The 55,881-nt window shown below is 62.6% G+C and carries 54 protein-coding genes (1 of these 54 cut by a window edge); 23 read left to right on the top strand and 31 right to left on the bottom strand.

Features of this window, described 5'->3' with window-relative positions:
* The first annotated feature begins 143 nt into the window (after positions 1–143).
* Both HY852_RS27270 and HY852_RS27265 read left to right on the top strand, forming a co-directional pair.
* Complete coding sequence (locus tag HY852_RS27270; RefSeq protein WP_291608068.1) at positions 144–404, top strand: hypothetical protein; 261 nt, start codon at positions 144–146, stop codon at positions 402–404.
* A gap of 269 nt (positions 405–673) precedes the next feature.
* On the top strand, positions 674–925 hold the full coding sequence (locus tag HY852_RS27265) for a hypothetical protein (protein WP_291608067.1): 252 nt from the start codon (positions 674–676) through the stop codon (positions 923–925).
* A 157-nt stretch (positions 926–1,082) separates the two neighbouring features.
* Here HY852_RS27265 and HY852_RS27260 read toward each other — a convergent pair whose 3' ends face one another.
* Both HY852_RS27260 and HY852_RS27255 read right to left on the bottom strand, forming a co-directional pair.
* Positions 1,083–1,619: a transposase gene (locus tag HY852_RS27260; RefSeq protein ID WP_291608066.1), complete on the bottom strand. Its 537-nt coding sequence runs from the start codon at positions 1,617–1,619 to the stop codon at positions 1,083–1,085.
* Positions 1,620–1,687: 68 nt separating this feature from the next.
* Positions 1,688–2,176: a J domain-containing protein gene (locus HY852_RS27255; RefSeq protein ID WP_291608065.1), complete on the bottom strand. Its 489-nt coding sequence runs from the start codon at positions 2,174–2,176 to the stop codon at positions 1,688–1,690.
* Between the two features lie 110 nt (positions 2,177–2,286).
* Here HY852_RS27255 and HY852_RS27250 point away from each other — a divergent pair, with 110 nt between their 5' ends.
* The 4 genes from HY852_RS27250 (at position 2,287) to HY852_RS27235 (ending at position 5,367) form a co-directional block, all read left to right on the top strand.
* Positions 2,287–3,054, top strand: coding sequence for an SDR family oxidoreductase (locus tag HY852_RS27250; protein WP_291608064.1), 768 nt, complete (start codon positions 2,287–2,289; stop codon positions 3,052–3,054).
* A gap of 130 nt (positions 3,055–3,184) precedes the next feature.
* Positions 3,185–3,613 carry a hypothetical protein gene (locus HY852_RS27245; protein WP_291608063.1) on the top strand — a complete coding sequence of 143 codons (429 nt, stop codon included), beginning with the start codon at positions 3,185–3,187 and terminating at the stop codon, positions 3,611–3,613.
* Between the two features lie 296 nt (positions 3,614–3,909).
* Positions 3,910–4,149, top strand: coding sequence for a helix-turn-helix domain-containing protein (locus HY852_RS27240; RefSeq protein ID WP_291608122.1), 240 nt, complete (start codon positions 3,910–3,912; stop codon positions 4,147–4,149).
* Between the two features lie 45 nt (positions 4,150–4,194).
* Positions 4,195–5,367: a cytochrome P450 gene (locus tag HY852_RS27235; RefSeq protein WP_291608061.1), complete on the top strand. Its 1,173-nt coding sequence runs from the start codon at positions 4,195–4,197 to the stop codon at positions 5,365–5,367.
* A gap of 61 nt (positions 5,368–5,428) precedes the next feature.
* Here the strand turns inward: HY852_RS27235 and HY852_RS27230 are convergent, their stop codons facing one another.
* Together HY852_RS27230 and HY852_RS27225 are read right to left on the bottom strand one after the other, a co-directional pair.
* The gene (locus HY852_RS27230) at positions 5,429–5,647 is read right to left on the bottom strand and encodes a hypothetical protein (RefSeq protein ID WP_291608059.1); all 219 of its coding nucleotides are present in this window, start codon (positions 5,645–5,647) and stop codon (positions 5,429–5,431) included.
* A gap of 89 nt (positions 5,648–5,736) precedes the next feature.
* Entirely contained in the window at positions 5,737–6,003 is a 267-nt protein-coding gene (locus tag HY852_RS27225) for a DUF2277 domain-containing protein (RefSeq protein WP_291608058.1), read from the bottom strand.
* A 143-nt stretch (positions 6,004–6,146) separates the two neighbouring features.
* On the opposite strand from HY852_RS27225, the gene HY852_RS27220 reads away from it, so the two are divergent.
* Positions 6,147–6,392, top strand: coding sequence for a DUF2188 domain-containing protein (locus HY852_RS27220; protein WP_291608056.1), 246 nt, complete (start codon positions 6,147–6,149; stop codon positions 6,390–6,392).
* 131 nt (positions 6,393–6,523) lie between these two features.
* Positions 6,524–7,021, top strand: coding sequence for a hypothetical protein (locus tag HY852_RS27215; protein WP_291608055.1), 498 nt, complete (start codon positions 6,524–6,526; stop codon positions 7,019–7,021).
* 231 nt (positions 7,022–7,252) lie between these two features.
* On the opposite strand, the gene bfr is transcribed toward HY852_RS27215, so the two are convergent.
* From bfr to HY852_RS27200, 3 genes are all read right to left on the bottom strand, one after another.
* Positions 7,253–7,741, bottom strand: a complete 489-nt coding sequence (bfr, locus tag HY852_RS27210) for a bacterioferritin (RefSeq protein WP_291608054.1) — start codon at positions 7,739–7,741, stop codon at positions 7,253–7,255.
* Between the two features lie 131 nt (positions 7,742–7,872).
* Positions 7,873–8,145 carry a (2Fe-2S)-binding protein gene (locus tag HY852_RS27205; protein ID WP_291608121.1) on the bottom strand — a complete coding sequence of 91 codons (273 nt, stop codon included), beginning with the start codon at positions 8,143–8,145 and terminating at the stop codon, positions 7,873–7,875.
* A gap of 170 nt (positions 8,146–8,315) precedes the next feature.
* Positions 8,316–8,666 carry a hypothetical protein gene (locus HY852_RS27200; RefSeq protein ID WP_291608053.1) on the bottom strand — a complete coding sequence of 117 codons (351 nt, stop codon included), beginning with the start codon at positions 8,664–8,666 and terminating at the stop codon, positions 8,316–8,318.
* 179 nt (positions 8,667–8,845) lie between these two features.
* Between HY852_RS27200 and HY852_RS27195 the strand changes: the two genes are divergently transcribed.
* Together HY852_RS27195 and HY852_RS27190 are read left to right on the top strand one after the other, a co-directional pair.
* On the top strand, positions 8,846–9,169 hold the full coding sequence (locus HY852_RS27195) for a hypothetical protein (RefSeq protein ID WP_291608052.1): 324 nt from the start codon (positions 8,846–8,848) through the stop codon (positions 9,167–9,169).
* 212 nt (positions 9,170–9,381) lie between these two features.
* Complete coding sequence (locus HY852_RS27190) at positions 9,382–9,660, top strand: hypothetical protein (protein WP_291608051.1); 279 nt, start codon at positions 9,382–9,384, stop codon at positions 9,658–9,660.
* Positions 9,661–9,738: 78 nt separating this feature from the next.
* Here the strand turns inward: HY852_RS27190 and HY852_RS27185 are convergent, their stop codons facing one another.
* The 3 genes from HY852_RS27185 to ettA all read right to left on the bottom strand — a co-directional run bounded on the left by HY852_RS27185 (position 9,739) and on the right by ettA (position 13,515).
* Entirely contained in the window at positions 9,739–10,956 is a 1,218-nt protein-coding gene (locus HY852_RS27185) for a lytic murein transglycosylase (protein WP_291608120.1), read from the bottom strand.
* A 105-nt stretch (positions 10,957–11,061) separates the two neighbouring features.
* On the bottom strand, positions 11,062–11,646 hold the full coding sequence (locus HY852_RS27180) for a TIGR00645 family protein (RefSeq protein WP_291608050.1): 585 nt from the start codon (positions 11,644–11,646) through the stop codon (positions 11,062–11,064).
* Positions 11,647–11,862: 216 nt separating this feature from the next.
* Positions 11,863–13,515 (bottom strand): energy-dependent translational throttle protein EttA, encoded by a 1,653-nt coding sequence (ettA, locus tag HY852_RS27175; protein ID WP_291608049.1) that lies wholly within the window; start codon positions 13,513–13,515, stop codon positions 11,863–11,865.
* A 240-nt stretch (positions 13,516–13,755) separates the two neighbouring features.
* Between ettA and HY852_RS27170 the strand changes: the two genes are divergently transcribed.
* Complete coding sequence (locus tag HY852_RS27170) at positions 13,756–13,977, top strand: hypothetical protein (RefSeq protein WP_291608048.1); 222 nt, start codon at positions 13,756–13,758, stop codon at positions 13,975–13,977.
* A gap of 131 nt (positions 13,978–14,108) precedes the next feature.
* The gene (locus tag HY852_RS27165) at positions 14,109–15,068 is read left to right on the top strand and encodes a D-2-hydroxyacid dehydrogenase family protein (protein ID WP_291608047.1); all 960 of its coding nucleotides are present in this window, start codon (positions 14,109–14,111) and stop codon (positions 15,066–15,068) included.
* Positions 15,069–15,076: 8 nt separating this feature from the next.
* Here HY852_RS27165 and HY852_RS27160 read toward each other — a convergent pair whose 3' ends face one another.
* Complete coding sequence (locus tag HY852_RS27160) at positions 15,077–16,045, bottom strand: NAD(P)-dependent oxidoreductase (protein WP_291608046.1); 969 nt, start codon at positions 16,043–16,045, stop codon at positions 15,077–15,079.
* Between the two features lie 197 nt (positions 16,046–16,242).
* On the bottom strand, positions 16,243–17,418 hold the full coding sequence (locus HY852_RS27155) for a L,D-transpeptidase family protein (protein ID WP_291608045.1): 1,176 nt from the start codon (positions 17,416–17,418) through the stop codon (positions 16,243–16,245).
* A 354-nt stretch (positions 17,419–17,772) separates the two neighbouring features.
* Here HY852_RS27155 and HY852_RS27150 point away from each other — a divergent pair, with 354 nt between their 5' ends.
* On the top strand, positions 17,773–18,594 hold the full coding sequence (locus tag HY852_RS27150) for a hypothetical protein (RefSeq protein ID WP_291608044.1): 822 nt from the start codon (positions 17,773–17,775) through the stop codon (positions 18,592–18,594).
* A 6-nt stretch (positions 18,595–18,600) separates the two neighbouring features.
* Here the strand turns inward: HY852_RS27150 and sseA are convergent, their stop codons facing one another.
* The 3 genes from sseA to HY852_RS27135 all read right to left on the bottom strand — a co-directional run bounded on the left by sseA (position 18,601) and on the right by HY852_RS27135 (position 21,281).
* The gene (gene sseA / locus HY852_RS27145; protein WP_291608043.1) at positions 18,601–19,458 is read right to left on the bottom strand and encodes a 3-mercaptopyruvate sulfurtransferase; all 858 of its coding nucleotides are present in this window, start codon (positions 19,456–19,458) and stop codon (positions 18,601–18,603) included.
* Positions 19,459–19,561: 103 nt separating this feature from the next.
* On the bottom strand, positions 19,562–19,972 hold the full coding sequence (locus HY852_RS27140) for a rhodanese-like domain-containing protein (RefSeq protein ID WP_291608042.1): 411 nt from the start codon (positions 19,970–19,972) through the stop codon (positions 19,562–19,564).
* A 133-nt stretch (positions 19,973–20,105) separates the two neighbouring features.
* The gene (locus tag HY852_RS27135) at positions 20,106–21,281 is read right to left on the bottom strand and encodes a VWA domain-containing protein (RefSeq protein WP_291608041.1); all 1,176 of its coding nucleotides are present in this window, start codon (positions 21,279–21,281) and stop codon (positions 20,106–20,108) included.
* A gap of 162 nt (positions 21,282–21,443) precedes the next feature.
* Here HY852_RS27135 and HY852_RS27130 point away from each other — a divergent pair, with 162 nt between their 5' ends.
* Together HY852_RS27130 and HY852_RS27125 are read left to right on the top strand one after the other, a co-directional pair.
* Positions 21,444–21,689 carry a GlsB/YeaQ/YmgE family stress response membrane protein gene (locus HY852_RS27130; RefSeq protein WP_291608119.1) on the top strand — a complete coding sequence of 82 codons (246 nt, stop codon included), beginning with the start codon at positions 21,444–21,446 and terminating at the stop codon, positions 21,687–21,689.
* A gap of 97 nt (positions 21,690–21,786) precedes the next feature.
* Positions 21,787–22,629 carry a MoxR family ATPase gene (locus HY852_RS27125; protein ID WP_291608040.1) on the top strand — a complete coding sequence of 281 codons (843 nt, stop codon included), beginning with the start codon at positions 21,787–21,789 and terminating at the stop codon, positions 22,627–22,629.
* Between the two features lie 1,019 nt (positions 22,630–23,648).
* Here HY852_RS27125 and HY852_RS27120 read toward each other — a convergent pair.
* The 4 genes from HY852_RS27120 to HY852_RS27105 all read right to left on the bottom strand — a co-directional run bounded on the left by HY852_RS27120 (position 23,649) and on the right by HY852_RS27105 (position 28,153).
* Positions 23,649–25,301 carry a GMC family oxidoreductase gene (locus HY852_RS27120; RefSeq protein ID WP_291608039.1) on the bottom strand — a complete coding sequence of 551 codons (1,653 nt, stop codon included), beginning with the start codon at positions 25,299–25,301 and terminating at the stop codon, positions 23,649–23,651.
* A gap of 231 nt (positions 25,302–25,532) precedes the next feature.
* Positions 25,533–26,126, bottom strand: coding sequence for a GNAT family protein (locus tag HY852_RS27115; protein ID WP_291608118.1), 594 nt, complete (start codon positions 26,124–26,126; stop codon positions 25,533–25,535).
* A 110-nt stretch (positions 26,127–26,236) separates the two neighbouring features.
* Complete coding sequence (locus HY852_RS27110) at positions 26,237–27,163, bottom strand: SMP-30/gluconolactonase/LRE family protein (RefSeq protein ID WP_291608038.1); 927 nt, start codon at positions 27,161–27,163, stop codon at positions 26,237–26,239.
* 150 nt (positions 27,164–27,313) lie between these two features.
* On the bottom strand, positions 27,314–28,153 hold the full coding sequence (locus HY852_RS27105; protein WP_291608037.1) for an AraC family transcriptional regulator: 840 nt from the start codon (positions 28,151–28,153) through the stop codon (positions 27,314–27,316).
* A 184-nt stretch (positions 28,154–28,337) separates the two neighbouring features.
* Here HY852_RS27105 and HY852_RS27100 point away from each other — a divergent pair, with 184 nt between their 5' ends.
* The gene (locus HY852_RS27100) at positions 28,338–29,441 is read left to right on the top strand and encodes a mandelate racemase/muconate lactonizing enzyme family protein (RefSeq protein ID WP_291608036.1); all 1,104 of its coding nucleotides are present in this window, start codon (positions 28,338–28,340) and stop codon (positions 29,439–29,441) included.
* A gap of 87 nt (positions 29,442–29,528) precedes the next feature.
* On the opposite strand, the gene HY852_RS27095 is transcribed toward HY852_RS27100, so the two are convergent.
* Positions 29,529–29,867, bottom strand: a complete 339-nt coding sequence (locus HY852_RS27095; RefSeq protein WP_291608035.1) for a hypothetical protein — start codon at positions 29,865–29,867, stop codon at positions 29,529–29,531.
* Between the two features lie 242 nt (positions 29,868–30,109).
* On the opposite strand from HY852_RS27095, the gene HY852_RS27090 reads away from it, so the two are divergent.
* From HY852_RS27090 to HY852_RS27080, 3 genes are all read left to right on the top strand, one after another.
* Positions 30,110–30,334: a hypothetical protein gene (locus HY852_RS27090; protein WP_291608034.1), complete on the top strand. Its 225-nt coding sequence runs from the start codon at positions 30,110–30,112 to the stop codon at positions 30,332–30,334.
* 493 nt (positions 30,335–30,827) lie between these two features.
* Entirely contained in the window at positions 30,828–32,018 is a 1,191-nt protein-coding gene (locus HY852_RS27085; protein ID WP_291608033.1) for an efflux RND transporter periplasmic adaptor subunit, read from the top strand.
* 8 nt (positions 32,019–32,026) lie between these two features.
* Positions 32,027–35,182, top strand: coding sequence for an efflux RND transporter permease subunit (locus HY852_RS27080; protein WP_291608031.1), 3,156 nt, complete (start codon positions 32,027–32,029; stop codon positions 35,180–35,182).
* 120 nt (positions 35,183–35,302) lie between these two features.
* On the opposite strand, the gene HY852_RS27075 is transcribed toward HY852_RS27080, so the two are convergent.
* The gene (locus HY852_RS27075; RefSeq protein ID WP_367116429.1) at positions 35,303–38,671 is read right to left on the bottom strand and encodes an AAA family ATPase; all 3,369 of its coding nucleotides are present in this window, start codon (positions 38,669–38,671) and stop codon (positions 35,303–35,305) included.
* 846 nt (positions 38,672–39,517) lie between these two features.
* Here HY852_RS27075 and HY852_RS27070 point away from each other — a divergent pair.
* Positions 39,518–40,039, top strand: coding sequence for a Cache 3/Cache 2 fusion domain-containing protein (locus HY852_RS27070; protein WP_291608030.1), 522 nt, complete (start codon positions 39,518–39,520; stop codon positions 40,037–40,039).
* 248 nt (positions 40,040–40,287) lie between these two features.
* Here the strand turns inward: HY852_RS27070 and HY852_RS27065 are convergent, their stop codons facing one another.
* The 7 genes from HY852_RS27065 to HY852_RS27035 all read right to left on the bottom strand — a co-directional run bounded on the left by HY852_RS27065 (position 40,288) and on the right by HY852_RS27035 (position 48,291).
* Complete coding sequence (locus HY852_RS27065) at positions 40,288–40,692, bottom strand: hypothetical protein (RefSeq protein WP_291608029.1); 405 nt, start codon at positions 40,690–40,692, stop codon at positions 40,288–40,290.
* A gap of 393 nt (positions 40,693–41,085) precedes the next feature.
* Positions 41,086–41,925, bottom strand: coding sequence for an ABC transporter ATP-binding protein (locus HY852_RS27060; protein ID WP_291608028.1), 840 nt, complete (start codon positions 41,923–41,925; stop codon positions 41,086–41,088).
* A 78-nt stretch (positions 41,926–42,003) separates the two neighbouring features.
* Positions 42,004–43,323: an ABC transporter substrate-binding protein gene (locus HY852_RS27055; RefSeq protein WP_291608026.1), complete on the bottom strand. Its 1,320-nt coding sequence runs from the start codon at positions 43,321–43,323 to the stop codon at positions 42,004–42,006.
* 132 nt (positions 43,324–43,455) lie between these two features.
* A complete protein-coding gene (locus tag HY852_RS27050) occupies positions 43,456–44,583 on the bottom strand; it encodes a branched-chain amino acid ABC transporter permease (RefSeq protein WP_291608025.1) in 1,128 nt (375 codons plus the stop codon).
* A gap of 15 nt (positions 44,584–44,598) precedes the next feature.
* Positions 44,599–45,528: a branched-chain amino acid ABC transporter permease gene (locus HY852_RS27045; RefSeq protein ID WP_291608024.1), complete on the bottom strand. Its 930-nt coding sequence runs from the start codon at positions 45,526–45,528 to the stop codon at positions 44,599–44,601.
* A 10-nt stretch (positions 45,529–45,538) separates the two neighbouring features.
* On the bottom strand, positions 45,539–46,324 hold the full coding sequence (locus HY852_RS27040) for an ABC transporter ATP-binding protein (RefSeq protein WP_291608023.1): 786 nt from the start codon (positions 46,322–46,324) through the stop codon (positions 45,539–45,541).
* Positions 46,321–48,291, bottom strand: coding sequence for an AMP-binding protein (locus HY852_RS27035; protein WP_291608022.1), 1,971 nt, complete (start codon positions 48,289–48,291; stop codon positions 46,321–46,323). Before HY852_RS27035 ends, HY852_RS27040 begins: the two co-directional genes overlap by 4 nt.
* Positions 48,292–48,490: 199 nt before the next feature.
* Between HY852_RS27035 and HY852_RS27030 the strand changes: the two genes are divergently transcribed.
* Positions 48,491–49,744, top strand: coding sequence for a serine hydrolase (locus tag HY852_RS27030; protein WP_291608021.1), 1,254 nt, complete (start codon positions 48,491–48,493; stop codon positions 49,742–49,744).
* A 273-nt stretch (positions 49,745–50,017) separates the two neighbouring features.
* Here HY852_RS27030 and HY852_RS27025 read toward each other — a convergent pair whose 3' ends face one another.
* A complete protein-coding gene (locus HY852_RS27025; RefSeq protein WP_291608020.1) occupies positions 50,018–51,190 on the bottom strand; it encodes an MFS transporter in 1,173 nt (390 codons plus the stop codon).
* Between the two features lie 323 nt (positions 51,191–51,513).
* Between HY852_RS27025 and HY852_RS27020 the strand changes: the two genes are divergently transcribed.
* Together HY852_RS27020 and HY852_RS27015 are read left to right on the top strand one after the other, a co-directional pair.
* Positions 51,514–52,866, top strand: coding sequence for a malonyl-CoA decarboxylase (locus tag HY852_RS27020; protein WP_291608018.1), 1,353 nt, complete (start codon positions 51,514–51,516; stop codon positions 52,864–52,866).
* A 437-nt stretch (positions 52,867–53,303) separates the two neighbouring features.
* Positions 53,304–53,786, top strand: a complete 483-nt coding sequence (locus HY852_RS27015; protein ID WP_291608016.1) for a Phasin protein — start codon at positions 53,304–53,306, stop codon at positions 53,784–53,786.
* Positions 53,787–54,464: 678 nt separating this feature from the next.
* On the opposite strand, the gene HY852_RS27010 is transcribed toward HY852_RS27015, so the two are convergent.
* Complete coding sequence (locus HY852_RS27010) at positions 54,465–55,634, bottom strand: mandelate racemase/muconate lactonizing enzyme family protein (RefSeq protein WP_291608014.1); 1,170 nt, start codon at positions 55,632–55,634, stop codon at positions 54,465–54,467.
* 148 nt (positions 55,635–55,782) lie between these two features.
* On the bottom strand, positions 55,783–55,881 hold the final stretch of the coding sequence (locus tag HY852_RS27005) for a DUF3297 family protein (protein ID WP_291608116.1). Its footprint extends 147 nt past the window's final position; the window shows 99 of its 246 coding nt (coding positions 148–246); its start codon lies off the right edge, out of view; it ends in the stop codon at positions 55,783–55,785.

Raw genomic sequence — 55,881 nt, 5'->3', positions numbered from 1 at the left:
GGCGTGAACGATCGCGTTTCACGTCTTGCAACTCTCACGCTTTTGCAGCACCAGTCTCCCGTTCGCCGTCGCAAAGGCCGGACACCGCCGCGAAGACGTCAGCCGGGGTGGCCCGAGGTCACGTATCCCAAAGGAGAATTCTCATGCGTCGCGTTGTCCTTCTCTGTGCCGCAGCGGGCATCGCTGCCTCGGCCCAAGCCGCCTCAGCTGCGCCCGCGCGGACTGGCTATTACGTGATCCGCTGGGAGAATACCGGCATTTGCCAGATCTGGAACGAGGAGCTGAAGTACAAGCCGCTGCAGTGGCCGTCGACGTACAAGATCGTCAGCAGGCCGATGCCGACATTCTCGGCCGCGATGGCCGTGCAGGAAAACATGCGGCGGCAGCGCCGCTGCACGCTGTAAACGCCGCCGCTCGCGCGGCCGACGCTTTCTGCATCTGCTTCTTTTCATCAACAAGGGTGGGTTACGCTACCCACCCTGCGGTCGTCGCAGGCTGCAACGGTTAACGCCCGTTCTGCCGTGAAATTCCGGCATTCTCCTGCTGATCCCGTTTGAACCTGATTTCGCCACGCCGCCACTCACTCCTTGTCCGGGGCCCCCGCCCCGCGCCACGCCTCCCCAAGCATTGCCGGGAGGTGCATCACCGTTTTGTTTTGAGGAGTGAGAAAATCATGCGTCGTCTTTCCATGCTGTGTGCCGCAGCTGGTATCGCTTTCACCGCGTTCGTCGCGACCAGCCCGGCGCAGGCCGGCTACCACCTGATCAAGTGGCAGGGCACCGGCTTCTGCCAGGTCTGGGACGAGAGCATTCCCACCAAGCCGTGGCCGTCCGACTACAAGCGCGTCAGCAAGAGCGTGCCAACCTTCACCCGTGCGCTCGCGGTCAAGGATTACTTCATCAAGAAGCACTGGTGCGCGTTCTAAATCAGCGTTCATGACAGATCGCAAGGCGGGCCGTGGCGCATAGCGCCGCGGCTCGCTTAGCGTTTGTCGATCGCTCTACTCGTAGCCCGGATGAGCGAAGCGACATCCGGGATTCCAAGGCGATCTGCTGCTGGTATCGCGGGGGCAGCTCAGGTTTCTATTCTGGACGTTCTCCGAAAGTGCCAGCATCTTCCCGGACGTCACCTGCCCAATCCTCGGGAAGCAGCCCCGCTCGCACGTATCGGTGGAACGACGAGTGAGGCCAGTCTCGCACGCGCGCCGCGTGGCCGTGCTTGACCGGATTGAAATGGATGTAGTCGATATGTCGTTCCAAATCGCCTTCGTCGCGGATCGTATGCTCCCAATACCGGCGTTGCCACAATGCCAGTTCGCCATTCGACCTTCGTGGCAATCGTACCCCGGCGTTGAGAAGTGCACTGCTGAAATGGCCCTTAATCCTTCTCCAACGGCCAGGAAAGTCAGCATCCCCTTGGGGAAGCGTGAGGATCGCATGCAGGTGATCAGGAAGAACGGCAATTGCGTCGATCTCAAATGGCCGCTCCCGGTGGGCTGCCGTGAACGCGGTGTGCAGCAAGCCAACGTATTCGACAAGGAGCTTCAGTCGGCGATCGGCTATGGTTACCGTGAAAAAGAACGTGCCACCCGGAAGAAAGCTTCTTCGATACTGGACCATCGGCCAACTGTCTCCCGGATGTCGCTTCGCTCATCCGGGCTACATCATAGACCAACGGCGGCCACCGCTCACGCTTCCTTGTGCGCGCCGGGATGGATCAGGATATCGCGCGCCGCGGCGAGCTCGCGGAAGGCGTCCTCGCTGCCGCCGGCATCGGGGTGCAGCGTCTTGGCGGCGTGGCGGAATGCCCGGTGGATGTCATCGCAGGTAAGCTGCGCGCCGTCCGGCAGGCCCAGCGTCTTGCGGGCGTGCTGCTCCTGGGAGAGCGGTTTCGGCAGCGCACCGCGCCGTCCGAACTTTGGCGAGACCAGATCGTGCAGCACGTCGAACAAGACGCCCAGCCGCCGCCGAGCCGCGATCGTAATCTCGCGATTGTCCGGATCGAGCGCGGCCTGGCGCAGAATGGGAACGGCCTGTGCCGCCGCGTGGCGCAGCGTCGCGTCGGAGCTGCCGCGCGCGATTTCGGCCGCCAGCCGCCCCGCCTCGTTCCAGTCGATGGCGGCCGTCGAGCGCAGGCGTTCAAGGGCCACTTTCCAGATGTCAAACCGATCCGTCATAGGATGCCAAACTCGACAATCCGCGCGAGTATGCAAGCGCGCCGTTTCGGACCTGTTAATTTTGAATTAGCCTGTCTCGAAACTTCGAAACAAATCCGGGAGAAAGTTCCATGGCCGTGCTTGCCCATCACATCGCCGTCGTCACCGGGGCCGCCTCCGGCATCGGCCGCGCCATCGCGGCGGGCTTTGCGCGGGAGGGCGCGCACGTGGTGCTGCTCGACATCAACGAAAGTGCGCTGCTCCAGGCCGCCCGCGAGATTCACGGCTTCGGCGGCAAGGCCGATCATTTTGCGCTCGATGTCACCCGCCGCGAGGATTGCCTGGCGCTGGCGAAACGGGTCGCCGACGAGGTCGGGCAGGTCTCGATCCTCGTCAACAATGCCGGCATCGTGCGACGCAACGCGTTCACCGGGGATGCGGAGGTCGCCGCCAAGGACTGGCAGGATGTCCTCGCCATCAATCTCGACGGCGTCTTCAACGTGACGCAGGCGTTCCTGGCGCCGCTGCGCGCGGCCAAGGGGCGCATCATCAACATCGGCTCGATCCAGTCGTTCGTGCACGTGCGCACGCCGAGCTCGGTCGCCTACACCACCTCCAAGCACGGCGTGCTCGGATTTACCAAGGCGCTTGCCGCCGAACTCGGCAAGGAGGGGGTGCGCGTCAACGCGATCGGACCCGGATTCATCGAGACGCCGATCAACGAAAAGGCGCGCGCCACCAATCCTGCCCTGGTGCAGACCTTCCTCGACCACACCCCGCTCGGCCGTGCCGGCAAGCCGGAGGACATCGTGGGGCCGGCGATCTTTCTCGCCTCCGATCTTTCCGCCTATGTCACCGGCTCGATCGTGATGGTCGACGGCGGTTATAGGACGATTTGATGCGCCGTCATTACGAGCGCCATAGGTAGCACTTGTGCCCATGAAGACATGCAGAACGCTTGTTGCCGCCCTTATCACCCTCGCTGCCCTCTCCACCTCCCCCGCGTGCGCAGGCCATTGGAAGCATCAGGTGATTCCGAACGACGGCGACGTGCTGACCTACAACGAGGACGGCAAGGTGATCTTCTATCTCGGCTGCGGACGCGGCTTTGCCCTGCACGCCAGATATCCGGGACAAGCCGCTCACGAAGGCAAGGCCCGCATCACGATCTCGACAGCCAGGGGCAAGATGGGTTTTGACGGCGAATTCGAGGAGCCGTTCGAAGCCAGGGATCCCGTGCCGATGAATTTGGCGACCACGTTCCGGCAAACCTATCTCGGCTATGCCAGGCACGATCCGCGCGTGTTCGGCGACAAGTGGAATGCGCAAAAGGCGCGCTTCCTTGACCTGTTGGACGCGAAGGGCGCGATCACGATCTCGGCCGGAAAGGACAGCTATCAACTGCCGCCGATCGATGCCGGCAAGTGGCACAAGGCGCTGAAGGAGTGCGGGAACTAGTCTTGCTTCTCCGATCGAGCACGGCTCCACAAAGGCGTCGGTGTGGCTCGATTTGTAACTTATGATGGCAGATTTTGGATTCTCCCCAGCGCGGGGGCGCTGCTTACCCTGCGTTAACCTTTCATTAACCAACTCCGCCCACCGTCTCGCGTGCTGGGGGTCGTTTGTTCTCCGATCCGTTTTCCGAACTGGAAGCGGGCGTTGGTCGGGAGGTAAGAATGACCCAGGAGTTTGTTTGTGAAAGCCTTTACGAATCCGTTCTCGATTCCGTCCGCGGCTGCTTTGTCGAGCCCGAAATCGGTGCGGCAGGTCCCGCACCTGCGCTGCATTCCCTTGCTCCAAACGAAATCGTCCCGCTCCTGATCGGGTCCACCGTCGAAGAGATCGAGCGCGAACTCGTGCTGCAGACGCTCGGGCGTTGCGACGGCAACCGGACCCGCGCCGCGCGGGTGCTGGGGGTGTCCGTCCGCACGCTGCGCAACAAGATCCGGCTCTATGCCGCGCAGGGGATCGACGTTCCTCCACCCGATGAATAGGGTGCCTCCAGCCGGGCGATAGTCCCAGGGTGGGGGAAAGGTCCGATGTCCAACGCGCCGCGCTACGAGATCGATGTCCCAAAGTTCTGGGCGGATCCCTATCCCGATCTCGCGCGGATGCGACAGCAGGCACCGATCGCCTTCGTGCCGCAGCTCGGCTCTACGGTTTTCACCCGCAGAGACGACATCTTCACCCAGGAAAAGCGCATCGACGTGTTCTCCTCCCACCAGCCGCAGGGACTGATGAACCGGCTGATGGGACACAACATGATGCGCAAGGACGGCGCGGCGCATATGGCCGAGCGCGCCGCGATGTTTCCTTCGGTATCGCCGCGGGCGGTGAAGGAAAGCTGGCTTAGAAAGTTTCAGGCGCATGCCGACCGTATCCTCGACGAGCTTTCACCGCGCGGAGAGGCCGACCTCGTCAAGGCTTTCGCGCTGCCGCTGTCGGCGGAATGCCTGAAGGACATCACCGGGCTGACCAACATCCGCTACCAGGACATGGACGCCTGGTCGCAGTCCATGATCGACGGCATCGCCATCTACACCGGCGATCCCCAAGTGGAAGCGCGCTGCAACAAGGCTACCGCCGGCATTGATGCTGCGATCGACGACATGATCCCGGTGCTCAGGAATCATCCGAACACGTCCATCCTGAGCGTGCTCCTGGCCGCGGGACAGCCGATGGAAAGCGTACGCGCGAACGTCAAGCTTGCGATCTCCGGCGGGCAGAACGAGCCGCGCGATGCCATCTCGGGCGCGACATGGGCGCTGCTCACCCATCCCGGGCAGCTCGAGCTCGTGCGTGCCGGGAAAGCAAGATGGATCGACGTGTTCGAGGAATATGCGCGCTGGATCTCACCGATCGGCATGTCGCCGCGGCGCGTGGCAAAGCCCTGCTCCTATGGCGGAGTCGATTTCGAATCGGAGGACCGCGTGTTCTTCATGTTCGGCTCGGCCAATCGCGACGAGAGCTGCTTCGACGAAGCCGACCGCTTCGACATCACGCGCGACACGTCGAAAAGCATCGCCTTCGGCGCGGGTCCGCATTATTGCGCAGGCGCCTTTGCCTCGCGCGCAATGGTCGCCGAGGTCGCCCTGCCCAGCGCCTTCGCGCGCCTCAACGGCCTGCGGCTCGATGCTTCCCCACCCGTGAGGATCGGCGGCTGGGCGTTTCGCGGGCTGCTCAATCTGCCGGTGAAGTGGGCGGTGAACTGAGACGCGAAAGGCTGCCGAACTTCCCGTGCGGCCGTTCATCGAGAGCTGCCAGGATCAGCGCTCAGTTGCCGGCGCGGGAATCGTCATTGCCGAGCATGCCCATGCGCTCGAACTGCCAGCGCATGGCGCGATACCAGAAATAGCCCACGGCGGCGCCGCATATTGTGAGGATGACGAGGCTGACATGGTCGTGGGAGCCGCTCCACCACATCATCCAGGCGGTCCACAGAACGGTGAAGACGATCGCGCCCGCCTTCAGCAAGATGATAGACCTGTTCATGGCACAGCTCCGGTTCCTCAACTCGGACCGCCATTATCGCCATCGCGGACGCAACGCACCGTGAGCCCGGTCACAGAGCGGCAGCCGCGTCAGCCAAAGCGCAGCCGCGAGCGTTCCCTCGCCTTTTCCGCCTCGACGGCCCGGTCGCGCGCCGGCCCATGCGTGTGGAGCGAGGCCAGCAGCCGCCGCGCGGCGTCCGAGACCTCCTCCACCGCACGCTCGAATGCGGCTTCATTGGCCTGCGAGGGCTTGTTGAAGCCGGAAAGCTTGCGCACGAACTGAAGGGCAGAGGCGCGGATCTCCTCCTCGGTCGCGGGCGGATCGAAGTTGAACAGGGTTTTGATGTTGCGGCACATGGTTTCTCCTCTGCCGGCACGAGCTGGCTGCGTATTCCTTGAAGACGACCGGGCCTTTCGAATTGCGACAGTGACCTCGTGGCCTATTCTGTCATAGAATTGGTGTTGGTCCCTTCGGCGGCAAGGCAGAAGCGAGTTTCACGATGAGCCATGTGACTTACAAGGTCGTCGAGCATGACGGTGGCTGGGCCTATACCGTCAACGGCGTGTTTTCCGAGCCGTTCGCGACCCATGCCGCGGCGCTGGCCGCGGCCCGGCGCGCCGTGGCCGAGCAGCGCGTGCCGGGCCGAACCGAGGTGATCGAATACGAAACGCCGGATGGCAAGTGGCGCACCGAGACCGCCGCCGGCAATGACCGGCCGGAGACCGATGTCGAGGACAGCGCGTAATGTCGCAACGCCCGCGCTATCCGATCGATTTGGCCTGTCGCGGCGCGGGCTGGATGCTGCTGTTCCTCATACTGTTCCAAGCGCCATCCGCTCACGCTTGTGCCTGTTGCACCAATGAGGGACAACGCAACGTGGCTACCGTTGCGCTGGATGCGGCAAAGCGACAGGAGATTGAAAGCGTGCGCTTCGGCGACAAGGCCACGCTGTTCACCGGCGAGGCCGACGTTGCTGCAATAAAGGGCATCGCCACGCCGTCAGCGAAGTATGATCTCACGGCAGGATGGTCCGGGGACAGGCTCGTGCTTTCGTTTCGCGACAGTAACGGTCACACCGGCACGTTGTCTCTGGTCCGCCCGAATGCAATCTCGGTGTTCGAAGTTGATCCACGCGACCGCCCCCCCGACGCCGGTCAGGGCCCCACGCTCTACAAGGAATGGAAGCTCTCCGCGCCTGCTTCCGGAAGCGGAATATTCCAGCCGGGCATCGCGCCGCGGCAAGTCCTCACGCTGGTCCTGCAGGGCAGCGGCAATGGCTGCACGAGCGGCATCGATTTTTCGCACTGGACGCTGGTGATGCAGGGACCGAAGGCCAACTACACCTTGCTGGGCAAATTGCTGACCGCAAGATAAGCCCGTGATAGACTTCGCCCCAGGCCGCCCAGCCACACGACAGAAGCGTGCATCGAACTTGCCGATCCGATCGCGCGGCAACGCAGGTTCCGGGTAGCCGGCCACGGCACGATCGGGTCGAAGCATTCAAATTCGGAGAAATGCGACGACCAAGGTTCGCGCTTCCGGCCTGGCCGCCACTCCAAGCCCAGCGCGCGCGATCGCCAAGGCTCGGCCCGGGGGCCGGTGCGGCTAGCTCCCCTCGCTCTCCAGTCCGCCGACGTGGCTCTGGGTATAGAGCTCAAGGCCGATACGCCCGATCAAATCGAGCTGCGTTTCGAGGAAATCGATGTGATGCTCCTCGTCCTTCATCAGCTTCTCGAACAGGTCGCGCGAGACATAGTCCTGCACGGCATGACAATGCGTCGCCGCCTCCTGATAGAGCGCCCGCGCGCTCATCTCGGCGGCCAGATCGCATTCGATGACCTCCTTCACGTTCTGCCCGATGCGCAAGGGATCGAGCACCTGCATATTGGGGAACCCATCGAGAAAAATGATGCGATCAGTGATGCGGTCGGCATGTTCCATCTCCTCGATGGATTCCTTGCGCCAGACCTTGGCCATCTCCAGAAGACCCCAGTTCTGCAGGAACCGATAGTGCAGCCAGTACTGATTGATCGCTGTGAGCTCGTGACGGAGACCCTTGTTGAGATATTCGATGACCTTCGGGTCGCCCTGCATGATGCTCTCCCGATAGCTTGAGCCGTGGCGGCTGCCAAATTTCGGTTTAGAATGCTTCCAAGAAAATCCGATGCCGATGCAAGTGTTCCCCCCAGAAAGGGAGCGGTCAAGCTTGCCCAGTGCGACGATGTTTAGCAGGCAGCCAGCGCGAACTCGGCCTCTTCATCCTCAAGCGGAGTGTCCGCCCGGTTCCGGCTGTGCCGGCATCCCGCCTGGCAGGCATCGGCACAATCACCAAGCGTCTCGTTGATGATGGCCTTGATGTTGCGGGCGCAGCGGCCGCATTCGACGTTACGGCCAAGGCAGCCGTAGACATGTTTGGCATGACGGAGGGGATCGTCGGAACCGGCGACGGCGGCTTTGATATCATGGTCGCTGATGACGTTGCAGGAACAGACGATCATGGAACGAGGCGGCCCTTCGCTGATGCACACCATTCGATATTTGAGAGCGCAGCTGGATGCAAAAGGAAATGCCGCTGTTTCAAGCAATTCCAAACTGATCCGACATTGACGATAGGATTAATCCAGGAAGCGTGGTTGCGCTGGATCAATCTCTGAACGCACGCGGGGACTCAGTCGCCGCCGCCGCCACCGTCGCCGCCTCCGCCACCACCATCGCCGCCTCCGCCTCCATCACCGCCGCTGTCGCTGCCAGTGCCACCGCCTTCACCGGCAGCGCTCGAGCCTTCATCAATCGGATTACCTGAACTGTCGAGCGCGGAATGGCTCGTGGAATGACTGCGCGAAAACCAGTTCGAGAGGACAAAGCCGTCATCGCTGCCGGAGTAGGTGCCGCCGCTGTCGCCGCCCGCGGTGTCGATACGCCTGCGCCGCCTCCGGTTCTCCGCCCGCGTCATCAGGACGTAGCAGATCGCGGCCGTGATCGCGACGGCAACGGCAAAGTTGGTCAGCGCGCTGGCCATGATCCGATCCTTGCCGGCGGCTATTTCCTACCGTCAGGACTTGCCAAAATGCCGCACCACCGCCCAAGACCTGCATTCGTCGCCAAATGTGGCGGTTCCGTTCATTGATCGTTCAAGTGAAGTGTGGAACCCTGTTGCTTAGGCAACCCCGCCACGGACAGGTCGAAAGGTAAAGGCCCATGAGGAAGTCATTCTTGGCACTCGCCGCAGTGGCGGTGATCGCGGCATCGGCGTTGGCGGCCCCGGCAGCCCATGCGCGGGGCGGACGCGTCGCAGCAGGCGTGGCGGCCGGCATCATCGGCGGCGCCATCATCGGGGGTGCCCTCGCCTCTCCCTATCATTATGGGCCGGGCTATGGGGCGGGGTACTATTACGGACCCAGCTATCCCGCCGCCGGCTACGGCTACTACGACCCCGGTTATTACGGCGGCTGCGTATGGCAGAGGCAGCGCTTCTGGGACGGTTATGGCTGGCGTGTGCGCCGGGTGCGGGTTTGCGGCTGAGGCACTGATTTCGCGTTGGAAAACAGCCTGTTTTCCGTACGTTGCCCGGAAAATGGCCCGAAAAAGACCGCTTTTTCCCGGCACTTCCGGCTGGCGTTTACCTTGGATTGACCATTTGCGCGCTTCCTTGAGGGGCGGCCAATCCAACAGCGTGTGAGTGATCTTCTAACCCGGCGCTTCTGAGAGGCGCCATCTCCAGGAGAGCCAGAGAAATGAAGAAGACAATTGCTGCCGTGCTCACGGTCGCAACGATTGCCGGTTCGTTGGTGACCGTCGCACCGCAGGCCAAGGCCGACAACGTCGGCGCCGGCATTGCCGCCGGATTGATCGGCGGCGCAATCGTCGGCGGCGCCATCGCCGCCAGCCGTCCGGCCTATGGCGGCCCGGTCTATGTCGCAGAACCCCCGCCGCCCCCGCCCTGCTACTGGCAGCGCCAGCGCTATTGGGACGGATACGGCTGGGTGGTCCGGCCCGTGCGGGTCTGCTACTGAGCTGGCCTGCCGCCTCGTCAGGCGCATTGATTGCAGCCCGGCCGAAACGCTCGGCCGGGCTTTTCATTTGCTCTCCAGTTACCGCGCCGCCTGGATCGAGCGCAGGACTTGCTCGCTTGGCCAGCAATCGACCTTCAATCCGGCAGCCTTCTGGTAGGCGCCGAGCGCCGCGCGCGTCTGCATTCCCGCCTTGCCGTCGATCTTGTCCTTGTAGAGTCCGGCGCGGGCAAGGCCCAGCTGCATGGTCTCGACGTCTGCCGTGCGCAATTGCCTGGATGCCGACCACGGCGTCGCGAATGGCGCCGGGCTCGTCATGCGGTCGCTGACATGGCCGACGAACAGCACGTAGAGATCGGAGAAGTTGTACTCCTTGATGACGAAGTAGTTCCTGGTCGTCAGGAAGGACGGCCCATAAATGCCTTCCGGCTGCAACAGCGATGCCGGCTGGGCCTGCTCCGCGGCACTCAACCTCTGCCCCCGCACCGGCGCAAAGCCCTCACGCAACCATTGACCGATTGGCTTGGTCACTTCCGGCACGCCCGTCGTGCAATCGATGTTGCCCGGCGCGCGCACCTCATAGGCCCAGCGCAGGCCGCGTTGCCAACCCTTGTTGACGAGCTGCTGCGCGGCGGACGCCAGCGCGTCCGGCGCCGAATGCCAGATGTCGACGCGACCATCACCGTCGAAGTCGACGCCGTGCTTGTAATATTCCGACGGCAGGAACTGCGTGAGCCCGGTGGCGCCGGCCCACGACGAGCGCAAGTCCTTGCGGCTCACCGCGCCATCGCCGAGGATCTTCAGCGCAAGGATGAACTCGTTGCGATACTGGTCCTTACGCCGCCCGACATAAGCCTGCGTCGCCAGCACACGCAGCGCGTCATGCGGCAAGGCGTAGCGGCCGTAATCGGTTTCGCGGCCCCAGATCGCGAGCACGACGGTCGCAGGGACGCCAGAATTCGCCTCGATCTCGGAAAGCGCGGGGCGGTATTTCTGCCACAGCCGCTGTCCCTCGGCCGCAAGACGCGCGATGCTCGCTTCCTTGAGGTAATCGGCGGGTACCTGCACGAACTCGGCCTGCGCCGGCGCGCCGGTCGCAGGTCGTCCCGGCAGGATCAGGTCGGGCAGCTTGTAATCGGGATCGAGCCCGCGCGTCTGTTCATCGAACGTCGCGCGCGAGACGCCGGCCGCCTGCGCCTCAGGCCACAGCGAGGCGATGAACTGCGTGAAGGCGGCGTCGGCTGCCCTTGTCGGCGCCTGCTGCGCGGAGACCGCAAGCAGAACAGCGGCGACGCACAGCGTGCGGACCTTGGACAGCCTGTTCACGCGATTCCGTTCCCTGCCATGACGATACGATTACCACGGCCGCAGCCGGTCATAAACAGGCCGCGGCGCGCATCCCGTTCAATGCTGGCTCTGCTGCTTCGAAGCCTCGATAGAAGCGTAGGATAGTTTGTCGACGAGCGCGATGCCGATCGCCGAAAGGATGAACACGGCATGGATGATCGTCTGCCACATCACGCCGGTCTCGGTGTACGCGGTCTTTGCGGACGTCAATGCGCCGGCCTCAATGAAGGTGCGCAGCAGATGGATCGAGGAGATGCCGATAATGGCCATCGCCAGCTTGATCTTGAGGACGCTGGCGTTGACGTGGCTGAGCCATTCCGGCTCGTCGGGATGCCCCTGCAAATTGAGCCGCGACACGAAGGTCTCGTAACCGCCGACGATGACCATCACCAGGAGGTTCGAGATCATCACGACGTCGATCAAGCCGAGGACCGCGAGCATGATCTGCTGCTCGCTGAAATCGAACGCATGCGCGAACAGGTGCCAGAGCTCCTTCAGGAAGAGTACGACGTAGACGCCCTGGGCGACGATGAGACCGACGTAAAGCGGCAGCTGAAGCCAGCGGGATCCGAAGATCAGCATCGGAACCGGGCGCAACGACACCGCCTTCGACGGAAGCGGCGTTTTCTGGTCAAGAGACATTCGCGATCTTTTGCTGGAAGGGGATTCGAGGCGGGACGGACCCTGTCTATCTATGCAATCCCGCCGCGTAGCGAAGCGACAAGTGGCCGCAGCTGCCGGCCCAGGCCCAGAAGAGGTGCCCTGCTCCGGCGTTCCACGAAGGCGGAACGCTTGCGGGCCGGCTTTCATTCAAAGGCATCCAGCGCGATGCCGCCTGGACCCGGCCCGCTCCGGCTCTTAGCGCGTCAACTTCTTGTACTTCAGCCGGTGCGGAATGATCGAATCCTGGCCCAGCCGGCGCATCTTGTCCTTCTCATAGTCCTGGAAGTTGCCTTCGAACCATTCGACATGGCTGTCGCCCTCGAAGGAGAGCATGTGGGTGGCGATGCGGTCGAGGAACCAGCGGTCGTGGCTGATGATCACGGCGCAACCGGCGAAATCCTCCAGCGCCTCTTCCAGCGCACGCAGCGTGTCGACGTCAAGATCGTTGGTCGGCTCGTCAAGCAGGAGCACGTTGGCACCCGACTTGAGCATTTTCGCCAAATGCACGCGGTTGCGCTCCCCGCCCGAGAGCGAGCCGACCTTCTTCTGCTGATCGGCGCCCTTGAAGTTGAAGGCGGAGCAATAGCCGCGCGAGTTGACCTCGCGCTTGCCCAGGAGGATCAGCTCGTTGCCGCCGGAGATCTCCTCCCACACGGTCTTGGAGCCGTCGAGCGCGTCGCGCGACTGATCGACATAACCTAGCCGCACCGATTCACCGACGGTGATAGTGCCCTGATCGGGCTGCTCCTGCCCGGTGATCATCCGGAACAGCGTGGTTTTGCCGGCGCCATTCGGGCCGATTACGCCGACGATGCCGCCCGGAGGCAGCTTGAAGGTGAGATTGTCGATCAGGAGGCGATCGCCGAATGATTTCGTCAGTCCCTCGAAATCGATGACGTTCTGGCCCAGCCGCTCGGCGACCGGAATGACGATCTGCGCAGTCTGGCTCTGCTTCTCGCTCGCCTTCTTCAACAGCTCTTCGTAGCGCTGATAGCGCGCTTTGGACTTGGCCTGGCGCGCCTTCGGCGAGGCCGCAATCCACTCCTGCTCGCGCGACAGCGTGCGCTGATGCGCGGCTTCCTCGCGGCCCTCCTGCTCGAGCCGCTTCTGCTTCTGCACCAGCCAGGAGGAATAATTGCCCTCGTAGGGAATGCCCTTGCCGCGGTCGAGCTCGAGGATCCACCCCGTGACATTGTCGAGGAAGTAGCGGTCGTGGGTGACGATCAGGATCGCGCCGGGATATTGCCGCAGGTGACCTTCAAGCCAGGAGACCGACTCGGCGTCGAGGTGATTGGTCGGTTCGTCCAGCAGCAACAGTTCGGGCTGGTTTAAGAGGAGCCGGCACAGCGCGACGCGGCGCCGCTCGCCGCCCGAAAGGGTGGTGACGTCGGCATCGTCGGGCGGGCATCGCAGCGCGTCCATGGCCTGGTCGACCTTGCTGTCGAGATCCCACAAGCCGTGCGCCTCGATCTCATCCTGCAGTCTGGTCATTTCATCGGCGGTCTCGTCCGAATAGTTGACCGCAAGCTCGTTGTAGCGGTCGAGAATCGCCTTATGCTTGGCGACGCCCTGCATCACATTCTCGCGGACGGACAGCTTCGGATCGAGCTGCGGCTCCTGCTCGAGATACCCGACCCGCGCACCCTCGGCGACCCAGGCCTCGCCCGTATAATCCTTGTCGATCCCGGCCATGATCCGGAGCAAGGTCGACTTGCCGGAGCCGTTGACACCGAGCACGCCGATCTTGGCGTCCGGATAAAAGGACAAATGGATGTTATCGAGCACCTTGCGATTGCCCGGATAGGTCTTGGACAGACCCTGCATGAAATAGACGAACTGGCGCGCCATCGGTCCCCTGAAGCCTTGGATTTGAGGAAATTTGCTGCCGCCGATGTAGCGATCCCGACCTCAAAGGGCAATGTTTTCCGTTTCTTCACCACGGATGAATACGGGATGGACACCATACCGGCGTCGAAACGTGAAAATTGAAACCAACTTTTAATTGATCCGTCCAAATCTCGCCCCGGCGCTGGAAGAAGCGCCGCCGCCGCGGCCCAGGGCCGCCGGCCAGAACAGCGAGGCAGTGTTATGGCAGCGACCAACACGACATCCCTGCCTTCGGCCGGAGCACGAAATCGCGGTAGCCGCGCCCGGCCATCGAGCGGATTCAAGGGATTCTGGTCCCGGTTCTTCACCACGGCCTTCCACCCCTACCGGCCGGAGCTCCATTACATGCGCGGACCCGGCCCCGCCTGGCGCGCCAAGTACGGCGCGGAGGAGTCTTTCCGGCTGAAATCACGCGACCTCTAGTCCAGGCACCTTTCGGCCCGGAACGCAGTATTGCAACGAAGGACCGCTTGCGCCGGCATGCTCTTGCGCGCAACGTTCCCCTGCGGCGCACCGGCTTGTGCCGCCATTTCTGGTTATGAGCGGGTCTTTCGATGACGCAGTTGCGCTGTGCAATTCTTGACGACTATTTCAACCTGGCGCTTGCGGCCGCCGACTGGTCGAAAATCTCCGACCGCGTCGATGTCACCGTGTTCAGCCATCCGTTCGCTTCCGAGGACGCGGCGGCGAGTGCACTGAAGGATTTCGAGATCGTGTGTGCGATGCGGGAACGCACGGCGTTTCCGCGCAGCCTGTTTGCGGCGCTGCCCAGGCTGAAGCTCCTCCTCACCTCGGGCATGCGCAACGCCGCCATCGACATGGAAACGGCCAAGGACCGCAACGTCATCGTGTGCGGGACCCAATATAGCCGCGACCCCACCGCGGCTCTGACCATGGGCCTGATCCTGGAACTGACGCGCGGCATTGGCCGTGAGAACGCCCGCATGCACGCCGGCGAGGCCTGGCAGACCTTTGCCGGCATCGAGATCGAGGGCTGCACGCTGGGGGTGATCGGGCTGGGCAAGCTCGGCAGCAAGGTCGCGGGGCTTGCGCAGGCCTTCGGCATGAATGTCATCGCCTGGAGCCCGAACCTGACGCCGGATAAGTGCAAGGAGGTCGGCGTTGCCTACGCGGACAAGCAAGAGCTGTTTTCGACCGCGGACATCGTCACCATCCATGTGGTGCTGAGCCAGCGCTCGCGCGGGCTGGTCGGACCCGACGACCTCGCGCGGATGAAGCCAACGTCCTATCTCGTCAATACCGCGCGCGGTCCCATTGTCGACGAAGCGGCGCTGCTGGAAACCCTGCGGCAGAAGAAGATCGCGGGCGCTGCGCTCGACGTGTTCGCGCTCGAGCCGCTGCCGATGGATCATCCCTTCCGCAAGCTCGACAACATGGTGCTGACCCCGCATCTCGGCTACGCCACGCAGGACGGCCTGCGCGCGCATTACGGCCAGATGGTCGAGGCCATCGATGCCTGGTTCAAGGGCGAACCGCCGCGACGGATCGCCTGAGAGGCGCGTCAAGCGGCGGAGCTTCGAGCCATAGTCTCCGTTGCGGCGTAGGCGAATCCTTCGCGCCAGGACGGGTGAGCGGGCCGCCAGGACAGTTCGCGCTGCGCCTTGGCGTTGGAGCCACCACGCACCTGGGTCATCATCACGACCATGTGCTCGCCGCCGAGCAGACGGCCGAGCCAGGCCGGCACATGCAGCGGCGGCTTGGCCCCGAACATCGCGGCAAGCGCCGGCAGGAAATCCCTGACCTGCGCCGGATAGTCATCGACAATGTTGTAGATGCTCCCCGGCTTGCCGTGGTCGATCGCCGCAACGGTCGCCGAAGCGGCATCCTCGGTGTGGATGAACGACCACCAGCCGCCGCCATCACCGATCACCGGCACGCGGCGGCGACGCAATTGGTCAATCATGGCGGATGAGAACATCCCCGTGTCAGGACCGTAGAAGTATCCATAGCGCAGCACGATTCCTGCGGGCGCCGATGAAGCCGTCACCGTGCGCTCCAGGTACCTGATCGCTTCCAGGGTTCGGCGAAGCTCTTCCGGAGGGTTGGGATCGAGCTCTTCCGTCTCGTCCTTGGCGGCGCTGCCGGTACGACTGAAGATCCAGCCGCAGAAACTCTGCGCGATGAAGCGCCTCGCGCCCGCTTCGTGCGCCGCCGCGAGCAGAATATCGGTTCCCCGCGTGCGCAGCTCGTTTGTGTTGGCGAATGAACGATCGAAGTGCCGAAGATCCGACACCGCCGCGAGGTCGGTCATCTCGTGCACCACAACCTCGGGCCTGGAGGCAAGGACAGCGGTTCTGATCGCATCAGAATCGAGCCCATCGGCGATTGCCGGTTGCGCGCCCATCGCCCTGATCACGCCGGCCTTGGCCGGGCTTCGCGTCGTGCCAGTGACGGAATGACCTCTCGCGACCAGCGCGGGGACGAGATGGCGGCCGACGGCGCCGGTCGCGCCTGCAACAAGAATGCGCATATCCGAGTGCTCCGCTACTTCGCTCTTCCGGAGTTTGCGTGCATCTGCCGGTTCAACGACGGAGATGCGTGATCGTTCTGGAATGTGACGCCTGGCGCCTCGATATGTCGCGGCGAACCGCGAGCCGCATCACGCGCGTGCGCAACAAAAAAGGCGCGCTGTTTGCGCGCCCTTCTGGTTTGAATTCCGTCGGTTCTTCAGCGCACCGTCACCGGAGCCGGCAGCGGCGGCACGACCGTCGGCTGCATGCCCGCGGTGCTTGGCGCGGCGGCCGTGACCGGCACGGCGGCGCCCGGTCCGGGAACCGGCTGGGCAGACGCCGTCGCTGTACCCGGCGGCGGACCGCCCGGCAGCACCACCACGCGGGTGCCGACCTTCACGCGATCGAACAGGTCGGAAACGTCGTCGTTCAGCATGCCGATACAGCCCGAGGAAACGAACTTGCCAATTGTCGACGGCTGGTTGGTGCCGTGAATGCGGTAGACGGTCGAACCAAGATACATGGCGCGCGCGCCGAGCGGGTTGCCGGGCCCGCCGGCCATGAAGCGCGGCAGGTAGGGCTGGCGCTCGATCATCTCCGTCGGCGGGTGCCAATCCGGCCATTCCGCCTTGCGCGAAATCTTCTGCACGCCGGTCCAGGTGAAGCCGTCGCGACCGACGCGCACGCCGTAGCGGATCGCGCGCCCACTGCCGAGCACGTAGTAAAGATACGTGTTTGGGGTATCGACGACGATCGTTCCGGCTGGCTCCTTGGTCTGGAACGCAACTTCCTGGCGACGCAGGTTTGGCGGAAGTTGCGCCGGCGCCGCGTCCGGCTGCTCCTCGGGCGGTAGTGCCGCGATCGTCAGCGGCCTGCCGTCAGCGCCGAGCTGAGGGGGCCCCTGCACGGTGCCGGTCACGGTGCCCGGCGCTCCGCCGATCGCCTCCGGCGGACGCGGAACCTCGCCATTCGGATACGCCGGTTGGCCCGGGGGACGGTCGGCATAGATCACCTGCGGCGGGCCGGCCGGGCGGCCATAGCGCGGATCGTCTGGCGACAGGATTGGACCGGTGGGTGCGCCGGAATAGACGGGTGCGTTGGCGGCCGGCCGGCCGTAACGCGGGTCGTTGGGCGACAGGATCGGGCCCGGCCCGGGTGGCGGCAGCGCGGCGGAGTTCTGCTGCGGCGCGGCTTCGTCATCCTCCAGGGCATCAAAGTCCGGAACCTGTTCCCCCGGACGGTATTCTGGTGGAGCGCCTTGCGGATAAGGCGCAGAATAGAAGGGTGGCTGTCCCTGCTGGATCGGGTAGCTCTGTTGGGCTTGTGCGAGCGAGGTTCCGGCCGCCGCGACCGTCGCAGCAGCACACATCGCCAGAATGTTTTTGATCATCATCGCTCTTGTATAGACCCCAGGCCCGACCGGACTATTAATGGCACATGACCGAAGATAGCGGCGCATTCAAGACAAATCGGGCCCATTTGCGTCGGACCGGCTGTTTGTAATCCCGAGCCGGACCGTTGCACGAAGGCATCAGAGAGACCGAAAACGCCTGTTCACACACTGGTGCAGCATTCGCGCCCAGATTTTTACCGAATCCGCGGGGAGCGTTGCTGTATCCTCGATTCAGCCTGATTCGCCCCGGTTTCAGCCCCATTTGGGCCGGCGAATGCGGCAAAAAAGTACCCTCACCGCGTTATTGATGGTTCAAGGGCCTTGGACAGGCTGCCAAGGCGGATTCGGCCCTCAATGCTTCCCGGCTTCCGCTTTCTGTTCGCCGCGATCCTGCTGTCGACTTCGGTCCTGGTGTTCGGGCTCGGGGCAGCCGCCCTGTTGCGGGCCACGCATGAGGAGTTCGTCAGCAATCCGTCCTGGCGGACCGGACCGCAGGAGCAAGTGTTCGCCCCGCCGACCGAGCCCAGGGAAGCTGTGCTGGCGGCGCTCCGGGTCGAGCCGCCACCGGCCGAGCTGAACTCACCGGAACCGGCGTCGCCCGCGCCTGCGCCAGAGGCTGTGACACCCCCGGCGAAGGAGCCGGAACACGCGATCGTCGTGACGCCCGAAGCCGCGGCTGAGCCCGAGAGCCAGAAACTCGAACTGGCGGCTGTCAGCCAACCCACTATCGGCCTGCCCCAACAATCCGGCGCCGCTCCCACGGCGGAACCGGCTGCTCCCGCTAGCGCGCCCGGACCGACCGAGACGCCGGCGAGTGATGCGAAACTAGCTGCCGTTCAAGAGGCGTTGGCTGCCGTTGAAGTAGCTGCGCCCGCCGCAGAGAATCCAGTCTCATCATCCTCAAACATCAAGGAGCAGGCAGCCGACGGCGCCGCCCCCGGCAATGCCGACGCTGCTGTGACCAAGACCGCGGCACTTCCCGATCCAACCGCCGCCGCCGAGCAGCAGTCGCAAGCGGAGAAGAGCGTGACCGAGCAGCGCGTGCAGCGCGCCAGGAAGCGACACCGGACCGCACGTCGATCGCCCCCGCCTCCGCAGCCGCCCGTTGCGCCGATATTCGATCCGTTCGCTCCGCTCGTGCAGCCGGCGGTCAAGCAAACCGGGCGGACCCGCTGAAAAAGATCAGGCGGGCCCGGTCGCAATCCGCGGACCGTCCGGCAATCCCCATTCGGACCACGAGCCGTCATAGAGCGCGCTGCCGCGCACGCCCAGCCGATACAGCGCAAGCGTCAAGACCAGCGCGGAAACGCCCGAGCCGCAGCTGGTCACGATGGGCTTGGCCGTATCGACGCCGGCACCGGCAAAGACCCTGCGCAGTTCCTCGAGCGGTTTCATCGTTCCGGTCGCAGCATCGAACAGAGTGTTGTACGGCACGTTGCGGCTACCGGGGATGTGACCCGAGCGGATGCCCGGCCGCGGTTCCGCTACGCGTCCCTCAAAGCGGTCTGCGGCGCGGGCATCGATCACCTGTTCGGTATTCGTACCGACGTTGGCAATCATCTGCTCCAGGTTGCGCACGCGCTGCGGATCATAGGTCGCCTTGAAGGTTACGGGCTTGGGCGTGACCTCGCCGCTCTCGAACTGCCGACCCTCGGCGCGCCACTTCTTCAGGCCGCCGTCGAGCACGCGCACATTGCTGTGGCCATAGGACAGGAACATCCACCACACCCGCGGCGCGGCAACCCAGCCGCCGGCATCATAGACGACCACGGTATCGGCATTGCCGATGCCGAGCGCACCGACATCGCGGCCGAACTGCTCGGCGCTCGGAAACATATGTGGCAGCGGATTGGAATGATCCGACACGGCGTCGACGTCGAAGAACACGGCGCCGGGTATGTGCGCGGCCAGAAAATCGTCCTTCGGCAGCGGCAGCACGCCGGGCATCTTGAAGGTGGCGTCGATGACCTTGACCTTGGGGTCGGCAAGGTGCGCGGCAAGCCAGTCAGTGGAGACGAGCGGGTCGTCGGCGGTGGTCATGATCGCAGCCTCCAGTATTCCCGGTCGTCATTGCCGGGCTTGACCCGGCAATCCATCTTCTCGAGATGATGGACACGCGGGTCAAGCCCGCGTGTGACATGCGTCACTTCTTCTTCGGCTCCCACTTCTCGACCGGCCCGCCGGCATCGCGCCAGGCGGCGAAGCCGCCGCCGATATGGGCGACCGGCTTCAGCCCCATGTCCTGCGCCGTCTTGGCCGCGAGCGCCGAGCGCAGGCCGCCGGCGCAATGGAACACGAACTTCTTGTCCTCCTGGAAGATCGGCTTTGCATAGGGGCTCTGGGGATCGATCCAGAATTCCAGCATGCCGCGGGTGCAGGAGAAGGCACCGGGGATGCGCCCTTCCCGCTCGATCTCTCGCGGATCGCGGATGTCGACGATCACGACGTCAGCGCTTTGCGCGGCCTTGATTGCCTGCTCCGCGGTCAGGGTTTCGATCTCGGCATTGGCTTCATCGACCAGCGCCTTGATGCCGCGCGTGATGTTCTGGGGCATGGTGTTCTTCCTTGTTGATCTATTCGTCATTCCGGGGCGCGCAAAGCGCGAGCCCGGAATCTCGATCCTGTGTCACAACATCGAGATTCCGGATCGGCCGCTCCGCGGCCGTCCGGAATGACGGTGGTTGTTCTTAGTGCACCAGTTCCTTCATCGCCCCTTCCAACCCCTCGATCGTGATCGGAAACATGCGATTGGTGAAGATGCGGCGGATGATGGTGGTGGATTCCGAATAGTCCCAGTGCTTCTGCTGCACCGGATTGAGCCAGACCGCATGCGGATAGGTTCGGACGATGCGATCGAGCCAGACCGAGCCCGGTTCCTCGTTGACGTGCTCGACCGAACCGCCCGGCACCATGATCTCATAAGGCGACATCGAGGCGTCGCCCACGAACACGACCTTGTAGTCGTGCGGATATTTGTGCAGCACGTCCCAGGTCGGGGTGCGGTCGGTGAAGCGCCGGCGGTTCTGCTTCCACACGCCTTCATAGAGGCAGTTGTGGAAGTAGAAATACTCCATGTGCTTGAATTCGCTCTTGGCGGCCGAGAACAATTCCTCGACCTGCTCGATATGGGCATCCATCGAGCCGCCGATGTCGAAGAACACCAGAACCTTCACCGCATTGCGCCGCTCGGGCCGCATGTGCACGTCGAGATAGCCGTGGTTGGCGGTCTCGCGGATCGTGGTGTCGAGATCGAGCTCGTCGGGCGCGCCGGTGCGGGCGAACTTGCGCAAGCGCCGCAGCGCGACCTTGATGTTGCGGATGCCGAGCTCGACATTGCCGTCGAGATCCTTGAACTCGCGGCGGTCCCACACCTTCACCGCGCGGTTGTTGCGGTTCTTCTCCTGGCCGATGCGAACGCCTTCGGGATTGTAGCCATAGGCGCCGAACGGCGAGGTTCCGGCGGTACCGATCCACTTGCTGCCGCCCTGGTGCCGCCCCTTCTGCTCCTCGAGCCGCTTGCGCAGCGTCTCCATGAGCTTGTCCCAGCCCATGGCCTCGATCTGCTTCTTCTCTTCCTCCGTGAGGTACTTCTCGGCGAGCTTCTTCAGCCACTCTGCCGGAATGTCCGCCTTCTCCATGGCATCCAGCAGGCTTTCAAGGCCCTTGAAGACCGTGCCGAACACGCGATCGAACTTGTCGAGGTTGCGCTCGTCCTTCACCAGCGCGGCACGCGACAGGTAATAGAAGTTCTCGACGGTATATTCCGCCAGGTCGGCGTCGAGCGCCTCCATCAGCGTCAGGTATTCGCGCAAGGTCACGGGGACCTGCGCGTCGCGCAATGAGGTGAAGAATTGCAGAAACATGGCAGACAGATTGCCCGGCTGACCGGCAACGTCAAGGGCCGGCGTGCGCCCGGCAAGCCCAAAGCGCGACGGGATTGGGCTGAATTCGCGGCGATTCCGATCGACAAAAGATCATCATATTCTAGAATTACCCGGCTTGGGCTTTGCGTGGGGGCTTTTTCAATGGGAATCATCGCTGCACTCGTGATCGGCGCGGTCGCCGGCTGGCTGGCCGGGCTAATTGTCCACGGCGCGGGATTTGGGCTGATCGGCAACATCGTGGTCGGGATTATCGGCGCGCTGGTGGCAAGCTTCATCCTGCCCCAGCTCGGCATCAGCCTCGGCGTCGGAATCGTCCGTGACATCGTCAATGCCACCATCGGCGCGGTGATTGTGCTCGTCATCCTTTCGCTGGTAAAACGGGCCTGACAGTTCCGAAATGGACGACGGCCGCCGTTCGCGGCCGTCGCCGTGTTGGCGCGGGGGGCGCCTTACTCAAACAACGAACAACAAGGTTGATGCTCGAATGAAGTTTACCGGCACCAAGGACTACGTTGCGACCGATGATCTCAAGGTCGCCGTCAATGCGTCGATCGTGCTCGAGCGCCCGCTCCTCATCAAGGGCGAGCCCGGCACCGGCAAGACGGTGCTGGCCGAGGAAGTCGCCAAGGCGCTCAACGCGCCGCTCCTGACCTGGCACATCAAGTCGACCACCAAGGCGCAGCAGGGTCTCTACGAATACGACGCGGTGTCGCGCCTGCGCGACAGCCAGCTCGGCGATGAGCGCGTCTCCGACATCAGGAACTACATCAAGCGCGGCAAATTGTGGGACGCCTTCACCTCCGAGCAGCGTCCCGTGCTGCTGATCGACGAGGTCGACAAGGCGGACATCGAATTTCCCAACGATCTCTTGCTCGAGCTCGATCGCATGGAATTCCATGTCTACGAGACCGGCGAGACCATCAAGGCCAAACAGCGCCCAATCATGATGATCACGTCGAATAACGAAAAGGAGCTGCCCGACGCGTTCCTGCGCCGCTGTTTCTTCCATTACATCAAATTCCCCGGCGCCGAGACCATGGCGCGGATCGTCGACGTGCACTTCCCCGGTATCAAGAAGCGCCTGGTTGAGGAAGCGCTGCGCATCTTCTTCGAGGTCCGCGAGGTGCCGGGCCTGAAGAAGAAGCCATCGACCTCCGAGCTGCTCGACTGGCTCAAGCTGCTGATGAACGAGGAGATGACCCCGGAGCAGCTCCGCGAGCGCGATCCGCGCAAGCTGATCCCGCCGCTGCACGGCGCTCTCCTGAAGAACGAGCAGGACGTGCATTTGTTCGAGCGGCTGGCGTTCCTCAGCCGGCGGGAAGTGTAGGAGAACTTCCGCACGCGTCATTGCGAGCAAGGTCATTGCGATGACGCTGTTAGTAGTCCCGTCATCCTGAGGCGCGAGCCTTGCGCTGCGATTTGCAGCGCTGGGCGAGCCTCGAGGATGAACGGCCCCGCCGGTGCCCGTCGCCCTTCGATGCCTCCGCTTCGCTCCGGCGCCTCAGGGTGGCGGTGATGGATTGCTGTTCGGGCCAACGTCGCATGCTTTCACAGTCACGCCTTCGCATTCTCGCGACGCCTTGCGCCCGAGTTTTGCTTCGCTCCTCACCCTCTTCTCAACGAAGAGGGCGCAGGGAAGGCCGGGTGCCGGCTGGCACCCGCGGTCCGTGCGCAAGACGCACACGGCTTGGACCACAGGGCAGCCGGAGCAACCCGGCCTTCCCTGCGCGATGGTTTTACGGCTTATGTCGTGATCTCCCCAGTGAGACGAGCTCTATTGCCACCGTCGCCCACGGAGTGTTGTTGCGCCTCACGCCGGTTGGCATGAGACACCTCCGGGGGCTTGACGCCAGCTTCGGGCGCCAGGACCACACGATTTGACCGTCCGCGGACATCCGCGCCCGGCTTTCGACGGCTGGCGTGTGCTCACCCTCGAAGCCAAGCGAGGACGCTCTCCAGCGCCGTTCGTCCGCGCGCCGGATCATCGCTCACGGGCCTCGCTGAAAGCGAGACCACCGCCCTGCAATTCCTTGCGCGCCGACGCCGCCGCGTCCTCCGCATCCCGCCTCCACATATCGTGACGACGCGTACGCCCCTCTTCATCGAGGCGGGATGCGCGGGATAAGACCGCAATTTCGGGAAATTGGAAGTGGTATATTTTCAGCGCGGGATCTGGACAGAGCGGATCGAATTGAAAGCGCTGGCGAAATTCGTTTCTGCGCGCACGGCGAAATCACCCCCGCAGCGTCGACAAAGGCGCGAGCGGAGGATTAAAAAGGGCAAGTGGTTTGCCTGTCGGGCAAGGGAGTGATGGGTTTCGCTTCGCTCTACCCACCCTACGGCCCCCTACACCACCGCCGCGCTTTCCGGCACATTCGCCGCCTCCAGCGGCTGACGCCCTCGGATCAGATCCGAGGCGCGGTCGGCGATCATCAGGGTCGAGGCGTTGAGGTTGGCGGAGATCATGCGCGGCATTACCGAGGCATCGACGACGCGCAAGGCTTCGAGGCCGTGGACGCGGAGCTGATCGTCGACCACCGCCCAGCTGCTCTCCGCCGGGCCCATGCGACAGGTGCAGGCGGGATGGAAAGTCGTGGTGCCGCGCTGCTGGGCGGCGCCGAGAAACTCGTCGTCGCTCTCGACGTTGGGCCCCGGGAAATCCTCGTAGGCGTAATAAGGCGCGAGGGGCGCCGACTTCAAAAGCCGCCGCGCCAGCTTCATGCCGGCGACGATGATGCGGCGGTCGAGTTCGGCGGTGAGATAGTTGGTCTGGATGATCGGCGGCGCGAAGGGATCGCTTGAGCGGATCCGGACATAGCCGCGGCTCTCCGGGCGCTGCTGCCAGGACGCCACCGTCATGCCCGGCTCATCCTCGAGCTGGCCCTGCACGCCCTCCTTGTAGCTCGCCGGCGTGAAGGTGAGCTGCAGATCGGAGCTTTCGGCGGTCTCGCCCGAATGCCAGAAGCAATAGACCATGGTCGGTGACAGCGACAGAAGCCCGCGCCTCGTGGCGGCCCATTTGAGCACCTCGACCCACAGATGCCAGCCGCGCCGGAGCTCGTTGATGGTCATGATGTTCTTGACGCGCGCGACGGTGCGCGGCGCGTAGTGATCCTGCAAACCCTCGCCGACGCTCGCCAGCGCGTGGCGCACCTCGATGCCGTGCGCGCGCAACAGCTCGGGCGAGCCCACACCGGACAGTTGCAGCAGCTGCGGTGAATTGTAGGTGCCGCCGGCAAGGATCACTTCCTTGTTGGCGCGCACCTCGATCGCCGCGCCGCCGCGTCCGCCCTTCACATAACGCACGCCGACGGCGCGCTTGCCCTCGAATATGATTTCCGTGGCATGGGCGTGCGTATGCACGTGGACATTGGGCCGCTTCATCGCCGGCCGAAGGAAGGCCGTGGAGGCGCTGACGCGGCGGCCGTTCTGGATGGTGCGCTGGGCGTAGGAAACGCCTTGCTGGATCTTGCCGTTGTAGTCGGGGTTGCGCGGAATGCCGAGGCTGACCGCGCCCTCCATGAAGGCCTCGCACAGCGGATCGCGCCAATCCATGGTGGTGACGGTGAGACTGCCGTCGCGCCCGCGATAGGTGTCCTCGCCTTCGCCGATCCTTTTCTCCAGCCGCCTGAAATAGGGCAACACGTCCGAATAGCTCCAGCCGCGATTGCCCATCTGCGCCCAGGTGTCGAAATCCTGCCGCTGGCCGCGGTTGTAGATGTGGCCGTTGATCGACGAGGAGCCGCCAAGCGTCTTGCCGCGCGGCGCATAGATGCTGCGGCCGCCGGTCCACGGCCCCGGCTCCTGCTGATACGCCCAGTTGACGCTCTTCATGTGGAACGTCTTGATGAAGCCGGCCGGCAGATGGATGTAGGGATGCCAGTCGCGGGGACCGGCCTCGAGCACGCAAACGCTCGTGCCGGGATCCTCGCTCAGCCGATTGGCGAGCACGCATCCGGCAGAACCCGCGCCGACGATCACATAATCGAATCTGTCCATCGTGCCTCGCGCCTAACGCTTAATGCGATGATCTTGATTGCCGCACTGGCGTGACCGCGCTCCCTCTCCCGCTTGCGGGGGAGGGTTGGGGTGGGGGCGCCGCCATAAACTCCGCCGCACGAGTGGATACATTTCCCCCACCCGCATCGCATCTTCGATGCGATGCGACCTTCCCCGCAAGCGGGAGAGGTAACCGAATTCACGGCCACATCGTTTCGATGGAACATGCAATTATCGCGGCTTGTCGTTCAGCTGGAAATTCAAATGCGCCTTCACCGTCGGCCACTCGCCGGCGATGATGCTGTAGACCACGGTGTCGCGCAGCGTGCCATTCGGCGCGATCTGGTGGCTGCGCAGGATGCCGTCCTGCTTGGCGCCCAGCCGCTCGATGCCGCGCCGGCTCTGGTGGTTGAAGAAGTGCGTGCGGAATTCGACCGCAATGCAATCGAGCGCTTCGAACGCATGCGTCAGCAGCAGCAACTTGCACTGCGTGTTGACGGCGGTGCGCTGGACGCGCCTGGCGTACCATGTCGAGCCGATCTCGACGCGCCGGTTGGCGGCGTCGATGTTCATGTAGGTGGTCATGCCGGCGATGCGGTTTTCGGCATCGAACGCGGTGAACGGCAGCATCGATCCCGAAGCCTGCAGCGAGAGCCTGCGATCGATCTCCTTGGCCATGTTTTCGGGACGGGGTACGAACGTGTACCAGAGCTTCCACAGTTCGCCGTCCCTAACGGCCTCGACGAGCCCGTCGAGATGCTGGTGCGAAAGCGGCTCGAGACGAGCGTGCTCGCCGCGCAGGGTGATGGGTTCAGGCCATGGAATTGACGTTTCTCCTCCGTCTTTGCGAGGAGCGAAGCGCCGAAGCACTCCAGTCCGTCCCCGTGGGTAAGTTTCTGGATTGCTTCGCTTCGCTCGCAATGACGCTCATTGGTTCACTTGTTCAAAAAATTCAACGGCAGGCCGGGGCGCGGCCAGTCCATTGCGATCAGCTGGCCCTTGCCCGACAGCGCGATGTACGCCGTCTTCAGTTCGGGTCCGCCGAAGGCGATATTGGTGGTGACGCGGTCTCCGGTTTCGATCTGTTCGACCAGCTTGCCGTCAGGCGCAATCACCGAGATGCAGCCGGAGATCAGCGTCGCGACGCAGACATTGCCGCTCGCTTCCACCGCCAGCGAATCGAACATCTGGTAGCCGCCGAGCCCGGCGATCGGCTTGCCGCGTTCGCCGCGGTAAATGACGTCGCGCGGCTTCAGCGTGCCCGGCGCCGAAAGGTCGTACGCCCACAGCCGTGCCGTCGGCGTCTCCGCGATGTAGACGGTATTTTCGTCGGGGGACAGCCCGATGCCGTTGGCCGGCAGCACGCCGAAAACAGCTTCGACGATCTCCTTCATGCCGGGCTTGAGATAGTAGAACGCGCCGACATCCATGTCGCGGGCACGGCGCTTGCCGAGATCGGAGAACCACAGCCCGCCATGCCTGTCGAAGACGAGGTCGTTGGGCCCGCGCAACCGGTTTTCGCCGCAGCTGTCGATCACGGTCTCGACCTTGCCGCTCTGCAGATCGATGCGCTGGATCGAGCCGCCGAGATAGTCCTCCGGCTGCGGTCCCGGCATGATCGTGTTGCGGGTCGGAATCCAGGAAAAGCCGCCATTGTTGCAGACGTACATCTTGCCGTCGGGACCCAGCGCCGCGCCGTTCGGTCCGCCCGGGATTTTCGCCACCACTTCCTTGCGGCCGTCGGGCCACACCCGGGTCAGCCGCTGGCCGCGGATTTCGACCAGAACGACCGAGCCGTCCGGCATCGCCACCGGCCCTTCGGGAAATTCAAGGTCGGTAGCGAGAACGCGGACGTTGGACATCGGTCATCTCCCCGGGCTGTTATCGGCGGCAGGGGATTTCCAGACCTGGCCCCGCACGCAACTTCGTTGCGTTCAGTTTATGGCAAAGTCGACCATGCTTGCCAAGCAAGCGCAATGGTGCCGATGGCGCAGGGCAGCGATGCAGCGCCGCTATTCCGTCACCGGAATCCAGATTTCGAAGCCGCCGTTACCGGTCAGCGGATCGAACTTTTCGTCATAGCGCTCGAAGTTGGGCGCGTCGGCCGCCTTCAATCCGGAGGCAGGCAGCCAGTCGTTCCAGATCGTGTTGACGGTGCGCCGGATCGAGGCAACGTGGTCGCGGTGGGTGAACACCGCGTAGCTCTGCTCGGGGATGCGAATGCGGGCAAAGCGCCGCGGCAGATCGGAAAAGTCGGATACTTCCACGCCCGCGATGTAGTCGAAATTGCCGGCGTCATCGCCGTTGCAGCAGACACCATAGGCCACGTTGCCGACGCGGGCGGGAACGTCGGCAACGATTTGATGAAACCGCTGCCACAGGCCGGGAATGCCCGCGCCATTCTCGCAGTTGAAGCGCTCGCCAACGCCGGCAACGAGCAATGCCTTGCCGGTCACGAAACGCGGCGCCTTGAGGTTGTCAGTCATCGTTGAGTCCATGAGGATCGGCTCCTGAAGCTTGAGCTGGTCGAGGCGCGCCCTGGTGCGAACCGCTTCGGGCGTGGCGCCGAAGTGGTCACGAAACGCGCGGGTGAAGGCTTCGTGGGAGCCGTAGTCTGCCTCCAGCGCCAGCGAAAGAATGTCAGGCGCTCCGCTTGCGAGTGCCCGCGCGGCCTCCGACAGGCGGCGGATGCGGACGTAGCGCATGACCGAGAATCCGGTCGCGGCGGCAAACGCCCGCACCAGATGGAAACGCGAGACACCCGCGACGCCTGCGACGTCGTCAAGCGTCAGGCGGTCCGCCAGATGGCTTTCGATGAACCAGAGCGCCTTTTGTGCAGGATTATTGACCATGGCTCGCCCTCAAAGCGCTCGGATCATGCGCGCCGTGGTCGCCGGGCGCTTGATCGTCCTTGCTGTCGGACGATCGGCGGACAACCCGAACCACCGCCTTCCATCATAGGGGTCAATCCGGTGCTGCTGGCAAGGCGATGCCGTTCATGCATACTGGTGCCGCCGCTCGGGGAGGAACAGCACCATGCAGATCACGAACGTTCGGGCGCACCATATCCGAATTCCCTATGACGCCGGGGGCGCGAGCTTCAGGCAAGGCGCTTCGGCCATCACGGCGCTCGAGACGGTGATCCTCGAGGTCTCGACGGATGCCGGCCTCACCGGCTGGGGCGATGCCTTCGCCTATGTCTGCCCGCGGACCACTTGCACGGCGATCGAGGAGATGATTGCGCCACAGGCGCGCGGCATCGAAGTTCCGGATGCCGCCGGGATTCCCGCGGTCATGGACCAGATCCAGCGGAACCTGCATCTGTTCGGCCGCTATGGCATCACCATGTTTGCGATCTCCGGCCTCGACATCGCCCTGTGGGATCTTGCCGCGAAGATCGAAGGCGCACCGCTCAACCGATTGATCGGCACGCCCAGGCGCACGAAGATTCCTGCCTATGCGAGCCTGTTGCGAATCGGGACTCCGGAACGGATTGCCGACGAATGCGAAGTGGCGCTGCGGCACGGCTACGGCGCGATCAAGCTGCACGAAACCACCACGCCCGCGGTTTTCGCCGCGCGCGCGGCAATCGGCGACCGCACGCCGCTGATGGTCGACCTGAACTGTCCGCTCGACGGTGCGAGCGCCATCGCCTTTGCAAAGGATTGCAGCGCCGCTCACCCGCTGTTCCTCGAAGAGCCCGTCTGGCCGCCGGAGGATTTTGCCACGCTCGCGGAGGTCCGAGCCAAGGGCGGGCTCGACATTGCGGCAGGCGAGAACGCCTGCACCGTGCACCAGTTCCGGCAGATGATGTCGGCCGGCGCGGTAAGCCATGCCCAGCCCTCGGTCATCAAGGTCGGCGGCATCACGGAGTTCCTGAAGATCGCGGCGCTGGCCGACGAGATGGGAATTCACATTGTCCCGCACTCGCCGTATTTTGGCCCCGGCTTCCTCGCAACGCTGCACCTCATGTCGCTCCGCGACGACGGCCTCATCGAGGTGTTCTACCTCAAGCGCGCCGCCTGCCTGTGGCGCGGCCGCATCTACGCGGATGCCAGCGGCAGCATCGAGGTGCCCGAGGGGCCCGGGCTTGGCTATGAGCCGGACCAGGATGTGATGGAGCGCTACCGCGTCGCGTGACGGCCGGCTCGTAGGGTGGGCTAGCAAAGCGTAACCCACCGCTTTCTTCATCGTAACACGGTGGGTTACGCCTTCGGCTAACCCACCCTACTTTTCCTTCGCGGCAGGCTCCTTCGCCGCCGGCGCATCGGCTTTCTTCTTCAGGTCCTCCACGGTCCTGGCCTGTGCCGCCTGCAGATCGGCCACGGATCTTTGCAGGAGGGCCACCGTTGCTTTCAGCGACTCGATCTGACGGCTGGCGGCGTCGAGCTTCTGCTGATGGTCGAGGCTGAGCCTGGTGATCGTCTTCTGCAGGAAATCGATGTTGCTCTGCAGGCAGCTGGTGCGGCGCTCCCAGGTCTTTTCAACGGTGCAGATCTCGATGCCGGGAACATCCTGCGCGCGAACCGCAACAGGCAGCGCCGTGGTGGCCGCGCAAATTGTCATCAAACCAATTGTTCCCGAAAAGCGAACCGTCCGGCCGAACATGCCAACCCCTTCCCCGCGTTGTCGATCACGGCAAATTGCAAAAATGCCCTGCCGCCAGCCGACGATACCATACTGGCACCGCATTCTCGCGTTGATCTCAAGCACATGCCCGTTCAAACGGGGACTATGGGATGGAGACTAGGCACAAAGACGCGGAACGCCGGCGCGCATCCGCGTCGTTCTCAAGGGAGAGTGGTGGGATGGCAACGCGCGAACGACGTCTGGCCGAATTCGATGGTGAGGGCGAGCCGCCGCCCGGCTTGTCGGTCGAGGTGCTTTGCGAGGACCATAGTGGAACCTACAAGCTCCCGTTCGCCTGCCGCTACGTTGAAGGTCGCTGGGAGAATGACGAAGCCGGAATCACGCTGCAGGCCAACGTGATCGGCTGGCGCCTGCCGCGCGTCAAGCAGACCGACGCACGCTGACCGCGTTGGAATAACAGCGCGGCTACGGTCGGGAAGCCGCTCCTTCCGGCCGTTTGCCGCGCGCTTGTTTCAAACTGCGACAGAAAAGGAGGGCGCGTTAAGGTTTGGAACGCGGGCAGAACGAATCGCGTCCGAATCAGCGGTTGAGCGATGTACTCACTTGTTCACGGCTAGATATCGGCGCATTCCGGATCGCGCGCACCATATCCAGCAGCGCAGCAATTGGCCGCCGCCAATGACCGAAGAATAAAGGTTAATTCCTCGCAGGCCGCCACATCGGCCGGATGCTCGCCGCCGGGAGCCGCTGCATCTCTGGTCAATCCGGATCGGCGTGATCGTTCAGGCCCTGTTTGTCACAGGCCGTGCGCAAGCTGGGCGTTCGCGGCGGCCGCGCGGGAATAACCATGCTTGCGGTGTTTAACGGTTCTGCAATATTGGTGTTTAGACCCGAGGCTGGGCTTGCCCGCAGGCGTTCGACGACGGGGGAATCGCGATGGGGCGCGTGCAACTGTTTTGGCCCACGGCGCCACGCGGATGCCGCAGACCCGACGGGCGAGCCATTGCGGCAATCGTTGCGCTCGTCACCCTCGCCGGCTGCGAGCAGAACACCTTCGTGCCGCCTCCGCCGCCCAAGGTGGATGTCGCGGTCCCCGTTCAGCGCCCGATCACCCGATATCTCGAAGCGACCGGCAACACCGCGCCGATCAAGAGCGTGGACCTCGTAGCGAGGGTGCAGGGCTTCCTCCAATCGATCGAATACAGCGACGGCAACTTCGTCAAGCAGGGCACGACCCTGTTCACGATCGAGCCTGAAACCTACAAGCTCAAGCTCGACCAGGCGCAAGCGGCCGAGGCCGGCGCGCAGGCCTCGCTCAAACAGGCGGAAGCCGATTTCAAGCGACAATCGGATCTGGTGGCGCGGCAGGCGGTGTCGCAGGCGACGCTCGACCAGTCCACCGCAACGCGCGACAACGCCCAGGCCAACCTGCTGCAGGCCCAGGCCAACACCAGGCTCGCGGAGGTCAACTACGGCTACACGAAGGTGACGGCGCCATTCGACGGCATCGTCAGCGCGCACCTGGCCTCGGTCGGCGAACTTGTCGGCGTCGCCTCGCCGACGCAGCTTGCAACGATCGTCGCGTTCGATCCGATCTATGTGAACTTCACCGTCAACGAGCAGGACGTGTTGCGCATCCGCGCCGAAGCCGTCCGCCGCGGCCTGACGCCGACCGACCTCAAGCAGATTCCGATCGAAATAGGCCTGCAGACCGAAACCGGCTATCCGCATCAGGGCAAGCTCGACTACGCTTCGCCTACGATCAACCAGTCGACCGGAACGCTCGCGGTGCGCGGCGTGGCACCCAATCCGGATCGGCTTCTCTTGCCCGGGTATTTCGTGCGCGTGCGCGTTCCGGTCGAGCGGCAGGATAACGCGTTTTTGGTGCCGGATACCGCGCTCGGCAGCGACCAGGGCGGCCGCTACGTCCTGGTGGTCACGAACGAGAACGTTATCGAGCAGCGCAGGGTGCAGACCGGACCGCTGGAGGAAGGCCTGCGCGTGATCGAGAGCGGGCTGAAGGCGGACGACCGTGTCGTCACAACAGGCCTGTTGCGGGCAATCCCGGGCCAAAAGGTTGATCCGCAGCTCAAGAGGATCGAAGCGGCGCAGCAGTCCATCAAGTAGGAGCGGCCATGATCTCCAAGTTCTTCATCGAACGGCCGGTCCTTTCCAACGTCATCGCCCTCTTGATGATCCTGATCGGCGGCGTCGCGCTGTTCAATCTCGCCGTCGCGCAATATCCGGACGTGGTGCCGCCGACCGTGCAGGTCACCACGCGCTATCCCGGCGCAAGCGCCAAGACCGTGGTCGACACCGTCGCACTGCCCATCGAGCAACAGGTCAACGGCGTCGAGGACATGCTCTATATGCAGTCCTATAGCGGCGCCGACGGCACCTACACGCTCACCGTGACGTTCAAGATCGGGACAGACCTCAACTTCGCGCAGGTGCTGGTGCAGAACCGCGTCTCCAGCGCGCTGTCGCAACTGCCGCAGCCGGTGCAGAACCAGGGCGTCACCGTGCAGAAGCGCTCGACCGCGATCCTGATGTTCGTGACGCTGACATCGCCGGATGCGCGGTATGACAGCCTCTACTTGAGCAACTACGCCACCATCAACATCCGTGACGAGCTTTCGCGGCTGCCCGGGGTCGGCAACGTCACCGTGTTCGGCGCCGGCCAGTATTCAATGCGCGTCTGGCTCGACCCGAGCAAGCTGCAGGTCCGCGGGCTGATGCCGCAGGACGTCATCCAGGCGATCCAGCAGCAGAGCCAGCAGGTCGCGGCCGGCCAGGTCGGCGCCCCGCCGACGCCGCAGGGCCAGTCCTTCCAGTACACGCTCAACGTCAGCGGCCGCCTCGACGACACTGCCCAGTTCGAGGACATCATCGTCAAGACCGGCAGCAGCGGCGACGTCACGCGCGTCCGCGATGTCGGCCGGGTCGAGCTCGGGGCCCAGACCTACAGCCAGATATTCTCGCTCAACAACCAGCCGTCCACCGGCATCGGCGTGTTCCAGTCGCCCGGCGCCAACGCGCTGGAAGTCGAGCAGGCCGTGCAGAACAAAATGGCCGAGCTCGCGCGCGGCTTTCCGCAGGGCGTCAAGTACGACACCCCCTTCGACACCACGAAGTTCGTGAAAGCTTCCGTGCACGAAGTCTACATGACCCTGATCGAGGCGGGCTTCCTCGTGCTGGTCGTGATCCTGGTCTTCCTGCAGGACTGGCGGGCCATGCTGGTGCCGGCCACGACCGTTCCGGTCACCATCATCGGCGCGTTCGCGGCGATGGCCGCCCTCGGTTTCACCATCAACCTGTCGACCCTGTTTGCGATCGTGCTCGCGATCGGCATCGTGGTGGACGATGCCATCGTCGTGGTGGAAGGCGCCGCCCACAACATCGAGCGCGGCATGTCCGGCCATGACGCCGCTATCCGGGCGATGGACCAGCTGTTTGCGCCGATCGTCGGCATTACGCTGGTCCTGATCTCGGTGTTTCTGCCGGCCGCCTTCATGCCGGGACTGACGGGACGCATCTACGCCCAGTTCGCGCTGGTGATTGCCGCGACCGCGCTGATCAGCGCCATCAACGCGGCGACGCTAAAGCCGACCCAATGCGCGTTGTGGCTGCGCCCTGCCGTGCCGCCCGAACAGCGCAACTGGTTCTATCGGGGCTTCAACAATATTTATGAACGGGTGGAGAGGCGTTATGCGGCGCTGATCGGCAGCATCGTCCGGCACAGCACTGTTTCCGTGATCATCGCGCTTATCCTGATCGCGATCGGCGGCTATGGCCTGTCGCGGGTACCGACCGGCTTCATTCCCATCGAGGACCAGGGTTATCTGATCGCCGCGGTGCAACTGCCCGACGGCGCCGCGCTCGACCGCACGCAGAAGGCGCTCGAAAAGGTCAGCGAAATCGCCGGCCAGACTCCGGGCGTCGCCGAGGTCATCACCATTGCCGGCATCTCCGCGCTCGACAACAGCGCAAGCCTTGCCAACGCCGGGGTTGCATATCTCATCCTGAAGGATTGGGACGCCCGCGGCCCCGGCGAGGACCTGCGTTCGCTGGTGATCGGTTTGACCCAGAAACTTGCCGATGTTTCGGAGGCACAGACGCTCGTACTGCCGCCACCTCCGATCCAGGGCATCGGCAATGCGGCCGGCTTTGCCATGCAGGTCGAGCTGCGCGAGGGCAGCAGCGACTTCGCCAAGCTGCAGGCCATCACCAGCGCGATGATCGAGAACGCCAAGACCCAGAGCGCGCTGCAGCGCGTCAGTTCCCCGTTCCGGGCGATGGTGCCGCAATTCAACGTCGAGATCGACCGGGTGAAGACCGAGACCCTGCACGTGACGACGGACGAGGTGTTCTCCGCGCTCTCGTCCTATCTCGGCTCGTCCTTTGTCAACCAGTTCAACAAGTTCGGGCGCGTGTTCCAGGTCTATGCGCAGGCGGACTCCCCGTTCCGCCTGAGCGAGCGCGACATCGCCAACCTGATGGTGCGCAACCAGCAGGGCGACATGATCCCGATCGGCACCGTCGCCAGGATCACGCCGACGGTCGGCCCGTCGCTGATCAGCCTGTACAATCTGTATCCCTCAGCGACCATCGTTGGATTGCCCGCGCAGGGCTACAGCTCCGGCCAGTCGCTGCACTTGATGGAGCAGATCGCGGACAAAACGCTGCCGCCCGGCTCCGGCTACGAGTGGACGGCGATGTCGTACCAGGAGAAGGCGGTCAGCGGCCAAATCTATCTGGTTTTCGGACTGGCCATGCTGCTGGTCTATCTTGTCCTCGCTGGCCAGTACGAGAGCTGGTACGCACCGGTTTCCGTGATCCTGGCGGTGCCGCTTTCGCTGCTTGGCCCGATGGCGGTGCTCACGGCACTGAAGATCGACAACAATCTCTATGTCCAGATCGGACTGATCCTTCTGATCGCGCTGTCGGCCAAGAACGCGATCCTGATCGTCGAAGTGGGTCTGGAGCTGCACAAGCGCGACGGCAAGCCGCTCCTTGAATCCGCCATCGAGGCCGCGCGGGCACGTTTCCGTCCCATCCTGATGACCTCCTTCGCGTTCATCCTTGGCGTGGTCCCCCTGGTGATGGCCACCGGCGCCGGCGCCAGCGCGCGCAAGTCGATCGGCATCACCGTGTTCTCCGGGATGCTCGCCTCGACCTGCCTCGCCGTCCTGTTCGTGCCGGCCTTCTTTGTCGTGGTGCAGAAGTTCGAGAACTGGCGGGCGGCACGGAAGCCGCAAGTCCCCAAGACCGTGCCGCAGTCCGAGCCCTGAGCGGCAACAGACAAGCGCGCGCAGGCTGCGCGTACTCATAGACCAAGATTGGCTGGCGAGATCCGCTATGGTCCGATAGCGACCAAATTCCGCATCGCAGCGAAATGACGCGATGGACTTCTACGCGCCTAGTTCGCCGAGCAAGGCCTCCGCTTTCTTCAAGTCGGGTATGTCGAAGCCCTCGGTGAACCAACCGTAGACCGGCGCGAGGAGACCGCGTGCTTCATCGCGCTTGTCCTTGTCACGCCAGAGCCGGGCGAGGGTGATGGTGGAACGGAGTTCCCAGAGCTTCGCCTCCTGTTGGCGCGCGATCGCGATGGCGTGGCGAAAGTCGGCCTCCGCCTCGGCCTCAGCGTCCTGGTGAGTGGTCCGCAACAGCTGGCCTCGGCGACATCGCAGTTCGGCCTCGAACCACCGCACGCCCGATTTCTCGGTTAGAGACAAAGCCTCGAATAGTTGGCCGAGCCCGTCTTCGGGCGTTCCCGTCTTCACATGCGCCGTGGCAAGCTGCGCGAGGTAGAACGGAAGGGTCCACGCCGCGCCGGACGCTTGGAATCGCTCGATCCCGAGCCTCAGCAGATCCATCCCGGCCTCGGATTCGCCGGCCTCGACCAGGGTCCAGCCGCGATACGCCGTTCCCATTGCGAGGAAGAAGGCAAAGCCCTGCTCGGTAGTAAGCGCAATCAGCTCATCCGCCAGCAGGCGCACGGTCCGTGGATCGTCGAGCACGAAATACAGCCGGCAGGCGACGCTTAACGCGAACGCGAGGCTGATGGGGTGCGACAGCTCGCGCGCCTCTGCCAGGGCTTGCCTGCTACGCGCCCGGGCCTGATCGACGAAACCCAGAAGCCCGAGCGTCAGCGACAGGAAGGAGAGCATCGCCACGCTGGCGTTCTCGGCGAACAGAACCGTTAGAGATCGATGCTCCGTGGGATCGTAAAGTGCGAGCCCCTGCTCGAGATGCGCGCGCGCCAAGCGCAATTCTCCGCGATGCAGCCAACTATCGCCGACCGCCCGATGACCGGCCACCAGGGCGGCCCGGTCGTTTTGTCGTCCGGCCAACTCGAGCAGTTCTTCGGCGGCGCGATGCGATAGTTTCGTTTCGGCGCGCACGTGGTGATGAACGAACTCGCCCCACAACGCCTTGAGCAGATTCGGCGTGTCGTTCAGCAGCTGGCAGAGACGACGCGCCCGCGCGTAGGACTTTCCGGTCTCTTCGTCCGCATGGCCCTTCGCGGCGATCAGCGCGCCGCCGATTGCGAGTTGAAGCTGGAGTTCGGTGCGCTGCCTCTCGGCGCTGTCCGGTAGATGGGACAACAGATCGAGCGCCTTCCGTATCTGTCTGATCGCTTCTGCCGTGGCTGAGCGCGCCTTGGAACGTTCGCCGGCCTCCTGCCAATAGGAAACCGCTTTCTCGATCAAACCGGCATTTCCAAAATGGTGCGCGAGGATCTCGGGTTGCGCTTCGGCGTTTGTCGCGAGCTTCTTCTCCAGCGCGCCAGCGATACGGGCGTGCAACTCACGACGCTGGCCGCGCAGCAGCGTGCCGTATGCCGCGTCCTGCACCAATGCGTGCTTAAAGAGGAAATTGACATCGGGTGGTTCGCCGCGCCGAAACACCAGCCCGGCACCTATCAGCCGGTCTAGCGCCGATCGCAGCTCGCTCTCGCTCCGGTGCGCGGCGGCGGCGAGCAGATCGTAGGAGAACTCCCGGCCGATGGCCGCGCCGAGTTGCGCGACCTGCTTCGCGACCGGGCCAATACGGTCGAGCCTTGCCATCAGCGAAGCGTGCAAGGTGGGCGGCACCGCGAGCCCCGGGAGCGGTGCAGCCGAGACGGCGCGCTCCACCCCCGCAGCACCCGCTTCGAGCACAGCCTTGGTCAGTTCCTCGACGAACAGCGGCACACCGTCCGTTCGCTCGGCGATCTCAGTGACGAGCTCGGGCGGCAATCCCCGGTCGCCGGTCATGCTCCGGATCAGCGCGGCGCCCGCCTTGTGATCAAGACGGTTCAGAACCATCGTGCTGACGTGTGATTTTCCGGTCCACACGGACTGAAATTCGGGGCGGAAGGTGATCAGCGACAGCACCGGCAGGATCGCCACCCGATCGATGGTCCGGTCCAGCAACTCGCGCGAGCTCGGATCGATCCATTGCGCGTCCTCGAAGACCATCATGATTGGATTTCGCCGGGCCAGACCTTCAAGCTGCCGAAACAGGGCATCGAAAGTCTTCTCTTTCTTTCGCTGTGGCGTGAGGGCAATCGGCGGATAGCGCTCGCCGGTCGGGATCGATAGCAGCTCGGCGAGGATTGCTATGTCCTCGTCGGGCGGCAATGCCGGGGATAGCACCGCCTGCAGCTTGTCTAGCCTATCCGCCGGCGTGTCCTCGCGCTCGAAATCGACGGTTCGCTGCAGCTGGGCAATGAAGGGATATAGCGCGCTGTCCTGATGATGCGGCGAGCAGAAATACCGCAAGCGAGTGTGCGGCTCGCCCTCGATGCGCTCCTGGAGAGCCGCGACGAGGCGCGATTTGCCAATCCCCGGCTCGCCAGCCAGCAACACTACCTGGCCGGTGCCCGTCCTCGCCTGCTGCCAGCGCTGCACCAGCAGCTCGAGCTCCTCCTCGCGCCCAACCAACGGGGTGAGCGCCGCCGCGTGCAACGCCTCGAAGCGACTTTCCGCCGTACCCTCACGCAGCACCCGCCAGGCGCGCACCGGCGAGGCGAAGCCCTTCAGCATCACCGCGCCGAGATCCTCGTAATCAAAGAGCCCGCCGATGAGCCGCCGCGTGTCCTCAGCGATCACCACCCCATCCGGCTCGGCGAGCGCTTGCAGTCGGGCGGCCAGGTTCGGCGTCTCGCCGAGCACCGCCTGCGGCTCGGCGGCCTCGCTGCCGATCAGGTCGCCCACGATGACGAGACCAGTCGCGAGCCCGAGGCGAACCCTCAGCTCGAGCTCCCGTGGGGCGCTCGGCGCATGCCCGGCCGCGGCGATCTCGAGCGCGGCGCGCACCGCGCTCTCGGGATCATCCTCATGCGCTGAGGGATGGCCGAACAGGATCAGCATGCCATCGCCGATGTAGCGGCTGATGGTGCCACCGTACTTGCGGACGATGGCCGCCACGCCATCGCGGTACTCGGCGATGATCTCTCGTAGATCTTCCGGATCGAGCCTTTTCGCAAGCGCCGTCGAGCCGACGAGGTCGCAGAACATCACTGTGAGTTGACGGCGCTCGGCGGAAGACCTTGGCGCGGGTGACAAGGTAGAGGGCTCCGTGACCCGCACCACGGTGGACGTCGACACTCGAGCCGCTGCCGATATTCGCTCGGCTCCCGTCGGCATGAGCGCTGCGCCGCAGTCGCCACAGAACCTTTTACCCGACGGGTTGTCGGCTCCGCACGCAGGGCAGCGCAATAATAGCGGCGCGCAGCAGTCGCCGCAGGCCTTCTTACCCTCTGGGTTGACTCTGCCGCAGCTCGGACAATCCATGTCGCACCCGATCTAATTGCTGATTTGCATGAGCTCTCGTGGATTTCCCCTAAGAGCGAACCTTCAGAGCGCGACATTGCTCTATGGTTCCGGCACTTCCGGGCGAATGCAATGGGAGGCTTCCTTTGTTGCATTTGCCATTTCGAACGCAGCTGCGACGCGTGCGATCAAGAACAGTTTGTTCATGGCAAGCTCCCTAGAAAGCAGGGATATTCGCACCACGACTTTCAGCAGTGATCTTAGTCCAATCCGCTCGCATCAAATGTGCGCCGTTTCACATCTTGCGTCATTGTCCCTAGCCGCCTTGGGCTTCAACTTGCACGGGCTCCGAACCGAGCATTGTGTCGTTCAAGTGAGCAGATGGGGAACGTGCGGCATGGCCCAAGGCATAAACCTCTCCAGAGAGGACTGGCGCCGCTAAACCGCTGGCCGGCAGACGAGCCGGACACCTCCAACGGTCATGATCAGCAATCAATCGACGTCGGCGATGAATGACAAGCCGAGCCCAATGTCGTGTGTGTGGGGGGTCATAAGCGGCGGTGGAGGCAAGCGCGGATCGATGTCCGGTCTACCGCTGACAGCCAACGTGACAACGGCTTAAGCGTTGTTCGGCTTAGGGCCAAAGGCGGTCATTCACTCCAACGAACGCGCCACGCGGCATGAGCACCATGAACCAGACAGCGTGCATGACGTATTAGGATGAAAACTCCTTGCGCGGCCTCTTTCACTTCGATCGGCCACATTGACAAGTACGCGAAAAGAGAGCGCACTTATCGCGCATTACTGCATAGGCTCCTCGCCCGATTGTGTCTTCACATCGGGCTGCTGGGGCAATGGGAGATAACGATGAAAAAAAGCATGCTCGCACTATTATTGACTGCCTTCACTGCCGGCTTTTTGATTCAATTCCCCGCAAGTGTGGTCGCCGGACCTACTGAGGATGTGCAGACTGCGATGCAACTTCTCAAGTCGAAGGCCGCGACGCTGGGTGTAGCCAGTATCAACGGGAAGGAGGAAGTTGCTGGCAAGATTCTCCCCACCTTAAATTTTGGATCGACCAAGATGAATAACAATTTCGCACTGGTTGACGAGGTCCAGAAGGAAGCCGGTGGGACGGCCACAATCTTTGTTAAGAACGGTGACGAGTTCGTCCGCGTAACAACGAACGTTAAGAAGGATGACGGGTCGCGCGCGATAGGCACGGTTCTTGACCCAAAGGGTAAAGCCATCGCGGCTATTGCGAAGGGTGAAGGCTATCTCGGAGAGGCAGACATCTTGGGTAAGCCTTACGTCACTGACTATGAACCAATCCGCGATGCAAACAGCAACATCATCGGCATCTATTACGTCGGCTATTTGAAAAAATAGCGTGCATTGAATGAAAAGGAATTTGAGGCTGCTTGTGCCCTTGGTACGCGCGTTGCGGAGTTTGCCGCCATAACGTAAATTACGCAGACGAGTGAGGGCTCGTTAGAGGCCCTCACTCTCACCCGTCGCTTGAAACTCGACTTCCCGAAAGATGTTGGGGCCGCTTTCAGCAAATATGTTTGGAATTCGTCGAGGTCCGTTGAGGGTCAAAAAATGGGCGGTCAAGGACCTCGGTAAGCAAGTCCGGTCTAGCCGCGACAGCGGACCTGTCCGCCGTGCTCAAGGTTCTTCGCCTCAGGGCCGCCAGCGGAAGTCGCCGTCATCAGATCAGTAGAATTTGATAGTTCAGCTCGACGCGCACGATATTCGCGTGTCGCACCTGATGAAGCGTATTCGCCATAACGGAAAGCAGACGAATCATAGTTTCTCGGCGATGATGAATCGACAACCATGGGAGTACCAGGCACTCCAATGGATGTTGTTGTCCAGGTTGTGTCTGCCCATTTCCCGCCAAGTTCGATACCTGCATAGAATCCTGTCCAGCCAAAAACAGGCGCGGGCGCTGGTGGCGGTGTCTTGACGGCCATATCAGCCGCAAAAGCGGGCGTTCCGATCAATGTGATAGCGGCGATGGCAAATGCTAATGTCTTCATGACAGCCCCCCATAGCTTGCGAAGCTATCATGCCGCCTATCGGTGGAACTGTTACTCGTTAAACACACTTGACCGAAAATCTTGGAATGCGCCCAAGTCCGAAGCGGGTCACCCGCGCCGCTTGGGCGCTGCGCCGCCTGCTTCCGGTCTACCTCGATGAGCCGACAACATGGCCGCCTCCCGGACCTACGCCTTCGGGCCAGAAGCGGCCGTCAAGCCCGGCCTACAGCACTTCCGAAAACCGAAATGCTAAATTCAGACATCGGCCAACTCGATCTTAGACCGAGCATCACCAAACCGGATTAGACTCGAACTCAGTGGCTAGAAGGGGGCGGACCACTCCATTGCGTCGGCTCCGGACCACTCACGGGGGCCGATCACTTAGCGTCACGCCTAAGCGAGCCAGCGTTTGCGCCGCTTGTAGTGCTTCCCATCGCGGAATGATTTGCGCTTGTCCCCGGCGACGCCGAGATAGAATTCCTTGACGTCCTCATTTGCAGCGAGCGCCCGCGCCTTGCCGTCCATCACCACACGGCCATTTTCAAGGATGTATCCGTGGCTGGCATATTTGAGCGCCATGTTGGTGTTCTGCTCGGCAAGAAGAAACGAGACACCTTCCTTGACGTTGAGATCCTTCACGATCTCGAAGATCTCTTCGACGATTTGCGGCGCGAGGCCCATCGAAGGCTCATCGAGCAGGATCATCTTCGGGCGCGACATCAGCGCGCGGCCGAGCGCGCACATCTGCTGTTCGCCGCCCGACGTATAGCCGGCGGTTGAACCACGCCGCTGCCCGAGACGGGGGAAATAGGCATAGACTCGCTCCAGGTCCTGCGCGATCGCGGACTTGCCGTCCCTGCGCGTGAAGGCGCCGGTCAAGAGATTCTCTTCGACAGTGAGGTGGGCAAAGCAACGCCGCCCCTCCATCACCTGAATGCAGCCACTCCGCACCAACTCGCTTGGCGACAGGGACTGCACTTCGACACCGTCGAACAGGATCGAGCCCTTGGTGACCTCGCCGCGCTCCGCATGCAGCAGATTGGAGATCGCCTTCAGCGTCGTTGTCTTGCCCGCACCATTGGCGCCGAGAAGCGCGACGATTCCACCTCGCGGCACATCCAGCGATACACCTTTCAACACGAGGATGACGTGACTGTAGACAACCTCGATATTGTTGACCGATAGAAACGGCACTGCCGCTTCTGTCGCCGTAGAAGCCTTGGCGCTTGACATGCGGTCCTCTCCAAACAGTTGCTGCTGTCGAGAGATCCGGGAGGAGGCAAACGCTCCACCCGGATTGCCGGGAAGCATTCAGCTTTCTTTCGCGCAGTCGCGCGGCTTGATGTTCTTCTCCGCGGCATACTTCGCGGAAACGTCGCCGACGAGCGGTTCGGTGTCGGACTGGCTCGCCGTGTACCAGTCGGAGATGACTTTCCAGTTCTTGCCGTCCCACTGCTGTACGCGCCCCTCCCGCGCGCCCTCATGGTCGGAGCAGGAAATCTTGATCGGCTTCAACATTACCTCAAAGCCGAGTTCCTTGAGACGTGCATCCGAGAGGTTGAGGTTCTCCAGACCCCAACGCACTTGCTCGCCCGTCAGCGGCTTCTTGCCGAACTTTTCCTGCGCCTTGCGGATCGCCTCCACGCCGAGCATGGCGTTCACCATGCCGCGGTTATAGAGAACTTCGCCGACCTTGCCAGGCTCCGACAACCCCTTGCCCTTGGCATAGACGTGCTTCTCGATTTCGGCATGCACGGGGAACTTGCCCGCGCCATGCTGAAGCATCAGCGCCTTGTAGCCAGCAGCTTGATCGCCGGCGGGCGTCACGTCCGGCTCGGCGCCCGACCACCAAACACCGATCATCTTCTCGCGCGGATAGGCAACAGCCGCCGCTTCCTTGACCGCCGTGCCGTTCATGACGCCCCAGCCCCAGAGCAAAACATAGTCCGGCCGGTTCTGGCGGATCGCCAGCCATTGCGACTTCTGTTCGACACCGGGGTGCGTAACCGGGATCGGCGTAAATTCAAAGCCGTGCTTCTTTGCCAGCACCTCCAGCATCGGGATCGGCTCCTTGCCGTACGGGCTGTCGTGAAAGAGCAACGAAATCTTCTTGCCTTTCAGCTTGTCGAAGCCGCCGACCTCTTTGGCGATGTGCTGGATCGCGATATCAGCCGCCGACCAGTACGTGCCGAGCAGCGGGAAATTGTACGCGAACACCGCGCCGTTCTTGGAATCGGAACGGCCGTAACCCATCGTGATGATCGGGATCTTGTCAGTCGTGGTCTTTTCAGTGAGGGCGAATGTAATGCCGGTCGACAGCGGATTGAAGAAGGCCGCGCCGGTCGGGCCCTTGCCCTTGAGACGCTCGTAACACTCAACGCCCTTGTCGGTGGCGTAACCGGTCTCGCATTCCTCGACCAGAAGCTTGACGCCGTTGATGCCGCCGTCGCGCTCATTGATCAGGTTGTAGTAGTCGGCCATGCCGTTTGCGAACGGCACGCCATTCACCGCGTACGCGCCGGTCCGGTAGGACAGTATCGGGATGAACTGCTCGTTCTGCGCTGCAGCCGGAGTGGCAAGCGCCACGCCCGATAGTACGGCTGTCGCCAGTATCAGCTTGTTGCGTACCATATTAGTTGTCCTCCTCGTTCAGCCCGGTTTTTGCCGTACCGGATCTTGTTATCGCGGAGCTTCCTTGCTCCTTCTGCCAACGACCGCCGCTCCGCGTTGCGATCTCCGGCTTCCTTTGCGCTCACCGCTCCTTCAGTAGGGAAACGGCCAAAGTCTGAGCTTCTCCTTGCCAAGCGATATGAGCCGGGCAAATCCATGTGGCTCCTTGATGAGAAGATAGCAGATTAACGATCCAAAGATGATGAATTCCAGGTGTGTGATCGTTTCTGTCGACAGCGGCACGCCGAGCTCGCTCGGAATCCGGTTCAGCAGGATTGGCAGAATGAGGATAAAGGCCGCACCTACGAACGCACCCATAATCGATCCCAGCCCGCCGATGATCACCATGAACAGCAGCTGCAGCGAGCGGTCGATCGAGAACGCGAGCGGCTCCCACGAGCCCAGATAGACGAACGCCCAGAGTGCGCCCGCCACGCCGATGATGAATGAAGAGACCGCGAAGGCCGTGAGCTTTGCATAGAGCGGCCGGATACCGATCAGCTCGGCGGCGATGTCCATGTCGCGGATCGCCATCCACTGTCTGCCGAGATTGCCGCGAACGAGGTTCTTCGCCAGAACCGCGAACACCGTTACGAAGATCAGGCACAGCAGATAGCGCTCAATCGGCGTGCCTACGTTCAGACCGAAGAAATCCAGTGTCGGTGCATTGACCGACCCCGACGGCGCATAATTGGTGAACCACGACACCCGCAGGAACACCCAATCGAAAAAGAATTGCGCTGCGAGTGTTGCGACCGCCAGATAGAGGCCCTTGATCCGCAGACTGGGAACACCGAAGAGGATTCCCGCACTAGCCGCCGTGAGCCCGCCGAGCAAAATGGCTAACAGTACGGGCAACGGCGGGATCGAGATCGCGAAGCCAAGCCAGGCAAGCGGAATATGAACGCCGGTCCCCAACTTGTAGGCAGAGTAGGCGCCGATGGCCATGAACGCGCCGCTGCCGAGCGAGATCTGGCCGCAATAACCGACAAGGATGTTTACGCCGATAGCGGCGAGCGCGAGGATCAGGAATGGCAGCAGAATGGCGCGGAGCAGATAGTCGCTGCCGAACGGCCAAATGTCGAAGTCGGCCAGCAGCGGCACGCCAATGAAGGCGATACCAAGCAAGATGGCAATCGCCATACGGTCCTGGCGGATCGGGAAAATCGCCATATCCTCGGCGTAGGTCGTCTTGAATTGGCCAGCCTCACGATAAAGCACAACGAACTCCTCGTCTCAGATTCGTTCGATGATCCGCTCGCCGAACAGCCCCTGCGGCCGCACGAGCAGCACCGCCAATGCCAGCACATAGGCGAACCAATATTCGATACCGCCACCAATGTACGACCCCAGGAACACCTCCGCGATCTTCTCGCCCGCACCCACAATGAGCCCGCCGACGATGGCCCCTGGAACCGAGGTAAGGCCCCCAATGATCAGAACCGGCAAGGCCTTCAGCGCGAGAAACGTGATGGAGAACTGTACGCCCAGTTTGGTACCCCACACGGTCGCCGCAACCAGCGCAACGAGACCGGCGGCAAGCCAGACCACGAACCAGATCCAGCTGATTGGAATCCCGACCGATTGCGCGGCCAAGTGGTCGTCGGCAACCGCCCTGAGTGCGCGACCGGTCTTGGTACGCTCGAAGAAGATCGCGAGACCCGCGACCAGAATGCCGGCGATAAAGCCGCCCCAGACATCCAGCTTGTTGACCAGAATTCCACCGGGAAAGAGATCTTCAAACAGCAACCAGACGTCCGTCGGAAACAGCCGCAAAGGGTAAGCATCGGAACCGAAGATCATCTGCGCCGCACCCTCGAGGATGAATGTCACGCCGATGGTGGACATGAACAGCGTGAGTCCGTCCTGGTTGACAAGAGGTCCGATCACCAACCGCTCGATCAGCCAGGCGGTTATCACCATGATCACGGCAGCGAAGCTAATGCCGAAGATGATCGCGACCCAAAGCGGGAAACCCCATGCCACCAGCAGGTCGAGCGAGCGGACCAGCGCCAGTCCTGCGAGCAATACCATTGCGCCTTGGGCAAAATTAAAGACACCGGATGCCTTGAAGATCAGCACGAAGCCGAGCGCAACCAGCGAGTACAGCACGCCGGACATCAATCCGCCGATCAGCACTTCGAGAAATTGTCCCAACCCGATCACGCAATGCTCCTTAGTGCGCGACGCCGAGATAGGCGTCGATGACGCCCTGATTCTCCTTGACTTCATCCGGCGTGCCGTCGGCGATCTTCACTCCATGATCGAGCACCGCCACGCGATGGGAGAGATCCATCACCACAGCCATGTCGTGCTCGATCAGCGCAATGGTCGTGCCATAATGATTGTTGACGTCGATGATGAACCGCGACATGTCCTCCTTCTCTTCGAGGTTCATGCCTGCCATCGGCTCGTCGAGGAGAAGAAGATCGGGCTCCATCGCAAGGGCGCGGCCAAGTTCGACGCGTTTCTGCAGGCCATATGGCAAACGCGCAACCGGCACCTTGCGGATCGCCTCAATCTCCAGAAAATCGATGATCTCCTCGACCCGGTGCCGATGCTCGATCTCCTCTGCCAGCGCAGGGCCGTAACGCAGCATCTGCCACAGAAGACCCCGGCGCATCTTCAATGTGCGGCCAGCCATAATATTATCGAGTGCGCTCATTCCCTTGAACAGTGCGACGTTTTGAAAGGTGCGCGCGATGCCGCCACGGGATGCCTCGTACGGCTGCATCTGGGCGCGGGTCCGACCCTTGAAGGTGATGGCGCCATGGTTCGGATGATAGAAGCCGTTGATGACATTAAGCATCGAGGTTTTTCCGGCACCGTTCGGTCCGATGATGGCGCGAATTTCGCCTTTCCTGATGTCAAACGAAACGTCCCTCAGCGCCTTCACGCCGCCAAACGCCAGCGATACTCCTTCCACCTGAAGCAAGAGTTCGCTGGTGTCCGGCATCCTCATGCGGCCTTCCCCAGAGATTCCGTCGAACCAGCTGTTTGCAAGTCGCGGATCTTGACCCGCGCCGCGATCGCGCCCTTGCGGCCATCCTCAAAAGTGACTTCGGTGGAAATGTCGGCTTCATGCGAACCGTCGTAGAGCGCCGTGATCAGTGGAGCATAACGCTCGGCGACGAACCCGCGGCGGACTTTCTGCGTGCGGGTCAATTCGCCATCGTCCGCGTCGAGTTCCTTATGCAGAATGAGAAAGCGACGAATCTGCGCGCTCGCCATCACCTTTTCTTCCGCGAGGGAGCGGTTTACCTCGGCAACATCTTTCGCCACCATGTCGTAGACCAGCGGATGCCCCGCCAGCTCCTGGTAGGAACCGTAGGCAACGTTGTTACGTTCGGCCCAGTTTGCAACAGCGGCCGGGTCGATATTGAGAATGGCGCAAACGAACTCCCTGGAGTCGCCGAAAGCGACCGCTTCCTTGATGTTGGGAAAGAACTTCAATTTGTTCTCAAGATACTTCGGCGCAAATATCGTGCCGTCGGCCAGCCGGCCGACATCCTTTGCGCGATCGATGATCTTCAGATGTCCCGTCTTCTCGTCGAAGAAACCGGCATCGCCGGTCTTGACGTAACCGTCAGCCGTCAGGGTCTCCGCAGTCTTCGCCTGATCCTTGAAATATCCGACAAACATGCCGGGTGAACGGAACTGCACCTCACCTGATTCCGCAATGCGGATGTCGACATTCGGCGCCGCCGGCCCAACAGTATCGGAGTAGATCTCCCCGTCAGGCTGACAGGTGACGTAGAGGAACGCTTCAGTCTGGCCGTAGAGTTGCTTCAGGTTCAACCCGATCGAGCGGTAAAACGCGAAAAGTTCCGGACCGATGGCCTCACCTGCAGTATAGGCAACGCGTACGCGAGACAGGCCAAGAACGTTTTTAAGAGGCTCGTAGAGCATCAAGCGCCCGAGCGCGTAGAGCAGCCGGCCTGACAGCGGCACTGGCTTTCCGGTCAAAATCGACTCGCCGTGCCGTCGCGCAATGCCAAGGAAGTAGTCGAACATTCGCCGCTTGATTGGCGCAGCGTCCTGCATGCGGATCATCACCCGCGTCAGCATGTTTTCGAGAACGCGCGGCGGAGCGAAATAAAAGGTTGGTCCGATCTCGCGCAAGTCCTGCTCGACCGTCTCACCACTCTCGGGACACGCCATGCAGAAACCAGCGGCAATGCCCTGCGCGTAGTTGAGATAATGATCGCCCACCCAGGCGAGCGGCAGGTAGGCAAGCGCCACGTCGTTCTCAGTCAGTCGATCGAACTTGACAGTATCCGTCACAGCGTTGATGCAGCCTCGCGCCGACAGCATGACGCCCTTCGACGCGCCGGTTGTTCCCGAGGTGTAGAGGATAATCGAGATGTCAGAACCTTCACCCTGCCGGATGATCTCATCGATCTGCCCGCCAAGCGTAGCGTTAGCCGCAAGCGCGGCGCGGCCGTTTTCGATAACATCTTGGATTGCGATCAATCGGCTGTGATCGTAATCACGGAGTCCGCGCGGCTCGTCGTAAACAATCTTCTGAAGATGCGGCACCCGGTCGGATACCGACAAAACCTTATCGACCTGCTCCTGATCTTGCGCCGCGACAAACCTCACATCGGCGTGAGCGAGGACATAGGCAAGCTCATCAGCCACCGCATCCGAATAGACCGGTACCGGAATCGCGCGCAGCGTCTGCGCTGCCATCACTGTCCAGTAGAGGTTCGGCCGGTTGGAACCGACGATGGCGATCGTGTCTCCTGGCTGCAAGCCACTTCGCTGCAAACCCGCGGCATAAGCACGCACGATCTCGGCGACCTGGCTCCAGGTCCACGTCTGCCAGACGCCAAGATCCTTATGCCGAAACGCCGGACGGTTGCGAAACTGCGCCGCATTTCGCAGAAGCAACTTGGGGAACGTGTCAAACGATCCGCCAACGGCCATGTAGGTCTCCATCCAAAAACGGCGCTTTGGTTCGCGCTTTGTTTATGGTGACCTGCGCCCTTCAGGCAGCAGCCATGCGAGTTCCGTATGCTTCTCTTCACAATACAAGGGATCGAAAGTCCTACAAGCCCAGTTTGGCAGCCCCCGACGCGGCTGATTAGGCATTAACAGCCCGTCGGGTTTACCAGTGGTGGGCGCCATGATCCGTCTTTCGCTGCTCGCGTTCCTTTCGATGTTCATTTGCGAAGGCGTTGTTTTCGCGGAATCGGGTCCGGTGTTCTCCGACACGGGTCCCGAGGCTGAGGCATATGGCGCCTCCAGGGGATATCCGGTGCCCCCCTTTGAATACCCACCGGGTGTCCGGCAGGACTTCATGATTGGTACGTACAGTCATTTCGACAAGGTGCACCCGATGCGCACCGTTCAGAAACCGGCGACGCCGTCGGTTTTAAAGCGCGCGGCTGAGGAGATCGTTCCCGTCTACCATTACGACGGTCGGCAGAAGGCGATCGGCGATTATCTCGATACACACCCCGTGACTGGCCTGCTAATCGCGCGCGGGGACACGATCCTGTTCGAGCGCTATCGCTATGCCCGCAGCGACCGGGATCGTTTGCTCTCGAATTCCATGGCCAAGACGATCACGGCACTACTGGTCGGCATCGCGATCTCCGAAGGTGCAATCCGCTCGATCGACGATACGACGGCAACCTATGTGCCGGAATTGGAGGGTACGGAATACGGTGCCACGCCGTTGCGCGCTCTGCTTCACATGTCGTCAGGCGTCGCTTTTCTTGAAAGAACCTATCAACCAGACGACGATATTTTCGAGTTGCACCTAGCGCTGCTGGGAAGAAATGCGGTCGGTGCGATTGCCGCGCTCCGCCAATTCAATACGCGTGACACGCCGCCGAATACACGCTTTGCCTATGCTAGTTCGGAGACCGAAGTGCTCGGCCTCGTCGTCAGCCGCGCGGTCCATATGCCGCTTGCCGACTATCTAGCGACGCGGATCTGGCAAAAGCTCGGTGCCGAGTCCGACGCCGCCTGGGCGATCGATCCGACAGGGCAAGAAGTGGCTTACTGCTGCTTCATCGCCACACTACGCGACTGGGCACGCCTGGGATTGATGTTGGCAAATGACGGCGCTTGGAACGGCCAACAGATTGTTCCGCGGCAGTGGCTTCTCGATGCGACGGCTGTGCCACGGGATAGTTACCTGCGCAACACCATTGCGCAGTCCTGGGGCTACGGCTATCAGGTCTGGATATTGCCGGGAGAGCGGCGAATGTTTCTTCTCTTGGGCATTCATGGACAGGGTCTCTTCGTCGATCCGGAGTCGAAGCTGATCATGGTGCAGACGGCGGTGCGTAAGTTGCCGATCGGGGACCCCAAATCGCCCGAAGCCATGGCCTTGTGGTATGCGGTCGTGGCGCAGTTCGGGCATCGCTAGTCCCCGCAAGCAGATTATCCGCTCAGGGTCCATTCGCGACCGGGTCGAGCCAACAGCAAGTCCGGCCCCTCTCCGCCATGCCGCCGAAAGCGGAAGTACATTCAGAGCATTGGCTGCTCAATAGCCATCGCGGCCTGATGACGCCGCGGGGAGCGTTTTTCAAGCTCCGAAACGCGGGCCTGAATCATGCGCTACAAACTTCGCAGTATGCCCCACGCAAGTGATTTGCATGGGAACGTAGCCAGGCCGCGCGCTTGTAGATTTCGTGTCCGCTTAGTTCGGCGCGGGGGGCGCGATCTCGCGCGGCAGGATGATCGCCGCCGCGATCGCCAGCAGGCACAGGGCAGCGAAGGCGTGCAGCATGGTGACGAAACCGCCCTGCTCGTGCAGCCAGGCGACGAGGCCGACGGAAGCGCCCGCCGCCGTGAAGCCAACGAAGTAGCGCACGGCGTAGGCGCGCGAGCGCCACTCCTCGCTGGTGTATTTGCCGACCATGGCGTCATTGACGGTTACCTGCCCGAACGCCCCCATGACGATGCCGATCGACACCATAATCAGCGGCAGGTTCGACAGGCTGGCCGCGAGGTAAAGAAAAGGCGCCAGCATGAAGGACAGCGGCAGCGCCACCGCTTTCAGCGAATAACGATCGAGCAGCCTCCCGATCGTATATTGCGCCATTGCGCCGAACACGTACACCCCGGCCGCGATCACGCCTAACAGCGCCGGGCTCTTCGTGAGATCCGCGAGCCGCTCCGCGAACAGCTTTGGCAGCGCGACGGTGACGGCGTTGAACGTGGTCGAGATCGCAATCACCACGATCAGGAGCGCCACGATCACCCGCCACATGTCCTGGCTGGCGACGCGCGCCTGCGGCGCGGCTTGCCTGGTGCCGGTGCGATCCTCGTGCACCACGCTGAAGGCGAAAGCGACGCCGATCAGAACCGTAATGGCTCCCGGAATGATGAAAGCAAAGCGCCAGCCGAGATACTGGCCGATGACGCCGGTTACCAGCGCCGAGGAGGCAACGCCGAGATTGCCGAAGACGCCGTTGAGCCCCATCTCGCGGCCGAGCCGGTCGGCATAGGATACGATCATGGCGGTGCCGACCGGATGGTAGATCGAGGCGAACACGCCGATCGACAGCAACGCGGCGCCAAGCTGTAGCGGGGTCTGTACCATGCCGACCGCGATCATCGACGCGCCGATGCCGGCAAAGAAGATCAGCATCATGTGGCGGCGGCTCCAGCGGTCCCCGAGCCAGCCGGTGAGGAGCGATCCCGCCCCGAACGCGACGAAGCCCGGCGTCGCATAGGGCAGCAATTCGGAATAGCTCATCTGAAGAGCCGGCCCCATGATGATGACCGCGGCGGCGAAGATCAGCATCGCGTAATGGTCGATAAAGTGCGCGGCGTTGGCGAAGCCGATCACCCTGCCGGGCCTGTTCATGGGCGAATCCTCTCCTTCTCGCCTGAGACGCAAATGAACTCCAAGCCGGTGCCGGCGAGCGCCTGTCGGTCATCGAAGGATTGTCGACGGATGCCCATGGCCCGGTCAAGCAGATTGCCTCAAATCTGAGCCGTCGCAGCGTTCCAGTGTCTGGAAGTGCGCCGGCAGACCGCCGAGGATATCTGCGAAACGTGTGATGTCGGATCAACCGCAATGCGGGGCGCCCTCGGCGCATAGCGCGCCAATGCCCGCTTGATTGTGATCGGTGGCTGCCTAAATCCCATGTAAGCTATGAAGGTCGAAAAACGGATTCGAGTCGCCAGATGCCCAACGCCTTTTTCTCGGACCTGCTCGCCACGATTTCCGAGCGCGGCCGGACGCTGCTCGGCCGCGCAGGCGCCTCGGACGTACGACAGGATGCCAAAGGCCTGATCGAGCTCTGCGAGGCATTGTTGTCGGGCCGGGGCGAGGCTTCGGGCATAGCGATCGCGCGCGAGGTGCTCGACCGCTACCAGAACCTCGATGCGGCGGGCCGACGCAGCTTTTTCGAGGCGCTGGTCCGCGACTTCGGTCCTGATCGCGAGAAGCTCGCGCACGCGGTCGAGCAGTGGCGCACGCAACCGAGCGATGAGGACGCGAGCAGCCTGCATTTCGCCTCCGAGCCGCGGCGGCAGGAGCTGATCCGGCGCCTCAACCGCGCTCCTGGCGCCACCGGCGATCTCGTCGCCATGCGCGCCGACCTCCTCGACATGACGAACGGATACACAGATCTCGCTGCGCTCGATCGGGACGCCGTGCACCTCTTCAGTTCCTGGTTCAACAGGGGATTCCTCGTGTTGCGCAAGATAGACTGGTCGACCCCGGCGAACATTCTCGAAAAGATCATTCGCTACGAGGCCGTGCATGAGATCCATGACTGGGACGATCTGCGGCGCCGCATCGATCCGGTCGACCGGCGCTGTTACGCGTTCTTCCATCCCGCGATGGTGGACGAGCCGCTGATCTTCGTCGAAGTCGCGTTGACCGAGGCCATCCCGGGTGCGATCGCCCCACTGCTGGCGGTGGACCGCCAGCTTGTCCCGATCGAGCGGGCGCGCACCGCCGTGTTCTATTCCATCTCCAATACCCAGCGCGGGCTTGGCGGCATTTCCTTCGGCAGCTTCCTGATCAAGCAGGTCGTCGAGGAGTTGCGCCGCGAACTGCCGAAGCTGGAAAATTTCGTGACGCTTTCGCCGGTGCCCGGCTTCATGCGATGGCTGAATCAGGACAGGGAAGTTCCGCTCTCGGACGAGGACCGCGAGCTCCTGAAGCGGATCGATGAGCCGAAATGGTTCGAGGATGCTGAGCTGGCGGCGCAACTGCGCGCGGTGCTGGAGCCGCTCGCGGCGTACTATTTCCTGAAGGCGCGCACCTCGGAGAACCGCCTGATCGATTCAGTCGCCCGCTTCCATCTCGGCAACGGCGCGCGGCTGGAGCGGATCAACTGGCTGGGAGATCTCTCGCCCAAGGGGGTTCGCGAGTCCGCCGGCATCATGGTCAACTATCTCTACCGGCTCGAGGACATCGAGAAGAACCACGAGGCCTATGCCAACCAGGGCGAGATCGTGGCATCGAGTGCCGTGAAGAAGCTGCTGAAGGGCGAAGGACGGCGGCTGTTGGATATGCGGTTGCCGTAGTGCGCAGTTGCCGGGATCGTCCGCGAAGGCGGACGATCCAGCGGGCACCGAAGCTACCGCAAATCTGATGGCTGGTGCTTCGGGCGATGAAATAGTGCGTCGCTGTCGACAGCTTGTAGCGGCAAACGCGAAACGGCTGGGAAGGCTCAATTCGGGCCGAAGCCGAAGCCGTTCGGGAACACGGCGCCGGCGGAAGTAGCATGCGAGTGACCACGTTGCAGGCATGCGACTCGTGATCGCCGCTCGTTGCGCTCCGTAATAATAGCGCTTCAAAGTTGCCGCGACACGATATCCATCAACGGCTACGCGATGATGAACTCTAAGTTCATGCGGAATTGCCGTGATCGTGCGTTTGGAACGTTATACCGCAAGGTCGGTTGTGCTTCAGAAATCACCGTTGTGGTCGACACACCCATCCCCCTTGGAGAGAGCGTCAGATGAGTAAACGTAAACGGGCCAAAGCGTCAAAGCGCGAACGCGGTTCGAAAATAGCCGCGCGGGCTCAACGGAACAAGCAGGCAGTTGTCAGGAGCCCGAAAGAAAACTTTCTGCGCTCTGTTGCGGCAGGCTCGACTGAGTCGCCTCCTGAGCTTCATGACGACTCTAGACAAGAGGCTCCCATTGTTGATAATCGGGCGACTGCCTTACAAGATGATCTCGGGCGGATGATGAGGGATCACGATTCAAGGAAAGGATTCGACGTTTCTTTAGCCACTTCAAACGTGGCGGCTTATCAAGGGAAGCTTCTGGAAATCGCACAAGCCAACATCCAATTTGCCTTCGAATTCACCCAGAGGCTTGCGACCGTCAGGTCACCATTTGAAATTCTCAACATCCTTGAAGAATTCACAAGCAAGCGGATCGGCATGTTCTGGAACGTTTCGAAAGAAATGGCTGAATTGGTACCACGCCGTAAATAGTCTGAGAGCGACGGCCGCCTAGCTGCCCGATACAGACGTTGACCGGTCCTCAGGGCAAAGCGGACACCCTGTTACGCACGCTCGACCAGCCACTTTTTGGACAACGGTGCTCAGCCCCGGTGATCCGCATCCTTGCGGCCGATGTCGCAGGCGTAGCAAGTGCCTCAATAGCAGGGTGGATAAGGATAGTACCCACAGGCCCTACGATACCGATACGCACCATAAGCCGCGCCGGCTCCCACCGCTGCCGCGCCGTAGTAGGCCCGCCGATGCACTCTGCGGTTTACACCTGCTACGCTCATCGGTGTTAGTGGTCGCCCAACTCTCGCTTCAGCGCGGTCGAGGGATACGGATGCCGCGTTCCCCGGCGAGTAATGGGGCGATTACGGAGCTGCCGTTAAGAGCGCCGCAGTCACGATCAGGCCGAAAAGCTTGGCATTTCGTGTCATCGGTGCGGGCCAACTCTGGAAGTGCGCCGCAGCAAATTACGGTCGCTGTTCGCGGTTCAAAATCGGCAATACTCCTATTGAACAGAAGATTTCTCCTCAGCCGCGCCACCTCGCATCCCGATCCCCGAACGATCCCAGCGCCACGAGCCGACTTCTGCGTCTTTTTGAGTACGCGCCTTGGCTGAGACGCCGCCGATTACTGGATGCCCCCTCGCGGGACATGACGACGTCACTCCGCCAGCGCCTTCATCTCCGCATAGAGATCCGACTTGCCCTCGAACCCGATGCCGGGCAGCTCTAGCATGGTGATGTGGCCGTTCTCGACGCGCACGCCGTCGGGAAAGCCGCCATAGGGCTGGAACAGATCGGGATAGCTTTCATTGCCGCCAAGGCCGAGCCCCGCGGCGATGTTGAGCGACATCTGGTGCCCGCCGTGCGGGATGCAGCGGCTCGGCGACCAGCCGTGCGTCTTCAGCATTTCCAGCGTGCGCTGATACTCGCACAGCCCGTAGGACAGCGCGCAGTCGAACTGCAGCCAGTCGCGATCCGGCCGCATGCCGCCGTAGCGGATCAGGTTGCGCGCGTCCTGGTGGCTGAACAGGTTTTCGCCGGTCGCCATCGGCGCCGGATAGAACTCGGCGAGCGCGGCCTGAAGCGCAAAATCGAGCGGATCGCCGGCCTCCTCGTACCAGAACAAGGGATAGTCGCGCAGCATCCTGGCGTAGGCGATCGCGGTCTCGAGATCGAAGCGGCCGTTGGCGTCCACCGCGAGTTGCGCGTCCTTGCCGATCTCTTCCAGGACCGCTTCGATGCGCATGCGGTCCTCAGCGATCGGCGCACCGCCGATCTTCATCTTCACGACGTTGTAGCCGCGGTCGAGATAGCCGCGCATCTCGCCGCGCAGCATCGACAGTCCCTTGCCTGGATAATAGTAGCCACCGGCGGCATAGACGAAGACACGCGGGTTGGCTTTCACGCCATGGCGCTCGGCGAGCAGACCAAACAGCGGCTTGCCGGCGATCTTCGCCACCGCGTCCCACACCGCCATGTCGAGCGTGCCGACCGCGACCGAACGCTCGCCATGGCCGCCCGGCTTCTCGTTCGTCATCATCGTCGCCCAGACCTTGTCGGGGTCGAGATTGTCGCCGGCTTCGTTGAGCAGCGTCCTGGGATCGGCTTCGAGCAGCCGCGGCGCGAAGCGCTCGCGGATCAGGCCGCCCTGCCCGTAACGTCCGTTGGAATTGAAGCCGTAGCCGATAACGCGTTTTCCGTCACGGACGGCATCGGTGACGATGGCAACGAGACTCGTCGTCATCCTGGTGAAATCGATATAGGCGTTATGGATCGGCGAGGAGATCGGTTTTGTGATTTCGCGAACATCGACGATACGGACGGTCATGGGTCTGGCCTTCGGCTGCTGAGCTAGTCGTCGGTTCTTGCACCGTCATTGCGCGCGAAGCGACGCAATCCAGAATGCATGCGCGAAATACGATCTGGATTGCTTCGTCGCTGACGCTCCTCGCAATGACAGCTGATGGCCGAGCGCGTCAGGACTTCTTGTCGCGGAAATACGGCTCGACCGGACCGTGGACCTTGATCGTGAGCGGATTACCGTAGCGGTCCTTGGCGTTGCCGGCGGTCACGCG

This window comes from Bradyrhizobium sp. (genome assembly GCF_016213215.1).
Taxonomy (GTDB): Bacteria; Pseudomonadota; Alphaproteobacteria; order Rhizobiales; family Xanthobacteraceae; genus Bradyrhizobium.
The sequence above is the reverse complement of the archived record's forward strand: the minus strand, read 5'-3'. Positions and strand labels throughout refer to the sequence as shown.

Coding starts and splice junctions, on each gene's coding strand:
- HY852_RS27130 (WP_291608119.1), top strand. CDS start 21,444: ATGGGAATCATCGCTGCACTCGTGATCGGCGCGGTCGCCGGCTGGCTG.
- HY852_RS27055 (WP_291608026.1), bottom strand. CDS start 43,323: ATGGTACGCAACAAGCTGATACTGGCGACAGCCGTACTATCGGGCGTG.
- HY852_RS27195 (WP_291608052.1), top strand. CDS start 8,846: ATGAGGAAGTCATTCTTGGCACTCGCCGCAGTGGCGGTGATCGCGGCA.
- HY852_RS27110 (WP_291608038.1), bottom strand. CDS start 27,163: ATGTCCAACGTCCGCGTTCTCGCTACCGACCTTGAATTTCCCGAAGGG.
- ettA (WP_291608049.1), bottom strand. CDS start 13,515: ATGGCGCGCCAGTTCGTCTATTTCATGCAGGGTCTGTCCAAGACCTAT.
- HY852_RS27015 (WP_291608016.1), top strand. CDS start 53,304: ATGAGTAAACGTAAACGGGCCAAAGCGTCAAAGCGCGAACGCGGTTCG.
- HY852_RS27010 (WP_291608014.1), bottom strand. CDS start 55,634: ATGACCGTCCGTATCGTCGATGTTCGCGAAATCACAAAACCGATCTCC.
- HY852_RS27085 (WP_291608033.1), top strand. CDS start 30,828: ATGGGGCGCGTGCAACTGTTTTGGCCCACGGCGCCACGCGGATGCCGC.
- HY852_RS27075 (WP_367116429.1), bottom strand. CDS start 38,671: ATGGATTGTCCGAGCTGCGGCAGAGTCAACCCAGAGGGTAAGAAGGCC.
- HY852_RS27060 (WP_291608028.1), bottom strand. CDS start 41,925: ATGTCAAGCGCCAAGGCTTCTACGGCGACAGAAGCGGCAGTGCCGTTT.
- HY852_RS27135 (WP_291608041.1), bottom strand. CDS start 21,281: ATGTTTCTGCAATTCTTCACCTCATTGCGCGACGCGCAGGTCCCCGTG.
- HY852_RS27165 (WP_291608047.1), top strand. CDS start 14,109: ATGACGCAGTTGCGCTGTGCAATTCTTGACGACTATTTCAACCTGGCG.
- HY852_RS27150 (WP_291608044.1), top strand. CDS start 17,773: ATGCTTCCCGGCTTCCGCTTTCTGTTCGCCGCGATCCTGCTGTCGACT.
- HY852_RS27100 (WP_291608036.1), top strand. CDS start 28,338: ATGCAGATCACGAACGTTCGGGCGCACCATATCCGAATTCCCTATGAC.
- HY852_RS27205 (WP_291608121.1), bottom strand. CDS start 8,145: ATGATCGTCTGTTCCTGCAACGTCATCAGCGACCATGATATCAAAGCC.
- HY852_RS27225 (WP_291608058.1), bottom strand. CDS start 6,003: ATGTGCCGCAACATCAAAACCCTGTTCAACTTCGATCCGCCCGCGACC.
- sseA (WP_291608043.1), bottom strand. CDS start 19,458: ATGACCACCGCCGACGACCCGCTCGTCTCCACTGACTGGCTTGCCGCG.
- HY852_RS27155 (WP_291608045.1), bottom strand. CDS start 17,418: ATGATGATCAAAAACATTCTGGCGATGTGTGCTGCTGCGACGGTCGCG.
- HY852_RS27105 (WP_291608037.1), bottom strand. CDS start 28,153: ATGGTCAATAATCCTGCACAAAAGGCGCTCTGGTTCATCGAAAGCCAT.
- HY852_RS27255 (WP_291608065.1), bottom strand. CDS start 2,176: ATGACGGATCGGTTTGACATCTGGAAAGTGGCCCTTGAACGCCTGCGC.
- HY852_RS27035 (WP_291608022.1), bottom strand. CDS start 48,291: ATGGCCGTTGGCGGATCGTTTGACACGTTCCCCAAGTTGCTTCTGCGA.
- HY852_RS27065 (WP_291608029.1), bottom strand. CDS start 40,692: ATGAAGACATTAGCATTTGCCATCGCCGCTATCACATTGATCGGAACG.
- HY852_RS27180 (WP_291608050.1), bottom strand. CDS start 11,646: ATGTCTCTTGACCAGAAAACGCCGCTTCCGTCGAAGGCGGTGTCGTTG.
- HY852_RS27235 (WP_291608061.1), top strand. CDS start 4,195: ATGTCCAACGCGCCGCGCTACGAGATCGATGTCCCAAAGTTCTGGGCG.
- HY852_RS27040 (WP_291608023.1), bottom strand. CDS start 46,324: ATGAGGATGCCGGACACCAGCGAACTCTTGCTTCAGGTGGAAGGAGTA.
- HY852_RS27080 (WP_291608031.1), top strand. CDS start 32,027: ATGATCTCCAAGTTCTTCATCGAACGGCCGGTCCTTTCCAACGTCATC.
- HY852_RS27270 (WP_291608068.1), top strand. CDS start 144: ATGCGTCGCGTTGTCCTTCTCTGTGCCGCAGCGGGCATCGCTGCCTCG.
- HY852_RS27125 (WP_291608040.1), top strand. CDS start 21,787: ATGAAGTTTACCGGCACCAAGGACTACGTTGCGACCGATGATCTCAAG.
- HY852_RS27200 (WP_291608053.1), bottom strand. CDS start 8,666: ATGGCCAGCGCGCTGACCAACTTTGCCGTTGCCGTCGCGATCACGGCC.
- HY852_RS27030 (WP_291608021.1), top strand. CDS start 48,491: ATGATCCGTCTTTCGCTGCTCGCGTTCCTTTCGATGTTCATTTGCGAA.
- HY852_RS27120 (WP_291608039.1), bottom strand. CDS start 25,301: ATGGACAGATTCGATTATGTGATCGTCGGCGCGGGTTCTGCCGGATGC.
- HY852_RS27020 (WP_291608018.1), top strand. CDS start 51,514: ATGCCCAACGCCTTTTTCTCGGACCTGCTCGCCACGATTTCCGAGCGC.
- HY852_RS27230 (WP_291608059.1), bottom strand. CDS start 5,647: ATGAACAGGTCTATCATCTTGCTGAAGGCGGGCGCGATCGTCTTCACC.
- HY852_RS27220 (WP_291608056.1), top strand. CDS start 6,147: ATGAGCCATGTGACTTACAAGGTCGTCGAGCATGACGGTGGCTGGGCC.
- HY852_RS27190 (WP_291608051.1), top strand. CDS start 9,382: ATGAAGAAGACAATTGCTGCCGTGCTCACGGTCGCAACGATTGCCGGT.
- HY852_RS27140 (WP_291608042.1), bottom strand. CDS start 19,972: ATGCCCCAGAACATCACGCGCGGCATCAAGGCGCTGGTCGATGAAGCC.
- HY852_RS27170 (WP_291608048.1), top strand. CDS start 13,756: ATGGCAGCGACCAACACGACATCCCTGCCTTCGGCCGGAGCACGAAAT.
- HY852_RS27260 (WP_291608066.1), bottom strand. CDS start 1,619: ATGGTCCAGTATCGAAGAAGCTTTCTTCCGGGTGGCACGTTCTTTTTC.
- HY852_RS27250 (WP_291608064.1), top strand. CDS start 2,287: ATGGCCGTGCTTGCCCATCACATCGCCGTCGTCACCGGGGCCGCCTCC.
- HY852_RS27025 (WP_291608020.1), bottom strand. CDS start 51,190: ATGAACAGGCCCGGCAGGGTGATCGGCTTCGCCAACGCCGCGCACTTT.
- HY852_RS27070 (WP_291608030.1), top strand. CDS start 39,518: ATGAAAAAAAGCATGCTCGCACTATTATTGACTGCCTTCACTGCCGGC.
- HY852_RS27090 (WP_291608034.1), top strand. CDS start 30,110: ATGGCAACGCGCGAACGACGTCTGGCCGAATTCGATGGTGAGGGCGAG.
- HY852_RS27095 (WP_291608035.1), bottom strand. CDS start 29,867: ATGACAATTTGCGCGGCCACCACGGCGCTGCCTGTTGCGGTTCGCGCG.
- bfr (WP_291608054.1), bottom strand. CDS start 7,741: ATGCAGGGCGACCCGAAGGTCATCGAATATCTCAACAAGGGTCTCCGT.
- HY852_RS27160 (WP_291608046.1), bottom strand. CDS start 16,045: ATGCGCATTCTTGTTGCAGGCGCGACCGGCGCCGTCGGCCGCCATCTC.
- HY852_RS27265 (WP_291608067.1), top strand. CDS start 674: ATGCGTCGTCTTTCCATGCTGTGTGCCGCAGCTGGTATCGCTTTCACC.